At 68.1% G+C, this 46,533-nt stretch carries 35 protein-coding genes; 15 read left to right on the top strand and 20 right to left on the bottom strand.

The window, feature by feature from the left end; all coding sequences use genetic code 11:
- Both AAHB16_RS30585 and ppk2 read left to right on the top strand, forming a co-directional pair.
- The coding region (locus tag AAHB16_RS30585; RefSeq protein WP_342052748.1) for a CorA family divalent cation transporter at window positions 1–599 on the top strand (599 nt) is incomplete at its 5' end.
- A gap of 84 nt (window positions 600–683) precedes the next feature.
- Window positions 684–1,625 (top strand): polyphosphate kinase 2, encoded by a 942-nt coding sequence (gene ppk2 / locus AAHB16_RS30580; RefSeq protein ID WP_150372690.1) that lies wholly within the window; start codon window positions 684–686, stop codon window positions 1,623–1,625.
- A 5-nt stretch (window positions 1,626–1,630) separates the two neighbouring features.
- On the opposite strand, the gene AAHB16_RS30575 is transcribed toward ppk2, so the two are convergent.
- Window positions 1,631–2,725: a helix-turn-helix transcriptional regulator gene (locus AAHB16_RS30575; RefSeq protein WP_342052747.1), complete on the bottom strand. Its 1,095-nt coding sequence runs from the start codon at window positions 2,723–2,725 to the stop codon at window positions 1,631–1,633.
- A 210-nt stretch (window positions 2,726–2,935) separates the two neighbouring features.
- Here AAHB16_RS30575 and AAHB16_RS30570 point away from each other — a divergent pair, with 210 nt between their 5' ends.
- The 4 genes from AAHB16_RS30570 to AAHB16_RS30555 are packed head-to-tail and all read left to right on the top strand — an operon-like array spanning window position 2,936 to window position 8,222.
- The gene (locus tag AAHB16_RS30570; RefSeq protein ID WP_150372688.1) at window positions 2,936–3,481 is read left to right on the top strand and encodes a formate dehydrogenase subunit gamma; all 546 of its coding nucleotides are present in this window, start codon (window positions 2,936–2,938) and stop codon (window positions 3,479–3,481) included.
- Window positions 3,478–5,034 carry a formate dehydrogenase beta subunit gene (locus AAHB16_RS30565; RefSeq protein WP_150372687.1) on the top strand — a complete coding sequence of 519 codons (1,557 nt, stop codon included), beginning with the start codon at window positions 3,478–3,480 and terminating at the stop codon, window positions 5,032–5,034. The genes AAHB16_RS30570 and AAHB16_RS30565 overlap by 4 nt, the downstream gene beginning before the upstream one ends.
- A 51-nt stretch (window positions 5,035–5,085) precedes the next feature.
- Window positions 5,086–7,965 (top strand): formate dehydrogenase subunit alpha, encoded by a 2,880-nt coding sequence (gene fdhF, locus AAHB16_RS30560; RefSeq protein ID WP_150372686.1) that lies wholly within the window; start codon window positions 5,086–5,088, stop codon window positions 7,963–7,965.
- Window positions 7,966–7,970: 5 nt separating this feature from the next.
- Window positions 7,971–8,222, top strand: a complete 252-nt coding sequence (locus AAHB16_RS30555) for a formate dehydrogenase subunit delta (protein WP_342052746.1) — start codon at window positions 7,971–7,973, stop codon at window positions 8,220–8,222.
- A gap of 4 nt (window positions 8,223–8,226) precedes the next feature.
- Here AAHB16_RS30555 and AAHB16_RS30550 read toward each other — a convergent pair whose 3' ends face one another.
- From AAHB16_RS30550 to AAHB16_RS30540, 3 genes are all read right to left on the bottom strand, one after another.
- Window positions 8,227–8,712, bottom strand: a complete 486-nt coding sequence (locus AAHB16_RS30550) for an MgtC/SapB family protein (protein ID WP_150372684.1) — start codon at window positions 8,710–8,712, stop codon at window positions 8,227–8,229.
- A gap of 124 nt (window positions 8,713–8,836) precedes the next feature.
- Entirely contained in the window at window positions 8,837–9,532 is a 696-nt protein-coding gene (locus AAHB16_RS30545; RefSeq protein WP_150372683.1) for a transglycosylase domain-containing protein, read from the bottom strand.
- A gap of 31 nt (window positions 9,533–9,563) precedes the next feature.
- Entirely contained in the window at window positions 9,564–10,613 is a 1,050-nt protein-coding gene (locus AAHB16_RS30540; protein ID WP_342052745.1) for an Ldh family oxidoreductase, read from the bottom strand.
- Window positions 10,614–10,783: 170 nt separating this feature from the next.
- Here AAHB16_RS30540 and AAHB16_RS30535 point away from each other — a divergent pair, with 170 nt between their 5' ends.
- Together AAHB16_RS30535 and AAHB16_RS30530 are read left to right on the top strand one after the other, a co-directional pair.
- Window positions 10,784–11,599, top strand: coding sequence for a TOBE domain-containing protein (locus AAHB16_RS30535; RefSeq protein WP_342052744.1), 816 nt, complete (start codon window positions 10,784–10,786; stop codon window positions 11,597–11,599).
- Between the two features lie 33 nt (window positions 11,600–11,632).
- Window positions 11,633–12,148, top strand: coding sequence for a class IV adenylate cyclase (locus AAHB16_RS30530; protein WP_342052743.1), 516 nt, complete (start codon window positions 11,633–11,635; stop codon window positions 12,146–12,148).
- 12 nt (window positions 12,149–12,160) lie between these two features.
- Here AAHB16_RS30530 and AAHB16_RS30525 read toward each other — a convergent pair whose 3' ends face one another.
- From AAHB16_RS30525 to modA, 4 genes are read right to left on the bottom strand one after another with little or no spacing between them, the layout of a single operon-like run.
- Window positions 12,161–12,295: a hypothetical protein gene (locus AAHB16_RS30525; protein ID WP_342052742.1), complete on the bottom strand. Its 135-nt coding sequence runs from the start codon at window positions 12,293–12,295 to the stop codon at window positions 12,161–12,163.
- Between the two features lie 55 nt (window positions 12,296–12,350).
- On the bottom strand, window positions 12,351–13,073 hold the full coding sequence (locus AAHB16_RS30520; RefSeq protein WP_150372679.1) for an ATP-binding cassette domain-containing protein: 723 nt from the start codon (window positions 13,071–13,073) through the stop codon (window positions 12,351–12,353).
- A 7-nt stretch (window positions 13,074–13,080) separates the two neighbouring features.
- Entirely contained in the window at window positions 13,081–13,818 is a 738-nt protein-coding gene (gene modB, locus AAHB16_RS30515; protein ID WP_342052741.1) for a molybdate ABC transporter permease subunit, read from the bottom strand.
- 24 nt (window positions 13,819–13,842) lie between these two features.
- Window positions 13,843–14,616: a molybdate ABC transporter substrate-binding protein gene (modA, locus tag AAHB16_RS30510; protein WP_150372677.1), complete on the bottom strand. Its 774-nt coding sequence runs from the start codon at window positions 14,614–14,616 to the stop codon at window positions 13,843–13,845.
- A gap of 162 nt (window positions 14,617–14,778) precedes the next feature.
- On the opposite strand from modA, the gene AAHB16_RS30505 reads away from it, so the two are divergent.
- Complete coding sequence (locus AAHB16_RS30505) at window positions 14,779–15,294, top strand: nucleoside 2-deoxyribosyltransferase (RefSeq protein WP_342052740.1); 516 nt, start codon at window positions 14,779–14,781, stop codon at window positions 15,292–15,294.
- Here the strand turns inward: AAHB16_RS30505 and AAHB16_RS30500 are convergent.
- From AAHB16_RS30500 to AAHB16_RS30475, 6 genes are all read right to left on the bottom strand, one after another.
- A complete protein-coding gene (locus tag AAHB16_RS30500) occupies window positions 15,284–15,853 on the bottom strand; it encodes a PqiC family protein (protein ID WP_411859831.1) in 570 nt (189 codons plus the stop codon). The genes AAHB16_RS30505 and AAHB16_RS30500 overlap by 11 nt on opposite strands.
- Window positions 15,854–15,906: 53 nt before the next feature.
- Window positions 15,907–17,559, bottom strand: coding sequence for a PqiB family protein (locus AAHB16_RS30495; RefSeq protein ID WP_150372674.1), 1,653 nt, complete (start codon window positions 17,557–17,559; stop codon window positions 15,907–15,909).
- The gene (locus tag AAHB16_RS30490; protein ID WP_150372673.1) at window positions 17,543–18,265 is read right to left on the bottom strand and encodes a paraquat-inducible protein A; all 723 of its coding nucleotides are present in this window, start codon (window positions 18,263–18,265) and stop codon (window positions 17,543–17,545) included. Before AAHB16_RS30490 ends, AAHB16_RS30495 begins: the two co-directional genes overlap by 17 nt.
- Window positions 18,262–18,933, bottom strand: coding sequence for a paraquat-inducible protein A (locus tag AAHB16_RS30485; protein ID WP_342052739.1), 672 nt, complete (start codon window positions 18,931–18,933; stop codon window positions 18,262–18,264). Before AAHB16_RS30485 ends, AAHB16_RS30490 begins: the two co-directional genes overlap by 4 nt.
- Window positions 18,930–20,033, bottom strand: a complete 1,104-nt coding sequence (locus AAHB16_RS30480) for an AI-2E family transporter (protein ID WP_150372671.1) — start codon at window positions 20,031–20,033, stop codon at window positions 18,930–18,932. Before AAHB16_RS30480 ends, AAHB16_RS30485 begins: the two co-directional genes overlap by 4 nt.
- A gap of 199 nt (window positions 20,034–20,232) precedes the next feature.
- The gene (locus tag AAHB16_RS30475) at window positions 20,233–21,387 is read right to left on the bottom strand and encodes an HPP family protein (RefSeq protein WP_342052738.1); all 1,155 of its coding nucleotides are present in this window, start codon (window positions 21,385–21,387) and stop codon (window positions 20,233–20,235) included.
- Window positions 21,388–21,602: 215 nt separating this feature from the next.
- On the opposite strand from AAHB16_RS30475, the gene AAHB16_RS30470 reads away from it, so the two are divergent.
- Complete coding sequence (locus AAHB16_RS30470) at window positions 21,603–23,309, top strand: chloride channel protein (RefSeq protein WP_342052749.1); 1,707 nt, start codon at window positions 21,603–21,605, stop codon at window positions 23,307–23,309.
- Here AAHB16_RS30470 and AAHB16_RS30465 read toward each other — a convergent pair.
- Entirely contained in the window at window positions 23,297–23,719 is a 423-nt protein-coding gene (locus tag AAHB16_RS30465; protein ID WP_150372669.1) for an Lrp/AsnC family transcriptional regulator, read from the bottom strand. The two genes, AAHB16_RS30470 and AAHB16_RS30465, sit on opposite strands and share 13 nt — an antisense overlap.
- Before the next feature lie 133 nt (window positions 23,720–23,852).
- Here AAHB16_RS30465 and AAHB16_RS30460 point away from each other — a divergent pair, with 133 nt between their 5' ends.
- Window positions 23,853–24,749, top strand: a complete 897-nt coding sequence (locus AAHB16_RS30460) for a dimethylarginine dimethylaminohydrolase family protein (protein ID WP_342052737.1) — start codon at window positions 23,853–23,855, stop codon at window positions 24,747–24,749.
- Window positions 24,750–24,803: 54 nt separating this feature from the next.
- Entirely contained in the window at window positions 24,804–25,919 is a 1,116-nt protein-coding gene (locus AAHB16_RS30455) for an ornithine cyclodeaminase (protein WP_342052736.1), read from the top strand.
- A gap of 137 nt (window positions 25,920–26,056) precedes the next feature.
- Here AAHB16_RS30455 and AAHB16_RS30450 read toward each other — a convergent pair whose 3' ends face one another.
- The 5 genes from AAHB16_RS30450 to AAHB16_RS30430 form a co-directional block, all read right to left on the bottom strand.
- A complete protein-coding gene (locus AAHB16_RS30450) occupies window positions 26,057–26,656 on the bottom strand; it encodes a helix-turn-helix domain-containing protein (protein WP_342052735.1) in 600 nt (199 codons plus the stop codon).
- Window positions 26,657–27,090: 434 nt separating this feature from the next.
- Window positions 27,091–28,455 (bottom strand): sigma-54-dependent transcriptional regulator, encoded by a 1,365-nt coding sequence (locus AAHB16_RS30445; RefSeq protein WP_150373874.1) that lies wholly within the window; start codon window positions 28,453–28,455, stop codon window positions 27,091–27,093.
- A gap of 4 nt (window positions 28,456–28,459) precedes the next feature.
- Window positions 28,460–30,367, bottom strand: coding sequence for a sensor histidine kinase (locus AAHB16_RS30440; protein WP_342052734.1), 1,908 nt, complete (start codon window positions 30,365–30,367; stop codon window positions 28,460–28,462).
- A 152-nt stretch (window positions 30,368–30,519) separates the two neighbouring features.
- Window positions 30,520–31,851, bottom strand: a complete 1,332-nt coding sequence (locus AAHB16_RS30435) for a dicarboxylate/amino acid:cation symporter (RefSeq protein ID WP_150372664.1) — start codon at window positions 31,849–31,851, stop codon at window positions 30,520–30,522.
- Between the two features lie 224 nt (window positions 31,852–32,075).
- Window positions 32,076–35,522 (bottom strand): diguanylate cyclase, encoded by a 3,447-nt coding sequence (locus tag AAHB16_RS30430; protein WP_150372663.1) that lies wholly within the window; start codon window positions 35,520–35,522, stop codon window positions 32,076–32,078.
- A 284-nt stretch (window positions 35,523–35,806) separates the two neighbouring features.
- Between AAHB16_RS30430 and AAHB16_RS30425 the strand changes: the two genes are divergently transcribed.
- From AAHB16_RS30425 to AAHB16_RS30415, 3 genes are all read left to right on the top strand, one after another.
- Window positions 35,807–36,700, top strand: a complete 894-nt coding sequence (locus tag AAHB16_RS30425; RefSeq protein WP_150372662.1) for a c-type cytochrome — start codon at window positions 35,807–35,809, stop codon at window positions 36,698–36,700.
- Between the two features lie 148 nt (window positions 36,701–36,848).
- Window positions 36,849–38,591 carry a ShlB/FhaC/HecB family hemolysin secretion/activation protein gene (locus tag AAHB16_RS30420; RefSeq protein WP_342052733.1) on the top strand — a complete coding sequence of 581 codons (1,743 nt, stop codon included), beginning with the start codon at window positions 36,849–36,851 and terminating at the stop codon, window positions 38,589–38,591.
- A 5-nt stretch (window positions 38,592–38,596) separates the two neighbouring features.
- Entirely contained in the window at window positions 38,597–46,465 is a 7,869-nt protein-coding gene (locus tag AAHB16_RS30415) for a two-partner secretion domain-containing protein (protein WP_342052732.1), read from the top strand.
- Window positions 46,466–46,533: the final 68 nt, after the last annotated feature.

The raw sequence follows: 46,533 nt of genomic DNA, 5'->3' as shown, positions 1-46,533 counted from the left end.
CGGGGGGGCGGCGGGGCGTGGGGTCCCGCGCGCCGCTCGACCTCGTCGTGCATTTGCTGCGCGACCAGGCCGACGTGCTCGTGCAGATCGTCCGCGAAACCGGCATCGGCGTCGATCGCATCGAGGATCAGCTGCTGTCGCAGCGCCTTCATGGCAATCGTTCGGAACTCGGCGCGATGCGCCGCGGCCTCGTGCGCCTGCAGCGGCTGCTGGCCCCGGAACCGGGGGCGTTGTTCCGCCTGCTCAACCGGCCGCCCGCATGGCTGCAGGACGGCGACCTGCGCGAGCTGCGCGAATCCACCGAGGAGTTCTCGCTCGTGCTCAGCGATCTTGCCGCGCTGGTCGAGCGCATCAAGCTGCTGCAGGAAGAGATCGCCGCCAAGCTCAACGAGCAGACCAACCGCACGCTGTTCACCCTGACGCTGGTAACGGTACTGGCGCTGCCGATCAATATCGTCGCGGGCTTCTTCGGCATGAACGTCGGCGGTATTCCGCTGGCCGACCATCCGCACGGGTTCTGGGTGCTCGTGGTCGTCGTGGCGAGTTTTACCGCACTCGCGGGGCGATGGGCGTTCCGCAAGCAGCAGGCCGGCGGTTAGCCCGCGCTTTCACGTAATTGCAACGGAGGCGGCGTAACATGTTTGGCCACACGGCCATGAGCCCAGCATACCGGAGCGTAGCAAATGAACCCCAACGATGAAGCCCTGATTCGGCGCATTCACCGCGAGGTGGCCGACTACTACGACGAGGAACTCGAGCTCGAACTCGAAGACCGCGACCCCAGCGTGGTGCAGGCGATTCTCTCCGGCCACGGTGCCGAGAACGGCGGCGTCGCGGGCGACGACGAGGAGCGCGCGGAACGCCAGATGTACTTCCGCGAGCTGTTCCGTCTGCAGGGCGAGCTGGTCAAGCTGCAGAGCTGGGTGCAGGCGACGGGCCACAAGGTGGTGATCCTGTTCGAGGGGCGCGATGCCGCGGGCAAGGGCGGCGTGATCAAGCGCATCACGCAGCGGCTGAATCCGCGCGTCTGCCGCGTGGCGGCACTTCCCGCGCCGAACGACCGCGAACGCACGCAATGGTATTTCCAGCGCTACGTATCGCATCTGCCGGCCGCCGGCGAGATGGTGCTGTTCGACCGCAGCTGGTACAACCGCGCGGGCGTGGAACACGTGATGGGGTTCTGCACGGACGAGCAGTATGAAGAATTCTTCCGCTCGGTGCCGGAGTTCGAGCGCATGCTCGTGCGCTCGGGCATCCAGCTGATCAAGTACTGGTTCTCGATCTCGGACGAAGAGCAGCATCTGCGCTTCCTGAGCCGGATCCACGATCCGCTCAAGCAGTGGAAGCTGAGCCCGATGGATCTCGAATCGCGCCGCCGCTGGGAAGACTACACGCGCGCGAAGGAAGTGATGCTCGAGCGCACGCATATCGCCGAGGCGCCCTGGTGGGTCGTGCAGGCCGTGGACAAGAAGCGCGCGCGCCTCAACTGCATCCACCATCTGCTGCAGCAGATGCCGTACGTGGAGCCGCAACAGACGCCGATCGTGCTGCCCGAGCGCGAACGGCACGCCGACTATGTGCGGCAGCCCGTGCCGGGCCAGATGATCGTGCCGGAAATCTACTGACGCGCCTACTGACGCGCGAGACTCGGAAACGCCTGCTGCATGGTCTGCACCACGCCGGTCATCGCCGCGTCGTAGCCCGGCAACGCATCCACGCGCTCGCGGAACGAGCGGCTCTTGAGGGCCTCCACCGCTTCGGCGAGCGCGGGGCTCTGCAGCATTTTCTGTTCGATGGCGAAGAAGTAGCGCTCCTTGAGCACGGGCACGAATTCGAGCCCGAAGCGCCGCGCCGCCGTCTCCACGCCGAAGCCCACGTCGGCCATGCCGCTGCCGATATACGCGGCCACGGCCGCATGCGTGAACTCGCCGTTGCTGAAGCCCTCGATGCGGTTCGGATCGATGCCGCGGCGCGCCAGCATCAGGTCCAGCAGCAGCCGCGTGCCCGATCCCGGCTGGCGGTTCACGAAGCGGACGTCCGAGCGAACGAGGTCCTCCAGCGAATGGACACCGAGCGGATTTCCCGGCCGCACGAACAGCCCCTGCGTCCGGACCGCAAGGTGGATCAGGCAATGCGTATCGGGGCGCAGCCAGCTCGTGATGCGCCGCACCATATCGTCCTCGAGATCGCCGATCGGCACGTGGAACCCCGCGATATCGCATGCATGTTCCGCGAGCGCCGCCACGGCCTCGAGGCTGCCGCAGTACTTGAGGTCGTGCCGCACCTTGTGCTCGTCGAGGAAGTCGCGCAGCGCGGCCACCGCGAAACCGTGGCTCGCATGCAGGCGCACGGCCGGATCGGATGCCACCATCAGCTTTTTCAGCTCGATCTCGAGCTCGGACGCCAGGCTGTCCAGCGTGGGCGAGAGGCGGGCCGCAATCCGCTTGCTTGCCCATACCAGCTGTTGCGCCATCGGCGTGAGCGTCGACCCGCGGCCCCGTGTCTTGGCGATCAGCGCGCCCCCGAACAGCGTCTCGGCATCGCGCAGAATCCCCCAGGCGTAGCGGTAAGACAACGATATCGCCTCCGCCGACTGGGCGATATTGCCGGTGGACTCGATATGGCCGAGCAACGCCACCAGACGCGAGACATCGAGCGCGGGCGTGGGCCCGGGCGCCGCGTCGTCGCGGATCTGCAGATGGGGGAGGATCGAGATGCGAAGCATATGCGCAAAATAGCATATTGATGGGGCTGAAACACGGGCCTATAGTCGCACAAACGGGACAAGTACCTGAAATGCAGTCCCGGAATATGAAAAAAAGAGCCTATATGCGGCTGCACGGCACGACCCAATGAGGTGGCTGGCGGACGCAACGGCGCGCAGGAGACAAGCCACGCGCGCCGGGCCATGACGACACAAGAGCACGGAGACGCCATGCCAGAAACCGTCACCCCCACAGACAATGCAGCGGTCAGTGCCGCGCGCAGGCTGGATGCGATCGCGCAGATCGTTTCCGCGCGCCGCGACATGCCCGGCGCCTTGCTGCCCATCCTTCATGAACTTCAGGACGTCCATGGCTACGTGCCCGCCGAGTCGGTGCCCGTCATCGCGCAGGCACTGAACCTGTCGCGCGCCGAAGTCCATGGCGTCATCACGTTCTATCACCACTTTCGCGAGCATCCGGCCGGCCGCCACGTCGTGCAGGTGTGCCGCGCGGAAGCGTGCCAGTCGGTGGGTGCCGACGCGCTCGTGACGCACGCGGAGCGCACGCTCGGCTGCGGCATGCACGAGACCACGGCCGATGGCGCATTCACGCTCGAGCCCGTGTTCTGCCTCGGGCAGTGCGCGATCGGCCCCGCGGTGATGATCGATGACCGGCTGCATGGGCGCGTGGATGCCGCGCGCTTTACGCGATTGATCGAAGGGCTGCGCGATGCCATGCGCGCCGAACGCCAACAGGCCGCGGAGGCAAGCGCATGAGCACCACCATCTTTGTTCCGCGCGACTCCACCGCGCTCGCGCTCGGCGCCGACGAGGTGGCCGAGGCGATTGCACGTGAGGCGTCGACGCGCGGTGCCGACGTCCGGATCGTGCGCAACGGCTCGCGCGGCATGTTCTGGCTCGAGCCGCTCGTCGAGGTGAAGACCGATGCCGGCCGTATCGGCTATGGCCCGGTCTCGGCGGACGACGTGCCCGCACTGTTCGATGCGGGCCTGTTGCAGGGCGCCACGCACGCACTGTCGATCGGCGTGGTCGATGACCATCCGTTCCTGAAGAAGCAGGAGCGCCTGACCTTCGCGCGCGTCGGCATTACCGATCCGGTGTCGCTCGACGACTACATCGCGCACGAAGGCTATGCGGGCCTGACGCGCGCGCTGACGCTGCAGCCCGCGCAGATCGTGCAGGAGGTGCTCGACTCCGGCCTGCGCGGACGTGGCGGCGCCGCGTTCCCCACGGGCATCAAGTGGAAGACCGTGCTGGCCGCGCAATCGCCGGTCAAGTACATCGTCTGCAATGCCGACGAGGGCGACTCGGGCACGTTCTCCGACCGCATGGTCATGGAAGACGATCCGTTCATGCTGATCGAGGGCATGACTATCGCAGGCCTGGCCGTCGGCGCGGAGCAGGGTTACATCTACACGCGTTCGGAGTACCCGCACGCGATCGCCGCCACCGAGGAAGCGATTCGCGTCGCCACTGCCGCAGGCTGGCTCGGCGACGATATCCGTGGCAGCGGCCGCCGCTTCCATCTCGAAGTGCGCAAGGGCGCGGGCGCCTATGTCTGCGGCGAGGAAACCGCGCTGCTGGAAAGCCTCGAAGGCAAGCGCGGCGTGGTGCGCGCCAAGCCGCCGCTGCCCGCGATCGAAGGGCTGTTCGGCCAGCCGACCGTGATCAACAACGTGATCTCGCTTGCAACGGTGCCGATCATCCTCTCGCGCGGCGCGGCGTACTACAAGGACTTCGGCATGGGCCGCTCGCGTGGCACGCTGCCGTTCCAGCTTGCCGGCAACATCCTCCAGGGTGGCCTCGTCGAGAAGGCGTTCGGCATCACGCTGCGCGAACTGCTCGTCGATTACGGCGGCGGCACGCGCTCGGGCCGGGCGATTCGCGCGGTACAGGTGGGCGGCCCGCTCGGTGCCTATCTGCCCGAGTCGCGCTTCGACGTCCCGCTCGACTATGAAGCGTATGCGGCGTTCGGCGCGGTGGTGGGCCACGGCGGCATCGTCGTGTTCGACGAGACCGTCGATATGGCGAAGCAGGCGCGCTATGCGATGGAGTTCTGCGCGATCGAATCGTGCGGCAAGTGCACGCCGTGCCGGATCGGCTCGACGCGCGGTGTCGAGGTGATGGATCGCATCATGGCCGGCGATCAGCCCGTGAAGCACGTGGCGCTGGTACGCGACCTGTGCGACACGATGCTCAACGGCTCGCTCTGCGCGATGGGCGGCATGACGCCATACCCGGTGCTGTCCGCCCTGAACGAATTCCCGGAGGACTTCGGCCTGTCGCCGAAGCCCGCGCGCGCGGCGTAGGCCGCCATCCTTCGCGCCCATCCCACAAAACACAAGATCGGGAGACATCCCTTGAACGCTCGAAACGAACTGGATTACGGTACCCCGGCCAGCGAATCGGAGACGCAGGTCACGCTGGAGATCGACGGCGTGAACGTGACCGTGCCGGCCGGCACCTCGGTGATGCGCGCTTCCATGGAAGCCGGGATCGCCGTGCCCAAGCTGTGCGCGACGGACTCGCTCAAGTCGTTCGGCTCATGCCGTCTGTGCCTCGTGGAAATCGAAGGCCGCCGTGGCTATCCGGCCTCGTGCACGACGCCGGTGGAAGCGGGCATGAAGGTGCGCACGCAGAGCGACAAGCTCGGCGACCTGCGCCGCGGCGTGATGGAGCTCTATATCTCCGACCACCCGCTCGACTGCCTGACCTGCCCGACCAACGGCAACTGCGAACTGCAGGACATGGCCGGCGCGGTGGGCCTGCGCGAGGTGCGCTACAACGACGGCCACACCAACACCCCGGCCATCGCCACGCACACGCATCTGGAGAAGGACGAGTCGAATCCGTACTTCACGTACGACCCGTCGAAGTGCATCGTCTGCAATCGCTGCGTGCGCGCCTGCGAGGAAACGCAGGGCACGTTCGCGCTGACGATCTCGGGCCGCGGCTTCGAGTCGCGCGTGGCCGCGGGCACGAGCCAGCCGTTCATGGAGTCCGACTGCGTGTCGTGCGGCGCGTGCGTGCAGGCCTGCCCGACCGCGACGCTGACCGAGAAGAGCGTGATCCAGCTGGGCCAGCCTTCGCACGACAAGATCACCACGTGCGCGTACTGCGGCGTGGGCTGCTCGTTCAAGGCCGAGATGAAGGGCAACGAGGTCGTGCGCATGGTGCCGTACAAGGACGGCCAGGCCAACGATGGCCACGCATGCGTGAAGGGCCGTTTCGCGTGGGGCTATGCCACGCACAAGGACCGCATCCTCAAGCCGATGATTCGCGCGAAGATCACCGATCCGTGGCGTGAAGTGTCGTGGGAAGAGGCGATCGGCTACGCGGCTTCCGAATTCAAGCGCATCCAGGCCAAGCACGGCAAGGATTCGATCGGCGGCATCGTATCGTCGCGCTGCACGAACGAGGAAGACTACCTCGTGCAGAAGCTCGTGCGCGCCGCGTTCGGCAACAACAACGTCGATACCTGCGCGCGCGTGTGCCACTCGCCGACCGGCTACGGCCTCAAGACCACGCTCGGCGAATCGGCGGGCACGCAGACGTTCCGCTCGGTGGCCAAGTCCGACGTGATCATGGTGATCGGCGCGAACCCGACCGACGGCCACCCCGTGTTCGCGTCGCGCATGAAGCGCCGCCTGCGCGAGGGCGCCAAGCTGATCGTCGTCGATCCGCGCCGCATCGACCTCGTGAGCTCGCCGCATATCCGCGCCGACTATCACCTGCAGCTGCGTCCCGGTACCAACGTGGCGGTGGTCACGTCGCTCGCGCACGTGATCGTGACCGAAGGCCTGCTGGCCGAGTCGTTTATCGCCGAGCGTTGCGAGGACGTGGCGTTCCAGCAATGGCGCGATTTCGTGTCGCTGCCCGAGAACTCGCCGGAAGCGATGGAAGCCGTGACGGGCGTGCCGGCCGACCAGATGCGCGGTGCCGCGCGCCTGTACGCGACCGGCGGCAATGCCGCGATCTACTACGGGCTGGGCGTGACCGAGCACGCACAGGGTTCGACGACCGTGATGGGCATCGCCAACCTCGCGATGGCCACCGGCAATATCGGCCGCGAAGGCGTGGGCGTGAATCCGCTGCGCGGCCAGAACAACGTGCAGGGTTCGTGCGACATGGGCTCGTTCCCGCATGAACTGCCCGGCTATCGCCACGTGTCCGATACCACCACGCGCAATCTGTTCGAGAGCGCATGGGGTGTCGAGATCAACCCCGAACCGGGCCTGCGCATTCCGAACATGTTCGAGGCCGCGCTGACGGGCAGCTTCATGGGCCTGTACTGCCAGGGCGAGGACATCGTCCAGTCGGACCCGAACACGCAGCACGTGTCCGAAGCGCTGTCGTCGATGGAATGCATCGTGGTGCAGGACATCTTCCTGAACGAGACCGCCAAGTACGCGCACGTGTTCCTGCCGGGTTCGACCTTCCTCGAGAAGGACGGCACGTTCACCAATGCCGAGCGCCGCATCTCGCGCGTGCGCAAGGTCATGCCGCCGAAGGGCGGGTACGCGGACTGGGAAGCGACGATCCTGCTGTCGAACGCGCTTGGCTATCCGATGCACTACAACGATCCGTCCGAAATCATGGACGAGATCGCGCGCCTGACGCCGACGTTCTCGGGCGTGAGCTACAAAAAGCTCGACCAGCTGGGCAGCATCCAGTGGCCGTGCAACGACGACGCGCCGACGGGCACGCCGATCATGCACGTCGATGGGTTCGTGCGCGGCAAGGGCAAGTTCATCATCACCAAGTACGTGGCCACCGACGAGAAGGTCAACCGCAAGTTCCCGCTGATCCTGACGACGGGCCGTATCCTGTCGCAGTACAACGTCGGCGCGCAGACGCGGCGCACGCACAACGTGCACTGGCATGACGAGGACCGTCTGGAGATCCATGCGCACGATGCCGAGGAGCGCGGCATCAAGGATGGCGACTGGGTCGGCGTACAGAGCCGCGCGGGCGAAACCGTGCTGCGCGCGATCGTGAGCGACCGCATGCAGCCGGGCGTGGTCTACACCACGTTCCACTTCCCCGAGTCGGGCGCCAACGTGATTACCACCGACAACTCGGACTGGGCGACCAACTGTCCCGAGTACAAGGTGACCGCGGTGCAGGTGATGCCGGTGGCGCAGCCGTCCACGTGGCAGCGCAACTACCAGGACTTCAACGACCAGCAGCTGGCGCTGCTGCGCGCGGCGAGCGAACCCAACCCGGCGTCCGCGGAGTAACGGCCATGCATATCGAGAACCTGATCAAGATGGCCAACCAGATCGGCAGCTTCTTCGAGGCGATGCCCGATCGCACCGAGGCCATCGGCGATATCGCGAGCCATATCAAGCGATTCTGGGAGCCGCGCATGCGCCGCGCGCTGCTCGCGCACGTCGATGCCACCGAGGGTGGAGAAGGGCTGGATCCGATCGTGCGCGAAGCCATCGCCGCGCATCGGGCCAGCCTGGAGCCGGCGCCGGTGGCCGTGACTTCCTGAGCCGTTACTTCTTGAAGGCGTAGAGCAGCTGGAGGATCACGAGGCTGAACACCGTCGCGACCACGGCTGTCATTTCGCGGCCGAGGCCGCAGGCGACGCCGATTGCCGCGACGGTCCAGATGCTCGCGGCGGTCGTCAGGCCGCGGACATCGCTTTCGCTGACGTCGTCCTTGCTCGCCTGCTTGATGATCGCGCCGGCGCCGATAAAGCCGATGCCGGCCGTCAGGCCCTGCAGCACGCGGCTCATATCGGCCAGCGGCACGCCGGCCTGAAGCGGGACCAGCACGAACAGCGCCGACCCGAGCGCGACCATCATATGCGTGCGGAGGCCGGCCGCCTTGCCGGCCGCTTCGCGTTCCCAGCCAATCAGGCCGCCGAGCGCCACCGCGAGCGTAAGACGCAGCAGCAGGCGCGTCAGCTCCTTGATATTCGGGACGTCGGCGAATTCGGCCCGGATCGTGCTGTAGATATCACCCCACACACCTTCCATGATCTGGCTCCCGCAGTTGCGATGCCAGACGCTAGCATGGGCGCATGACTGTCCGCAGTCGGGCGCGCGCTGACACGCACTGACACGTGCTGACACGTCGCGGGGAAGGGGACCGGTGCGCGCGCTAGCGCAGCCGCAGCGGCTCGAGCAGCGCGGCGTCGTACTGGCCGCGCGTGATGCGGCCGAGCTCGAGCATGCGCAGCAGGATATAGCTCTGGCGCTGGCGTGCGCGGCGCGGGTTGACCACGGGATTGTTGGCCGACGGCGCCTTGGGCAGGCCGGCGAGCATCGCGCATTCGGCCAGCGTGAGCTGCGCCACGGGCTTGCCGAAATAGGTCTCGGCGGCCTCGCCGAAGCCGTACGCGCCCTGGCCCAGGTAGATCTTGTTGAGATACAGCTCGAGGATCTCGTTCTTGCTCAGCGCGCTTTCGATGCGGTAGGCGAGCAACGCCTCGTAGAGCTTGCGCGTGTACGTCTTCTGCCGCGAGAGGAAGAAGTTGCGCGCCACCTGCATCGTGATCGTCGATGCGCCCTGCGACAGTTCGTCGGAGAGGTTGGCGATGCCGGCGCGCATCACGCCCACATAGTCGATGCCGTCGTGGATGTAGAAGCGGTCGTCCTCGATCGCGACCACGGCTTCGGGCAGCGTGGGCGGGAACTGCGCGAGCGGTACGTATCCGGGCGAGGCGCGGAACGCGGTCAGCGCGTCGAGCGACGGCAGCTGACGGCTGGCCATGATCACGGTGAACGCGATCAGCAGCGCCCCGCCGACGATGGCGAGCAGGACGAACTTGACGAAGGCGGACCAGAGACGTTGCATGGGCCACATTGTGCCATCACCCGGTGCGGACTTATCCGCGCGGCGTCTCGACGCCAACGGTCCGTGCAAGCTTGTCGAGGTTCTGCCAGATGCGATCGTCGATCTCGATATGCGTCGCCGCCGCGGCGCGGCACGCGGCTTCGTACTCGCCCGGATACTGGACGCGATCGAACCCCGGCGCGGTGGGCGTGGCCTGCAGGTACTCGATAAACGATTCCACCTCGGCGCTTTGCCACGGCAGGCCCAGGTCGAGCTCGGGGTTCAGCAGCACCGCGAAGAGGTTGTTGGTGGCCACGCCGCCGGGCGGCGCATCGGGACGGATGGTGCCGCCACCGGACAGCACGCCGGCCAGCAGTTCCGCCACCACGCCGAGCGCATAGCCCTTGTGGCCGCCGAACGGCAGCAGGGCGCCGGGCGGATCGGCGAACATCACGCTGGCGTCGGTCGTCGGATTGCCGTCGGCATCGATGATGCTGCGCTCGGGCGCCGGCTCGCCTTTTTCCGCCAGCACGCGGGCCTTGTTGAGCGCGATCGCGCTTGTCGCGATATCGAGCACGAGCGGCGGACGGCCATTCGGCATCGGGCCCGCGAAGCACAGCGGATTGGTCGTCAGGCGCGCGACGCGGCCGCCGAACGGCGCGACCATCGGCGGGCGGTTGATCACGTTGGTGAAGCACAGCAGCACGCAGCCTTCGGCGGCGACCATTTCGCCGTAATGGCCCATGCGGCCGAGATGGTGCGACTGGCGCAGCGTGACGAGGCAGTGCCCGTGCTCGCGCACGCGCGCGATCGCGGTGGCCATTACGGCCTTGCCCACATGCTGGCCGAAGCCGCCGTGGCCGTCGAACACCATCAGCGAGCCACGGTCCATCACGCATTCGGCGCGGCCCGTGCGATTCACGGTGTTCGCCTCGAGCGCCGTGCGATAGCTCGGCAGGATCGAGAGGCCGTGGCTGGCATAGCCGCAGCGGTCCGATTCGACGAGGTGGTGGGCGACATCGTCGGCAATATCGGCGGGGACGGACTGCGCGACGAGGATGTCGCGCGCGAAGCGCTGGGCGCTGGACAGCGAGATCTGCATGGGGGCCTCCCGTCATCGGATGCCCCTCCATTATGGAAAGCGGCGTCCGGCATGCCAAGCCGGCGGCGCACGATCGGTTTGATTCCGGTCAGATTCTGTCCATTTGCGGGCGCGGCGGGCATTCGCGCTACCATCGCAACCATTCTTCGACAGACTCTCCGACACCCATCATGCTAGAACTCGAAGGCGCGATCTGGTTCCGGGCCGGTGCCCGCGAGTGGGGCGGCAAGGATCGCATCGCCCTGCTGGCCGCGATCGGCGAACAAGGCTCGATCACCGCGGCCGCGCGCGCTGTGGGGCTCAGCTACAAGGCCGCGTGGGATGCCATCGACGCGATGAACAACAGCGCCGGCGAGCCGCTCGTGGCCCGCGCGGCAGGCGGCAAGGGCGGGGGCGGCACGCGGCTCACCGATCGCGCGGAGCAGCTGATCCGCACCTATCGCACGCTCGAGGCCGAGCACCGGCGCTTTGTCGCGTGGCTCGGCGCGCAGGCCGAGACGGGCACGCTCGGCGGCGATGTGGCAAGCGGACCGGACCTCGAGCTCATGCGGCGCTTCACCGTGCGTACGAGCGCGCGCAACAAGCTGTTCGGGCAGGTGGAAGCGGTCCGAACAGGCGCGGTCAATGACGAGATCACGCTGCGGCTGCCGGGCGGACAGGCGATCGTCGCCACGATCACGCGCGAGAGCACCGAGACGCTCGAGCTTGCGCCGGGCGTGGAGGCCTTCGCGCTGATCAAGGCGTCATCGGTCCTGATCGGCCTGCCCGATCCCGAGGGCAGGCTGTCGGCGAGCAACCAGCTGCCGGGCGTGGTGTCGCGCATCGTTCCCGGTGCGGTCAACGCGGAAGTCGTGCTTGCGCTCGACGGCGGCGGTACCGTGGCGGCGATCGTGCCCGGCACGGCCATCGGCGATCTGGCGCTGGCCGAAGGCGCGCGCGCCATCGCGATCTTCAAGGCGTCGAGCGTGATCGTCGGCACGCTGTAGAATGCGCGGCTCTGTTGGCGAAGGAGTTCCCGCATGGCACGCAATATCGAGATCAAGGCCCGCATCGACAGCATCGAGGCCGTGGCGCCGCGCGCGGCGGCCCTCGCGCAGCACGGCCCCGAGCGCATCGAGCAGGACGATACGTTCTTTCCATGCGCGAATGGACGTCTGAAGCTGCGCGCGTTCGATGCGTCGCGAGGGGAATTGATCTTCTACGCGCGCCCGGACCAGACCGGGCCGAAAGAGAGCTTCTACATCCTGTCGCCGACGGCGTCGCCCGACACGCTGCGCGCGGCACTCGCCGCCGCGCATGGCGAGGGCGGCCGTGTCAGGAAAGTGCGCACGCTGTTCCTCGTCGGCCGTACGCGCGTGCACCTGGACCGCGTGGAGGGGCTCGGCGACTTTCTCGAACTGGAAGTGGTGCTGGCCGATGACGAAGCGGCCGAGGCGGGCGTGGCTGAAGCCCATACGCTGATGGATGCGCTCGGTGTCGATCGCGCAAGGCTGATCGACGGCGCGTATGTGGACCTGCTGCGCGCGAACCGCTGAACCGGGCGCGGTCTAGCGGGAAGCCGGCAGGGCGGCCGGATGCGCGAGCAGGAAGTCCCGCACCCGCGACGCCACCATCTTGCGATCGTTGTCCGAGCCGATCATGTGACTGCACCACGCGTCGTACCAGCGCGTTCCTGATGCCATAGGGCGGCCGTTCCTCGACCTTCATGTACCCGCGCGCACGGGTGTGCGCGATCGCTTACGCGAGTTCCGTGCCGACGGGCAGTGGCGTCGGGCGAGGGGGGGTGGCGTAGCCGCCGGCAACGATGCGGCCGTCGCGGACTTCCAGCACATGATCGGCCAGAACCTCGACGTCCTCCGGGTCATGGGAGATCACGACCATCGGCACGTCGAGGCTGCTCTGCAGCGCGCGCAACTCGTTGCGCATATGCGCGCGCAGCGCGGGATCGAGCGCCGAGAACGGTTCGTCGAGCAGCACGGTGTCCGGTTGCGCGACCAGCGCGCGCGCGAGGGCCACGCGTTGCTTCTGGCCGCCGGAGATCTGCGACGGATACTGGCCCACGATCTCGCGCAGGCTGAATGCATCGATCCAGCGGTCCGCCTGCGCATAGCGCGCGCGGCGCCGCGGATTGCGCCAGCCATGCTCGAGACCGAAGGCGATGTTCTGCGCGACGGTCAGGTGCGGAAACAGTGCGTAATCCTGGAATAGATAGGCGACGCGGCGCTCCTGCGGCCGGACGTCGATGCCCGCTTCGCTGTCGAACAGCGTGCGGCCGTTCAGCACGATGCGGCCGCTATCGGGCGCGAGCAGCCCCGCAATCGCGCGCAGCGTCAGGCTCTTGCCCGCGCCGGACTGGCCGAACAGCGCGATGCGCCGGCTGTCCGATGTGAAGTCGATATCGAGCGCGAACTCGCGGTCGCCCGAGGTCATGTGCTTGCGCAGCGAGACATGCATGCTCATGGGGGGCTCACTTGGGGACGGCAGGCGACGCGGCCTTGCGCGCGCGGGCGCGGAAGCGCCGGGGTTCGTAGACGTCGGAGGCGCCGCGCGCGACGGGCGGCACGAGCCGGCCGGCGGCGACCAGCAACACCACGCAGGTGACCGAGGTGATCAGCACGAGCAGATTGGCCGTGTTGTCGTCGCCGGCCTGCACCGCTTCGTAGATGGCCACCGAGAGCGTCTGCGTGCGGCCAGGCAGGTTGCCCGCGATCATCAGCGTGGCGCCGAACTCGCCGAGCGCGCGCGCGAACGCGAGCAGTACGCCCGCGATGATGCCGCGCGCCGCCATCGGCAGCGTGACGCGGAAGAAGATGCCTGCCTCGGAGACGCCGAGCACGCGCGCGGCGTTCTCGAGCTGATGATCGACCCCTTCGAAGGCCGCGCGGGCGGACTTCAGCACGAGCGGGAACGCGACCACGGTCGAGGCGAGTACCGCGCCCTGCCACGTGAACACGAGTTCGATGCCGATGGACGACAGCCATGCGCCGAACACCCCGCGCCGGCCCACGAGCACGAGCAGGTAGTAGCCAAGCACGGTCGGCGGCAGCACGAGCGGGAGCGTCAGGATGGCGTCGACGACGTCGCGCGCCGACGAGCGCCAGCGCGCGAGTGCGTACGCCGCGGCCACCCCGAGCACGCTATTGAGCAGCGTGGCCCATCCCGCCACCTTCAGCGACAGCAGCAGCGGAATCCAGACGGCATCCATATCGGCCTCGTCGATGCGTTCGGATCAGGGCTTCAGGAAGCCATAGCGCGCGAGCACGGCCTGGCCATCGGCCGATAGCACGTAGTTCACGAACGCGTTGGCCGAGGCGGCCTGCTTCGTCTGCGCGACGATCGCGATCGGGTACGTCACGGGCGTGCGGTTCGGCACGCGGACGGCGACCTTGACCTTGTCCGGCATCACGGTGGCGTCGGTGGCGAACACGAAGCCGGCATCGACTTCGCCGCGGGCCACGTAGTCCAGGCTCTGGCGCACATTCTGCGCGGGCACGCCCTTGGCGGCCACGGCATCCCACAGGTGTTCGGCTTCCAGCGCGCCCCTGGTGTAGCGGCCCACGGGTACCGACGACGGGTTGCCATAGGCGATGCGCTTCACGTCGGCCCTGGTCAGGTCCTTGAGCGACGTGATGCCGAGCTTGCTGTCGCCGGGCACGATCAGCACGATCTGGTTCGCGGCAAAGTCCTTGCGCGAGGCGGGTTGCACAACCTTTTCGCTTTCGGCCCTGTTCATCGCATCCTGGTCGGCGGAGGCAAACACGTCCGCCGGCGCGCCCTTGACGATCTGCTGCATCAGCACGTCCGACGCCCCGAAGTTGAGCACCACCCTGGTGTCGGGGTGAGACTTCTCGAACTGCTCGGCCAGGGTCTTGAAGGCGTTCGTCAGGCTGGCGGCGGCCGACACCACGAGGTCGGCGGCAAAGGCCGACGGGGCGGTCAGGGTCAGGGCGGCAAGCGCGGCGGCACCGATCGTCCGGCGCAGGAAGCGGGGCGTGGAAGGCATGGTTGGAGAAGTTCGGGCAGGAAAAATGACTCGGACGCCGCAACGCGGCACATGCGCAATATAAGACGGTATATAACGATGGTCAATCCGACTTTGGTATCGGCTCCCGGGATCCGGCTTCCCTGCGCTATGCTGCGCCATTCCTTTTCACGGCGTCTGCCCATGACCTCCATCTATCTCGCCGGCTTCGACGTCTTCCGCAAGGATGCGGTCGACTACGGCAAGCGGCTCCAGGCGCTGTGCGCCGATCACGGCTTCACGGGCCTGTACCCGCTCGACCAGGCCGCGCCGGCCGGCATGACGGGCCCCGAGACCGCGGGGTGGATCTACGAGGCCAATATCGCGCTGCTGCATCGCGCGGATGCGGTAATGGCGAACCTCGACGATTTCCGGGGCCCCGGCGAGCCGGATTCGGGCACCGCATTCGAGGTCGGCTACGCGGTGGCGCTGGGCAAGCCGGTCTGGGGCTACGCGAGCGAGGCGTCCTCGCTGCGCGAACGCGTGACCGCGTCGATCGACGCCGATGGCGAGGCGATCGACGCGCGCGGTTATGTGGTGGAGGACTTCGGACTGTCGAAGAACCTGATGCTCGCGTGCAGCGTGACGCTCGTGCACGGGACGGCCGAGGATTGCCTGAAGGCCATGGCTGCGCAGCGGGGTGGCAGCGTCAGGGCTTGAGGCCGCTCAGCGCCGCCGCGATATCGTCAGCCGTGGTGCCGACGATCTGGCGGTACGCGCCCACCAGCCCCTCCACCTGCCCCGGCGCCGCCACCTCCGCCACCGTGCGGCCGCCCGTCACCCTGCCGTCGGGCAGGCGTCGCACGGTCCACGCGATCGTGGCGTTCGCGCGCTGGCCCACATCGCCGTCCATCCGTACCACCTCGGTCGTGATGCGATAGACCGGTGCGACATCGGACAGCCCCTGCTGGTAGACATCCACCGCGCCGAGCCGCGCCTGCAACTGCTGCGACAGCGCATCGCGCATCTCGTCGGGGAGCGGCGAGGACCAGCGCGACAGGTCGAGCAGCTTCAGCTGGCCGTCGGCCCCGTCGCCCACCACGAGCTGCGCGCGATTGAGCCGCTCCGGCACGCGCACGGGCGCGACCTCGATCCATAGCGGCTCGGCCCGGGCAGGCGGCGCGGCGGGCACGGCATTGGCCGCGGACGCGGCCAGCGAGTAATAGCGCGGATCGGGCGACGCGCAGGCCGCAAGCAGCAGGGCGAGCGCGGCAACCATGGGCGCCGCGAGGCGACGTCCCGCACGGGGAACCGTCAGCGAACGTTGGATCATCATGGCTTCTCCGCCTTGCCGCGTAGCAGCGCCTCGGGATGGCGCTCGAGGTAATCGGTCAGTGCGCGCAGCGAAGCCGCCGTGCGCGTGAGTTCCTGCAGCATGCGCCGCGTATCCTGCTGCAGCGGCGCATCCGACGCGAGCGTGCCGTTGGCCGTGTTGAGCGTGCGCCGCGCATCCTGCAGCGCCGACAGGACCTGCGGCGCGACATCGCCCTGCAACTGCGCGACGAGCTTGTCGGCGTTGTCGAGCATGCGGTTCAGCGAGGCGAGCGTGGTGCGCACATCCTGGCCGATCTGGTCGAACGGCACCTTGTCGATCTTGCTGACGATATCGCCGAGCTTGGCCTGCAGTTCGTCGAACGTGCCCGGCGTGGTCGGCAGCTCGGGCATCGAGGCGTCGAGGTTGACCGCGGCCGGCGCCGCCTTCGGGAAGAAGTCGAGCGCCACGTAGAGCTGGCCGGTCAGCAGGTTGCCGTTGCGCAGCTGCGCGCGCAGGCCGCGGCGGATCAAGGTCTCCACGATCGTGCGCTTCTGCGCTTCCTCGGCGACATCGCGCTCGCGGAAGCCCATGCGCGAGGGGTAGAGCTCCACGACCACGGGCATGCGGAACGCCTTCTTGTCCCGCTGGTACTCGATGCCGATGGACCGGACCTGGCCCACCACCACGCCGCGGAAGTCCACGGGCGCGCCCGGCGAGAGCCCGCGCACGGACTGGTCGAAGTTCAGCACGGCCAGCGTCGGTGCGAGTTCCTCGGGCTCTTTCATCGCCTCGGACTGATCGCCCGCGAGCAGGAACTGCGTGTTCTCGGTGGCCACGGGCGCGCCGCCCGAATGGTCGGGCGCCTGGAACGCGACGCCGCCGAGAAGTACCGTGACCAGCGATTGCGTCTGCAGCTTGAGGCCCGTGGCATCGAGCTTGAGATCGACGCCGCTCGCATGCCAGAAGCGCGTATTGGCCGTGACGAGCTTGTCGTAGGGTTTGTCGATGAACACGCGCAGCGTGATGTCGCGGCCGTTCGGCTCGAGCTGGAACGCCACCACCTGGCCCACGCGCACGCGGCGGTAGTAGACCGGCGAGCCGATATCGAGCGAGCCGAGGTCCTGCGCGCGCAGCACGAACTGCTTGCCCGACGCATCGGTGGTCACCACGGGCGGGACTTCGAGCCCCGTGAACGCCGTCTTGCGTTCCGCGGACTTGCCGATATCGACGCCGATATACGCACCCGAAAGCAGCGTCTCCAGCCCCGACACGCCGCTGACCGCGAGCCGCGGCCGCACGACCCAGAAGCGCGTGTCCGCCACGGCAAAGCTGCTGGCGTCCTTGGTCAGGTCGATGCGCGCGATGACATGCGAGCGATCTTCCGCCAGCCGCACGGCCTTGACGAGTCCGATCTCCACATCCTTGTAGCGCACGGGCGTCTTGCCGGGCGTCAGCCCCTCGGCCGTGCGGAACGTGACATCGATCTCCGGCCCGCGCGACATGATCGTATTGACGAGCAGCGAGATGCCGACGATGGCGGCGACGATCGGAATCAGCCACACGAGCGAAGGCAGCCAGCGCGAGCGGCGGCGCCGGGCAGGGTAGGGCAGGCCCGAAGGAGACGCGGGCGGCGGCGGAGGCGGCGGAGGAAGTTCAGTGTTGTCGGGCATCGGTGTGTTCCGTCGGTTCCAGCGAATCCCACAGCAAGCGCGGGTCGAAGCTCAGCGATGCGAGCATGGTCAGTACCACCACGGAGCCGAACGCGAGCGCTCCGGGGCCTGGCACGATGGTGGCGAGCGCGCCCGCGCGCACGAGCGAGGCCAGCAGCGCCACCACGAAGATATCGAGCATCGACCAGCGGCCGATCAGTTCGACGAGTCCATACAGCCGCGTCTGCTGGCGGATGCGCCAGGTCGTGCGCAGGCGCACCGAGACCAGCAGCATCGTCAGGATCATCATCTTGAGCAGCGGCACGACGATGCTCGCGATGAGCACCACGCCGGCCAGCAGATGCGAGCCGGACAGCCACAGATAGATGACGCCCGAGAAGATCGTGTCCTGCTGCGTGCCGAGCAGCGACTGCGTGACCATCACGGGCAGCAGGTTCGCGGGGATGTAGAGGATGAAGGCGGCCAGCAGGAACGCCCAGGTGCGCGCGAGGCTGGCCGGCTTGCGATGATGGAGCGTGGCGCCGCAGCGCGGGCACGGCTCGCCTTCGAGCGCGCGCGGGCTGAGCTGGTCGCATGCGTGGCACGAGACGAGCCCGAGCGACGTGGCCGTGGGCACGCGCGCGAGCGGCGTGCTCTCGTCGTCGTCGGTGATTCCCGCCACGACGCCGCTTGCCAGCCGGCGCGAGCGCTCCAGATGCTGTCTCATGTGGTCTCGCCCTCCGCGCCGGGCTCGGGCTGCTCGAGGTAGTCCCACAACGCGCGCGGGTCGAACGAAAGCATCGCGGCCAGCACGACCACGAGCGCGCCGAACGACCACAGCGCGATGCCTGGCAGCACCTGCGCCATCGTGGAAAGCTTCACCACGGTCACGAGCACGCCGATCATGAACACTTCGATCATGCCCCATGGCCGCGTCTGGCGAATGCCGCGCACGATGCGGTCGAAACCGGGCGGCATGCGGCGCTGCGCCATCGGTATCAGCAGGTAGCACATCATGAGCATCTCGGTGAGCGGAAACACGATCGTGGTGGCCAGCACCAGCGCGGCCACGAGGTCCATGTTGTCGCCATGCAAGGCTTCCACGGCACCCAGCAGCGTCGTCTGCGTGCGCACGCCCTGCAGGTCCATCTCAACGATCGGATAGGAATTGGAGATGAGGAACAGGATCAGCGCCGTGATCACGAGTGGCAGCAGGCGGCGGTATGCGCGCCGGTTCTCGCGGTAGAGCGCGCCACCGCAGCGCAGGCATTGCGCGCGCTCCCCCGGCGCGAGCGTCTCGCGCGCGTACACCGCGTCGCAGTATTCGCACGCGATCAGCTGGCTCAGATCGCGGGGGACCTGCGGGGAGGCTTCGCGCTGGGTGGGATCCGTCATGCGTCCGGCGTCAGTCGCGAGGGCGGCGCGGCGGTGACGGCCGTCACCGGCGTTGCCACCTGCGTGCCGATGGTCCAGTCGCGCAGCAGCGCGTAGGCCACCGCGAGCACGGTCGGGCCGATGAACACGCCGAGAAAGCCGAACGCCAGCGCGCCGCCGAGCACGCCCATCATGATCCAGATCAGCGGCAGGCCCGTGCCCTTGCTGATGAGCAGCGGCTTGATGATGTTGTCGGCCATGCCGACCACGGCCACGCCCCAGACGACCATGAAGATGGCCCAGCCCGTCGCGCCCGAGTGATAGAGCCAGAGCGCGGCCGGAATCCAGATCAGCGGCGGGCCGACCGGGATCACGGAGAGGAAGAACGTGATGAAACCGAGGATGGCGGCGCCCGGCACGCCCGAAATCCACAGGCCGATGCCGGTCAGCACCGCCTGCACGAACGCCGTGCCGAGCACGCCGTAGACCACGCCCTTGACCGTGCTGCCCGCCAGCGCCAGCAGATGGTCGGCGCGCTCGCCCGCGATGCGGCGCATGCCGCCGCGCAGCCATTCCACGGCCAGTTCGCCGCCGGTATAGAAGAAGAACGCGAGCACGATGGACAGCGCCAGCTGGCCCAGCCCCGCGCCAATGGAGAGGCCCGCGCCGAGCAGCACGTGGCCGACCGGCGCCACAAGCTTGCGCAGGTTCGCGAGCATTTCCGAATCGGCGTTGACCACCTGGTTCCACGTGTTCTGCAGATAGCTGCCGACGTAAGGCAGGCTCGACAGCCACTCGGGCAGCTGCGGCACGCCGCGCTCCTTGTAGCGCTCCACCAGCGCGGTCAGGTCATCGACGTGCGCGGAGAAGCTCGCGCCGGCGTAGACGAAGGGGCCGAGCACGATCACGGCCGCCAGCAGCACGCAGACCAGCGCGGCGATGCCGCGGCGGTTGCCGAGCCAGCGGGTCAGCACGGAATAGGGATACCAGGAACTGAACGCGAGGATCGCGCCCCATAGCAGCGCCGTGGCAAACGGCGCCAGCACGACCAGCGAGCCGCCGATCAGCAGGATCAGCGCGAAGACCGCGGCGAGCTTTTCAATCAGTTGTCCGGAACTCATCGGGCAGATCTCCTCGGCGGCCGTGTGACGGAAACGCCGTAAGCATAGCGGAAATCGATGCGCGCACCGTGACGAAGCGTGCCCGTCGGGGGCGGGGCGGTGCCTTGATGAGAGTTATAGGCGACGGAGGTGGCGTGCGGGTGGCGCGGCCGTGTCAATGCGCCGTCGGCGCGGCGGGTACGTCATCCGGTGACGAGGTTCACGAAGTTCCCGAAGTTCCCGAAGTTCCGGACACCCGGCTGCGCAGCAGGGCGGCCACGAGGTCGGACTGCGTGACCATGCCGACCACGCGCCGGTCGTCGTCGATGACGGGCACATGGTGCAGGCCGCCATCGGAGAACGCGCGCGCCAGATCGACCATGGGCTGTTCGGGGCGCGCCACGGTGACCGCGTGCGTCATGAGCGTGCGCACGGTGCCGGCGGTGCGGGCCGAGCCCGTGCGCTGGGCGGCGAAGAAGTCGCTTTGCGTGAAGATGCCGGCCAGCCGGCGCTGGCCGTCCACGACGGGCAGCGCCTTGATGTGATGGCGGGCCAGCAGCGCGGCGGCTTCTCCCGCGGGCATATCGGGTGTTGCGGTCACCACGTCGCGCGACATGATGTCCGCGCACCGCACGTCGCCGAAGCGGCGTCGGAAGGCCCGCAGTTCGGCCGCCACGAGAATCGCCTCGAGATCGTCTTCCGAGATGTCGAGGAATTCCCCGCGCGCCGCGAGCACGGCGTCCAGGTCCGCGCGCGTGAAGCCCACGCGCTGGGTCGGCGGCACGTCGCGCGTGCGATGGCCCGCAGCGGGTTCGGGCGGACGGTGCGGGTAGCGTCGCCGCATGGCGTTGTTGAATGCCAGCGCCATCAGCACCAGCACCATCGAATTCACGGCCACGGGCATCACGATAAAGCCGAAGCCGAGCGCCTGCACCGCCGGCCCGCCCAGCACCGCCGTCAGCGCGACCGCGCCGCTGGGTGGGTGGATGCAGCGCAGTGGAAACATCAGGGCGATCGCGACCGCCACCGCGACGCCGGCCGCCAGTCCCGGCGAGGGAATCAACATCGCGCAGGTCACGCCGACCGTCGCCGCCACGAGGTTGCCGCCGATGATCGACCACGGCTGCGCGAGCGGGCTCGCGGGCACCGCGAACAGCAGCACGGCCGACGCGCCCATGGGCGCGATGAACCACGGATTGAATCCGCCCATCAGGTGGCGGCTGATCCACTCCGTAACGAACAGTCCCAGCAGCGCGCCCAGGCAGCTCTTGACGCGCTCGTGCCGGCCGCCGGTGATCGGCATCGGCAGGAACGTGCGCAGCCACGTCAGGGTCTGGCGGTCGGGCGCGGCGGCGTTGTCGGTGTCGGATGCCATGGCGGTGATTGTAGCGGCGGTTTCTGCGCGAAAGCGGCAATATATCATGCCGTGATATATTCCGTGGCCTTGGAGTCCGGAGAGAGGAGCGAAGCATGCGCAGCAATTCCACGAGCGCCGAATCCACGCGCGGCGCCGAGCGGCCGATCGCATCACGACATGATGCATTGCAACATGACGGGCGGCGCGACTACGCCGTGGATGGGCGCCTGCCGATGCTGGCAGGTATCGCGCTCCTGCTGGGCGGCGTAAGTACCGGCGCCGCGTGGGTGCTGGTCAACCTCATCCGGTTCTTCACGAACCTGTTCTTCTATCGGACGCTGTCGTTTGCGGAGACCTCGCCCGCGCACCATACGCTCGGCCTGTGGGTTGTCGCGCTACCGGTGATCGGTGGCCTGATCGTCGGCCTGATGGCGCGCTACGGCAGCGACAAGATTCGCGGGCACGGCATTCCCGAGGCGATGGAAGCCGTGCTGTTCGGCCGCAGCCGCATGTCGCCGAAGGTCGCGGTGCTCAAGCCGCTGTCCTCGGGCATCGTGATCGGCAGCGGCGGGCCGTTCGGTGCGGAGGGTCCGATCATCATGACCGGCGGCTCGATCGCGTCGCTGCTTGCACAGCTGCTCCACCTGAGCGCGGCCGAGCGCAAGACGCTGCTCGTTGCCGGCGCCTGCGCGGGGATGACCGCGATCTTCGGCACGCCGGTCGCGGCGGTGCTGCTGGCCATCGAACTGCTGCTGTTTGAATTGCGGCCGCGCAGCCTGCTGCCGGTGGCGCTCGCCTGCGCGGTGGCGGGCTTCCTGCGTGCTCTTGTCTTCGAGCCTGGGCCGCTGTTCCCGCTGCAGACGGCGCCCGTGTCGGTGATGGCGCTCGGCGCGTGCATCGTCGCGGGGCTGCTGTGCGGGGGACTGGGCGCGGGGCTGACGCTGGCGCTGTATCGCACGGAAGACGCATTCTCCCGCCTGCCCATGCACTGGATGTGGTGGCCCGCGCTCGGCGGGCTCGTGGTGGGCATCGGCGGCTACTTCGAACCGCGCGCGCTCGGTATCGGATACGACGTCATCGGCGATCTGCTCAACAACCGCCTCGCCATCGAGGTCGCGGTGGCGCTGCTGGCCGTCAAGGCCGTGATCTGGGTCGCCGCGCTCGGCTCGGGAACCTCGGGCGGCGTGCTCGCGCCGCTGCTGATGCTGGGCGCGGGGCTCGGCGTGGTGCTTGCGCCGTGGCTGCCCGGCGGCTCGCCCTCGCTCTGGGCGCTCGTCTGCATGGCAGGCGTGCTGGGCAGCGTGCTCGGCGCGCCGCTGACGGCGATCGTGTTCGCGTTCGGACTCACCCACGACAGCGAGGCGCTGCTGCCGCTGCTGCTGACCACCGCGGTGGCCTACGGGTTCTCCGTGCTCACGATGAAGCGGTCGATCATGACCGAGAAGATTGCACGGCGCGGTCTGCATATCTGGCGCGAGTACGGTGTCGATCCGCTCGAGCATGCGCATGTGGCCGATCTGATGACGCGCGACGTCATGGCGATCGATGGCGATCTGCCGCTCGAAGCGGCCGTGGGCCGCTACTTCGGCGAGCGCGCGCCGCATCGCGCGTATCCGGTCGTCGGCGACGGGCGTGTGCTGGGCATGCTGAATCGCGCGGCGATCGACGCTGCCGCGCAGGCACCGGGCGCGCCGCTTGCGTGCCGCGATCTGTTGCCCGCGCCATCCGATGGGGTGAGCGCGGTCCTGCTCCCCACGCATACCGGCCGCGCCGCGGCGGGGCGCATGGCCACGCTGGGCGTCGCGCGATTGCCGGTGGTGGCCGACCTGGCCTCGATGCGCCTCGTCGGCATCGTCTCGCTGCGGGACCTCGCGGCGCCGAGCCGTCGGGTGCTCGACGAAGAGACCACGCGCGAGCGGCCGCTTGCTCAGAGTTTGTAGGTCGACAACAGGATGCTCGTCTCCGTCGCGGAGATGCCGTCGATCAGGCGAATGCGGTCGAGGGTGCGGTCGAAGGCCTCGAGCGTGTCCGCGCGCAGTTCCGCGATGATGTCCCAGCGGCCATTGGTCGTGTGCAGCGCCTGCACGTTCGGCTCTCCGCGCAGCGCCTGCAGGACTTGCCGCGCCTTGTTGCCCTCGACCGCCACCGTCATCCACGCGCGGATCCGATGCGGTTCCGCCTCGGGCTTGAGCCGCACCGTGTAGCCCACGATCAACCCATCGCGCTCGAGCTTGTCGATCCGGTTCTGCACGGTCGCCCGCGAGATGCGCAGGACCTTTGCAAGCGTGGTCACGGGGGTGCGGGCATTGTCGCGCAGCAGCGCGAGCAACTGCTGATCGGTGGCGTCCATGGCGGTTTGGCAATTTGCGAGTGACGGCTAGCGAATTGTTATCCCAGTCGCGCAATTTGTCCAATATGTGCGCTTCAGGCTGGCGCGCAGGCGACCCACAATGCACGCATTCCCACCTCGGATGCCGACTGCCATGATCCAACGCCCGACCATTCTCGTTGTTGCCCCGACCCACTACGACGTCTCCTACAGCATCAACCCATGGATGGACCCGCAGGCCTGGGCGCGCGACCCGCGCGGCATGCATCGCAACGCGATGCGGTCGTTCGACGCGCTGCGCGAGGCGCTCGACGCGTCGGGCTTCGCGGTCGAGGTGGCACCGGGCGCGCCGGGGCAGCCGGACATGGTGTTCCCGGCCAACGCGGCCGTGGTGCTCGATGGAAAGGCCGTGCTCGCGCGCTTCCGCTATCCGCAGCGGCAGGGCGAGGAGGCGCCGTTCGCGGCCATCTTCGAATCGCTGCGCGCGCGCGGTTGGATCGACAGCGTGGCCACGCTGCCCGACGGCTGCTATCAGGAGGGCGCCGGCGACTGCATCTGGGACGCCTCCCGCGGCCACTTCTGGGCCGGCTTCGGTCCGCGCTCGTCGCGCGAGGCCGCCGACGCGATGTCCGCGCACTTCGATCGCGACGTCGTCGCGCTGGAGCTGGCCACCGAACACAGCTATCACCTCGACGTCTGCTTCTGCCCGCTTGCCGGTGGCGAAGTCCTCTACTACCCGCCCGCATTCGGCGAGCAGGCCCTGCGCGAGATCCATGCGCGCGTGCCCGCCAGCCTTCGCATCGAGGCGACCGAGGACGACCTGCGGCATTTCAGCGTCAATGCGGTCAACCTCGACGACCAGGTCGTGATGACGCGCACCACGCCGCATCTGCGCACCGAGTTCGCGCGCCGCGGCTACCGCCTGCGCGAGGTCGATCTGTCGCCGTTCATGCTGTCCGGTGGCGGTGCGTACTGCATGACGCTGCGGCTCGACCGCGACGGCACGGCAGCGGTCGCGATGCATGACGCGGTGCGTGGCGCGGCGGCATAGCGCGCGCGCCGTCCTGCCGGTCCTGCCTGAACCTCACCATCGGAGACGCGGATCATGACGCTCACACCACGCGACACACCGGGCGGCAACCCCTCCCACCTCACGCGATGTCTCGACGCGCGCGATGTCGCGGCCCTCGTACGCGCCATCGGCGTCAGGCAGTCGCTCGTGCAGCTGGCGGACCATCTGCGCGAAGATTTCCTGCGCTGGTCCGCGTTCGACAAGTCCGCGCGCGCGGCAAGCCATTCCGACGTGGGCGTGATCGAACTGATGCCCGTCAGCGATGGCGTGCTGCACGCATTCAAGTACGTCAATGGCCATCCGCGCAACGCGCGGTACGCGCTGCCCACGGTGATGGCCTATGGCGCGCTGGCCGACGTGCGCACGGGGCATCCGCTGCTGCTGGCGGATCTGACGCTGGCCACCGCGTTGCGCACCGCCGCCACCTCCGCACTGGCGGCGAAGGCGATGGCGCGGCGGGACGCGAAGACCATGGCGCTGATCGGCAATGGCGCGCAGGCCGAGTTCCAGGCGCTGGCGTTCCACGCATTGCTCGGTATCCGCGAGATTCGCGCCTTCGATATCGACCGTCGCGCGACGGACCGGCTCGCGCGGAACCTCGCGCATGTGCCGGACCTGCGCATCGTGGCGGCGGCATCGATCGCAGACGCCGTGGCGGGCGCGGACATCGTCTCCACGGTCACCGCCGACAAGACCCGCGCCACGATTCTTGCGCCGGAGATGATCGCGCCGGGCATGCACCTCAACGCCGTCGGCGGCGATTGTCCGGGCAAGACGGAGCTGCATGCGGACATCCTCCGCAACGCCCGGATCGTCGTCGAGTACGCGCCGCAGACGCGCATCGAGGGCGAGATCCAGCAGTTGCCGCCCGACGCGCCGGTGACCGAACTATGGGAAGTCCTGGCGGGAACCTCGCCGGGCCGCGAGACCCGCGAGGAGGTCACGATATTCGATTCGGTGGGCTTCGCGCTCGAAGATTTTTCAGCGCTACGATGGCTCCACAATGTGGCGCTGTCGAACGACGCCGGTGAGTTTTTTGCGTTGGTTGCAACACCACGCGACCCCCGCGACCTCTACGGGTGGATGATGCGAGAGGACGCGTCGGCCGCAAAGACCGAGGGCGGCGTTGTGAAGGTGGCTCTTACTTAAGAGTTAGGGAGGCAAAACGCGGGAAGCAAAACGCCCGGCCCGCACCGCAAGTCGCGGTGACGGCGCCGGGCGCTCTATCGGGGGCGCTGTACCGGGGGCGCTGTACCGGGGGCGCGTGGCGCCCGCGGGGCACGGGCTTATGCGCCGGCGCGGCCCATCATCAGTTGCGCGCGCAGGAAGCCTTTGACTTCTTCCAGCGACGGTGTCTTCAGGAACACCATGATGCCCCAGTGCTGCAGGGCGTCGGCCACGCCATCGTAGGCCTGCCGATTGGTAATCACCGCGAAGATCACGCGCTGGCGCGCGAAGAAGTTCTGCAGCTTTTCGATGATCGCCGACTCGGCGTCGTTGAGTTCCTCGACGTAGTAGAGGACCACGCGCGGCCGCGCATCGACCGACGTGATCACGGTATCGACGACGTCCTCGAGCACCTGCGTTTTCAGCGGCAGTGACCACTTGCCCAGCTGCGCGCTGATACGCTGCGCCTCCTGGTGGTTCGGGTGGAACACCACGAGGTCGAGATCGTGCGGCGCCTGCAGATCGGGCGCGGCGCGCGATGCCAGCAGGCGGTGCACCGTTTCCTTGTGAATGCGCCGATGTCCGCCGTTGGTCTTCCAGGCGCCAAGTTCGCCCCGTTCGACCATCTTCTGGACAGTGCCCAGCGATACATTGAGAAGCTTTGCTGCGGTACGCGTGCTGTAGTAAGGCTTGTCAGCCAGTTCTGGATCCAGTTTCATCCACTCACCCGTTGTCGAACGGCAGCGCAACGCGGAAGCCGCGTCTCGTGGCGCCTTCGGGCGCGCCACGCCGGTGATTACCGGGCTGCCGGAATTCTACTGACCCTGCTACTCGACCCGCTCCCCGCCGGTCGTACTGCTTGGCGGCGGTGGTCTTTGCCACCTGCCCGGCACGGCGAACCGCACCGCACACCATTCATAGTATTCCTCGCATGGGGCACGCATGACAGAGGGTAATCGATGACTGGCGTTGCACTTTTGTTGTTTAACGTACATCGGCGGCCTCTGGTGGACCGGCGCGACGGAAAAGCCGATGAAATCCGAACGATCTCGCCCACCGTTCGACCTAGTCCTTATGGATCATCGGTCCCGATGCGCATGTGCAGATGATAACGGTTCGCGCTTGCGCCTCCAAAAAATCACGCCGCAATGGCTCAGAGTCCGTACTTGCGAACCTTGTCGAACAAGGTTGTCTTGGCCACGCCGAGCGCTTCGCTCGCGCGGGAGAGGTTGCCGTCGTGGCGGCGCAATGCATCGGCGATGAGCGCGCGCTCGAATTGTTCGACGGCCTGCGGCAGCGACAGTTCAGTCGGCCCGTCGCCGACGGCTCCGCCGCCGTCGCCACCTTCGTGCATATCGCCAGGACGGCAGCCGAGTCCGAGGACATGGCGCTCTGCCAGATTGCGCAGTTCGCGCACATTGCCGGGCCACGGATAGGCGATCAGCGCGGACATCTCCGCAGGCGATGCGGGCAGCGGCTCGCGATCGAAACGCAGCGCGGCCTGTGCCACGAAATGCTCGAATAGCTGCGGTACGTCTTCGCGACGCTCGCGCAGCGGCGGCAGTGCGAGCGTGATCACGTTGAGCCGGTAGTACAGGTCCGCGCGGAACGCGCCGGCATCGGACTGCGCGCGCAGGTCGGCCTTGGTCGCGGCTACCACGCGCGCATCGACGGGCACGGGCTGGTTGGAGCCGAGCCGCTCGACCGTGCGTTCCTGCAGCACGCGCAGCAGCTTGATCTGCATTGGCATGGGCATGCTCTCGATCTCGTCGAGGAACAGCGTGCCGCCCGCGGCGTGCTCGATCTTGCCGATGCGCCGGCGCGTGGCGCCCGTGAACGAGCCGGCCTCGTGGCCGAAGATCTCGGATTCAAACAGCTGTTCGGGCAGGCCGCCACAGTTGATCGCGACGAAATGGCGCGCATGGCGGCCGCTCGCTTCGTGCAGGCAGCGCGCGACGAGTTCCTTGCCCGTGCCGGTCTCGCCGTGGATCAGCACATTGGCGCCGGTATCGGCCACGTCGGCGATGCGCGCGCGCAGCCGCTCGATCGCGGGCGAATTGCCGATCAGCCGGCTCGCCACGGACGTGCGCGCGGCCAGCTGGGCGCGCAGCCCGGCTACCTCGAGCGTGAGCCGGCGCTGCTCGAGCGCGCGGCGGCATGCATCGACGAGCCGCTCGGGCGAAAACGGCTTTTCGAGGAAGTCGTACGCGCCTTGCTTCATCGCCTGGACGGCAAGGCTCACATCGCCGTGGCCCGTGATGAGGATCACGGGCAGCGTGGGATCCTGCTCGCGCAGCGCCGCGAGCAGCGACATGCCGTCGCGTCCCGGCAGGCGGACATCGGTGACGACGATACCCGGATGCAGCCCGCCTTCCATCTGCGTCTGGATATCGCGCAGCGCGGCCTCGGCGCTCGCGGCCGTGCGCGTGGGAATGCCTTCGAGCCGCAGCGCCTGCTCGCAGCCGAGGCGCACGTCCGGATCGTCCTCGACGATCGTCACGGCCAGATCGCGCGGCATGGGCTCAGCGGTCATGGGATGTCTCCCGGACTTTGCCGATCGCCTGCGGCAGCGCGAGCGTGAAGCACGCACCGCCGTCGGGGTGATTGATCGCGGTCAGCGTGCCGCCACTCTCGTTGAGAATGCCGGCCGACAACGTGAGGCCGAGGCCAAGGCCCTCGCCCGCGGGCTTGGTCGTGAAGAACGGTTCGAACAGCCGCGCGAAGGCTTCTTCGGAAAGGCCCGGCCCGTTGTCGCGCACGGTCAGGTGCACGAGGCCGCCGCTCTCGTATGCATGGAGCCAGAGCTTGGGCGAGGGCTGCCCGGCGGTGGCATCGAGCGCGTTGCCGATGAGGTTCACGAGCACCTGTTCCAGCCGGTTGGGGTCGCACGCGACCGTCAGGTGCGCGTCGATGTCGCGATCGATCTGGGGCCGGGTCGTGGCCACGCGCGATTCCATCAGGAACAGCGCGTTGTCCACCGCATCCGCGAGCTTTGCACAGCGGCGCGGGCCGCTGGCGGGGTCCCGCGCGAAGGACTTGAGCGCGCCCGTGATGCGGCCCATGCGTTCGACGAGCGCGATGATCTTCTCGAGGTTGTCGCGCGTGGTGGCCGCGTCGCCGCGATCGAGGAACTTGCAGGCGTTGCCGGACAGCGTGCGCAGCGCGGCCAGCGGCTGGTTGAGCTCGTGCGCGATGCCGGCCGACATCTGGCCCACGGCGGCGAGCTTGCCCGCCTGCATGAGGCCGTCCTGCGCCTGCCGCAGGAACGACTCGGTGCGGATGCGCTCGGCGACCTCGGCGTGCAGCTGCTGGTTCGCGGTCGAGAGGTCCGACGTTCGCTCCGCGACCTTGCGTTCGAGCTCGTTGTTGGCCGCCTCCAGCGCATGCCGCGCGGCCAGCCGCTCGCTGACGATGCGGCGGCGCACGTTCCACGCGGCGGCCAGCAGCAGCACGAAGGCGGTGGCCACGCCGGCCAGCGCCGCGCTGTTGAGCGCGGCCACGCGGGCCTGGGAGGTATTGGTCAGCAGCGTGAGGTCCCAGCCCGTGCCGGGCAGGGACGCATGTTGCGCGAGCATCGGCGGCCCCTGCCGCAGCTTGACGAGCGCGTCGCCACCGGGGCCCGGCCCCGTGCCCAGCGTGCGGACCGTGGAGAGCGCAAGCGTCGGCAGCGGCGCGCGGTTGTACTGCAGCGTCTGGTCGAGCCGCGCGCGCAGGTCGGGCGGAATCTCGCGCACCGCGGCAAGCTTCCATGAAGGATCGGAGGCGAGGATGACCACGCCGTTCTCGTCGGCGAGCAGCATCTGGCTGTCGGCACCCTGCCAGCGGTTCTCGAGCGGTTCCAGCCCGATCTTGACGACGGCCACGCCCGACGGATGATCGCGGTCGCCGAGCGGCGCGGACAGGTAGTAGCCGGACTCGCTGCGCGTGGTGCCCACGCCGTAGAAGCGGCCGAGCTGGCCTTCGATGGCCGTATGGAAGTACGGGCGGAAGCTCAGGTCTTCGCCGAGGTAGCTGTCGGGGCGCTGATAGTTGCTGGTGGCGACGACATGCCCCTGCGCATCGAGCACGTACACCACGCGCGTGCCCGCGCGCGCATTGAGCGCGGACAGGTAGACGTTGGCATCGGCGACGCGGGCGGGATCCTGCGGATGATGGAGCAGCGCGTCGATCCGCGCGTCCAGCGACAGCAGGCTCGGCACGTAGTCGTAGCGCGCGAGCTCGCTGTCGAGCGCCTGCGCATAGAGCCGCAGCTGAACCTGGCCGCGCTCGGCCTGGCGGGCGAGCGCGCCGTCGTAGGTATAGCGATAGCCGAACCAGCCCGCCGCGGCGATCAGCGCGGCAAGCACCAGCAGGGCCAACAGGGAGAGCGCGACGCGGGGTCTTGCGGGTGTGGCGACGGTGGACGGAATGACGGGGTCTTCGTGCTGCATGGCAGCCCTTTTACCACATCAAGGCAAAGCCCGAGAGAAATCGGCGCAGACAAATATTGACTAAGCAATTATTGCTGAGACAACGTCAAGCCATGAAAAAAGGCCCTGCCACCGGATCGGCGGCAGGGCCCTCGCATGGGCTGGCGGCGATGTTACTTGCCGGCCAGAACCTGACTCGTGCCCAGGCCTGCCCCTTGCGTGGAGACGTCGCGGCTGTCGATGTCCTCGTCTTCCTCATCTTCGGAAAGATCGGGTGCGCCAATCGCGTTTTCGCTGCGTGCGACCACCGTGGTGGCGATGGCATTGCCGAGCACGTTGGTCACGGTACGGCCCATGTCCAGCACGTGGTCGATACCGAGCACGAGCAGGATGCCGGCCTCGGGCAGGCCGAACATCGGCAGCACCGCGGCCACGACGACCAGCGAGGCGCGCGGCACGCCGGCAATACCCTTGCTGGTCACCAGCAGCACCAGCAGCATCGTGATCTGCTGCGTCAGCGAGAGATGGATGCCGTACACCTGCGCGACGAACAGCGCGGCGAACGACGTGTACATGATGGAACCGTCGAGGTTGAACGAATAGCCGAGCGGCAGCACGAAGTTCGTGATGCGCGGCTTGACGCCGAAGCGCGTGAGCTGCTCGATGACCTTCGGGTAGGCCGACTCGCTGCTCGCCGTGGCGAAGCCGATCATCAGCGGGGCGCGCAGCGCGCGCAGCAGCGAGAACACGCCGCGGCCGAGGAAGAGCGCGCCACCGGCAAGCAGGGCGGCCCACAGCAGCGCCAGCGCCAGATAGAAGCTGCCCAGCAGCTTGGCGTACACGGCCAGGACGCCGAGGCCCTGCGCCGTGATGACCGCGGAGATCGCGCCGAACACGCCGATCGGCGCGAATGCCATGACGTAGTTGGTGACCTTGAGCATGACCTGCGCGAGGCCTTCGATGCCGGCGAGTACGGGCTTGCCAACGCCGTCCTTGACGGTGCCGAGCGCGAAGCCGAAGAACAGCGAGAACACCACGATCTGCAGGATCTCGTTGGTGGCCATCGCCTCCACGAAGCTCTTGGGGAACATGTGCGCGATGAAGTCGCGCAGGTTCAGCGAGGCGGTCTTGACGCTGGATACCGCGTCGGCCGGCGGCAGCGGCAGGTTCATGCCGTGGCCCGGCGTCAGCACGTTGGCCATGATCAGGCCCAGCAGCAGCGACGTGACGGACGCGCCCACGAACCACAGCATCGCCTTGGCGCCGATTCGGCCGACGGCCCGGCCGTCACCCATGCTGGCGATGCCCGAGACGAGCGTCGCGAACACGAGCGGGCCGATGATCATCTTGATCATCCGCAGGAACACGTCGGTCAGGATGGAGAGATGATCGGCGATCGATTTCGCGGTGTCCGCGTCGGGGGCCAGATGGTGCGCCGCGGTGCCGGCCAGTACGCCGAGCAGCATCGCGATGAAGATCAGGGTGGGCAGTCGTTTGAGTTTCATCGTGGGGTTTGTCTTCCTGTGGCAGCTTTCTCGTTATGGGAAACGCGGCGCGAAAAAACGCGCGCCCCGGAATCGCACGAGCCATGCCAGCGCGCGGGACCGCCTGGCCTGATGTAAGGCCATGAATACAAAGGGGAAATGGAAGTGCGCCGGCCGCGCCGTCCGGGAGTCCGAACGGCGGTGGCGTGCAAGTGTTCGGAAATCCGAACGACTTCAGGAAGGGGTCAGGGCGCGGGCGGCGTTTCCGCCGCCTGGTGCGTGGCGCCGGCGATAAAGCTCTCGAGCGGCATCGGGCGGCCGATCACATAGCCCTGCGCATAGTCCACGCCGATCGCGCGCAGCGTATGCAGGGTCTGTTCGTCCTCGACGGACTCCGCCACCGTGCGCACGCCGAGGCGATGGCCGATATCGTTGATCGAGCTCACGATCTCGCGGTCCACGACGTTGTCGGCGAGGTTGCGGATAAAGCTGCCGTCGATCTTCAGGTAATCGACCGGAAACTGCTTCAGGTAAGAGAACGAGGACAGCCCGGCCCCGAAGTCGTCGAGCGCGACCGTGCAGCCTGCCCGGCGCATCTCGGCGACCAGGCGGTTGGCGGCGGACATGTTGTTGATCAGCGCGGTCTCGGTAATCTCCAGCCGGATGCGCCGGGCCGGCAGCACGGATTCGTCGAGCGCGGCGTGCAGGAAGGGCAGGAGGAACGGTTCGCCGAGCGAGTTGGCCGACAGGTTGATCGATACCGACAACCCGGGAATCGCCGCGAGGCGCGGGCCGAAGTCGTGCAGCACGTTGCGGATGACCCAGCGGTCGATATGGCCCATCAGGTCGTAACGCTCGGCGGCCGGGATGAACGCGCCGGGCATGATCAGCGTGCCGTTCTCGTCGACCATCCGCACGAGGATCTCGATATGGCAGGCGGGGTCCGACTCGGGCCGCAGCGCGCGAATCTCCTGCGCATACAGGCGGAAGCGGTTGGCCTCGAGCGCGGAGTGGATGCCCGCCGCGACTTCGAGTTCGCGGTGGTGGCGGCGCGCGTCGCTTTCGTCGCGGCGGTAGACCGATACGCGGTTGCGGCCCGCGGCCTTTGCCGCGTAGCAGGCCACGTCGGCGCGGCTCATCAGTTCGCCGACCGGCGGCACTTCGCTGTCGATGGCCGCGATGCCGATGCTGGCGCCCACGTCGTAGACGCGGCCGTCCCACGGAAAGCGGCGGCCGCGAATCGCATCGATGACCTTCTGGCACACATGGTCGGCCTGATCGACGGTGCAGTCCTTGAGCAGCAGCGCGAATTCGTCGCCGCCGAGGCGCGCGAGCAGGTCGTCGGGGCGCACATGGTGGCGGATCACGTAGCCGAGTTCGCGCAGCAGCACGTCGCCGGCGCCGTGTCCGGCCGTGTCGTTGACGATCTTGAAGCGGTCCAGGTCGATAAAGCACAGCGCGCTGCGATGGCCGTGCTGGCGCGCCGATTCGCAGGCCTCGCGCAGCTTCTTCTCGAACCACGCGCGGTTGGGCAGGCCCGTCAGCGCATCGTGCGTGGCCGAATGTGCGAGTTCGCGCTGCAGCGCGCGCGAGCTCGTGATGTCCTGGAACACGAGCACCGCGCCGAGCACGTCGCCATTGCCGGTGAGCACCGGCGCGGCGGAGTCCTGCACGTCGTGGCGCTCGCCGGTCAGGCTCTGCAGCACGGCGCCCTCCTGCAGGTAGGCGGGGCGCAGCGATTGCAGGCATTGCTCGACCGGGCTCGGAATCACCTCGCCGGTCAGTTCATCGACGATGCGGAACACCTGCTCGAGCGGCTGGCCCATCGCGGCGTCCATGCTCCAGCCGGTCAGCTGCTCGGCGATCGGGTTCAGGAACGTCACGCGCATCGCGGCATCGGTACAGATTACCGCGTCGCCGATGGAGCGCAGCGTGATCTGCAGCCGCTCCTTTTCCTCGAACAGCGCCGAGGTCAGCCGGCGCTGTTCCGTGGTGTCCCAGTTGGTGCCGACGAGCGCGCGCGTCATGCCGCTGTCGCGATCGCCGGCGCGCACGTCCTCCTGCCGCGACACCATCGCCATCGCGCGCACGTGGCGGATCTCTCCGGTCGGCCGCACGATGCGGTACTCGGTATCGAAGCGCTGCAGGCCGCGGATGGCCTGGCGCATCTCGCTGCTCACGCGGCTCACGTCCTCGGGGTGCAGCATCGCGATCCACTCGGCCAGCGTCGGCGTGCCGAGCTCCGGCGTGGTGCCGTGCAGCGCGTGCATCCGCGCATCCCACGTGATGGACGCGTTCGTGAAATCCCATTCCCAGATCCCCACGCCACCCGCTTCCACGGCAAGCTGCGTGCGGCGCGACAGCTGTTCCATCTGCTCCTGGGCCAGGCGACGGCTGTTGATGTCTTCCACCTGCGAGATAAAGTGGACGGGTTCGCCGGTAATCTCGTCGCGCACGAGCGATACCGCGAGCAGCGCCCACAGGTAGTGCCCTTCCTTGTGGCGGTAACGCTTCTCCATGCGGTAAGAATCGATCTCGCCGGCCAGCAGCCGTTCCACCTGCCGCAGGTCCGCGGCGAGGTCGTCCGGGTGGGTCATGAGCTGGAACGGGCGGCCGCGGAATTCGTCGGGGCTGTATCCGAGCAGGTCGGTCAGCGCGCGGTTGACCATCTGCCAGCGTCCGTCGAGGCCGACCAGCGCCATGCCGATGGCCGAGTGTTCCATGGCCTGCCGGAAGCGGCGCTCGCTGTTGCGCAGATGCGCGCGGCCGGCGCGGTTCTGTTCGGTCATCAGCGCGATGCAGACCGGAAATACCATGATCGCGGCCGCCGAGAGCGGCAGCCTCTGCATTGCGACGTCGGGCGCGCCCGACGCCAGGGCGAACAGCTCCGCCGCGAGGGTCGAGATCAGCGTCAGCACGGCCGTCGCGAACGGGTTGCTGAGCAGCGCCACCACCACGAGCGGCAGCGACATCGCGACGAACGGGTCATGCGACTGCAGGACCGCGACCGCGCCGATGGCCACCGAGATGACCAGCAGGATCGTCAGACGCACCAGCAGGCCGCGCTGGAACGTCGCGCTGACGCGCGCACGCGTGACCGACACCATCAGCGGCAGCAGCATGACCATGCCGAGCGCGCTCGCATTCCACCAGGTCCACCAGACGCGCGTGAACGGCGTGCCATACGCCTGGGCGAGCGCCGCCGCGCCCGCCAGCGCCCCCACGGCCGGCCCGACCGTCGCGGCCACCCCGAGCGTCAGCGCGAAACTGGCAAGCGGCCCTGAGCGCACGTTCCCCATATGGGCGCTCATCAGCCGCAGCAACGTCACCGAACAGACAATTTCCAGCAGGTTAGCGCAGGAGAGCAGCACCGCCACGATGACGGAATCGCCGCCCACCCAGTTGGCGAGCAGGCAGCCCGCGAACATGGCGGCCAGCAGCCACCGTGCCTCATAGCGCGGCCGCTGCAGCAACATGCCGAGGCCGAACGCGTTGGCCAGCCATAGCGCGGCGGCATTGCCGGGCAGCCGGGACAGCCAGATACCGGACGCCGCCAGCACGAACGCGCCGACGCCGGCCAGCAGCAGGGGGCGCCACGGCAGGGCGGGGGCTGGCAGGGGCGCCGGCGCGATCGCGGGGGCGTGCGTCGCGTTGGGCGTGTTGCGCGAATTGGCGGCCGAATCTGGCGTCATGCGGATCTGTTCGTTTTCGGGTTTTATATGGTCACACGATCCCGAGGCTAGACCGCACTGTAAGGCCGCCAACGGCTGTTTGAGGCCAGAGATAGGCGGGACGAGGGTGCCTTGTTGGGGCTGGCATCTTTAGCGGAATTTTGGTAGGGCGCCTGCGCGCAAAGCGTGCGGAGCCGAAAAACATTGGGTCGATGGCCCGCGCGAAGTCTGTACCATCGCGCACAGATCGCGAATGCCCGCCCCGCTGGAATCGGGCGGCACCATAAGAAAAGAGAGGGCTCCCCATGGATATCGCGCGTTTCTTCCGGATTGCCTCGGCCGCACTGGTTACTTTCGTCGTGGTCGTGGTGATCGCCGTCGGCGGCACCTGGTACTGGGGCGGCCAGAAAATGCAGCGGACGGTCAAGGTGCCGGAACTGCCACCGGTTGCCTATGTCGATGACGCGGCCTCGCTCGCGCATGGGAAGTACCTCTATCTGTCGCGGGGCTGTATGGAGTGCCACGGCGCCAACGGCGCCGGCAAGGTGGTGTTCGACGAACCCAACGGATTCTATGTGCGTTCGCCGGACCTGACCTCGGCCAATCCCACCATCGCGAACTACCGGCCGCAGGACTGGGATCTGGCGATTCGCCATGGCGTCGCGCCGTCCGGCCGGCCGCTGCTGGTCATGCCGAGCGAGGACTACAACCGCCTGTCCAACGAGGACTTCGCCGCGCTGGTCGGCTATCTGCGCAGCCTGCCGCCGACGGCCGGCGGGGCGAAGCCCGGCCAGGTGACGATGCCATGGTACGTGCGCGGGCTCTATGGCGCCGGCGTGGTCAAGGACGCCGCCGAGAAGATCGATCATGCGCTGCCGCCCGCGTCGGCCGTGGCCGCCGCGCCGACGGTCGCGTACGGCGCCTACGTGGCCAATGCCTGCATGGGCTGCCATGGCGCCAGCCTCCGGGGCGGCAAGATCCCGGGCGCGCCGCCCGACTGGCCCGATGCGGCCAATCTGCACGCGGATTCGCGCGCGATGAAACCTTATGAAGATGCCGCCGGTTTCGTGAACATGATGCGCACCGGCAAGCGGCCCGACGGCACGGATGTCAGCCGCGTGATGCCGTTCGCGTCGTTCGCGTACATGAACGACACCGATCTGGAGGCGCTGCATCGCTATCTGCGAAGCCTGAAGTAAAAACCGCTTTGGTTTTTTTAAATATTTCCATTGACGTTTCCAGTTCCAATAAATATTGGTTTCATCAAGATTGATAAAATAAAAAACGGGAAATAAATACGCGGGCATACCGTGAGTCCATCGTCCAATCGGCGACTGGAACTCACCCGTGCCTCATGCCCGCTTCCTGCGATGGATCCCGACCTGCGCGCTCCTGTGCGCGCTCCCGCCATGCGCGGCATCCGGGCCGGGCGAGCGCGCGCTGTCGCGGCACGGCCAGGTACTGGAGCAACAGCAGCGCGAACAGCTGCAGGAGATGCAGCGGCGCGCGCTGGGCGAGGCGCCGCCGCCCGGCGGCGCCGGCGAGGTTCTGCTGCCGCCAGCCGACGGCCCCCATATCGGCGGCGATTGCAGACCTGCCGATACGATCGCCCTGCACGGCGACACGTCCCTCGTGCCGGCGCCCGTATCGGCGCGCATCACGGAACGATATGCCGGCCGCTGCCTCGGTGCCGCGGAACTGGAAACCCTGCTGGCATCGATCACGCAATCGTTTCTCGATCGCGGGCTGATCACGACGCGTGCCTATCTACGCGACGATCGGCGCGGCCCGGACCCGGAACCAGATGGGCGCGTGCTCGATATCGATATCGTCGCCGGGACCATCGAGCGCTACGACGCGGAGGGCGCGATCTGGCCCGGCGGCGTATTCCCGGCAAAGCCCGGAGACGTGCTGAACCTGCGCGATCTGGAGCAGGGACTCGAGCAGATCAATCGCCTGCGCTCGCATCGCGCGCGACTGGAACTGCGGCCCGGAACCGCGCCGGGACAGACGGTCGTGGTCGTGAAGGACGAGGCCAGCCTGCCCGTGAGCCTGCTGACCGCGTACGACAACCTGGGCACGACCGCGACAGGCCGCAACGCGGTATCCGCCGTCGCCACGTTCGAGGGCTTGCTCGGCGCGAACGAGCAGATCTCGGTCACGCGCCGCCAGTCGATCTTTCCATTCGGCGGCGCGCATCGATCGGCGGCCACGGGGCTGCGCGCGCAACTCCCGCTCGGCTATCGCACTTTCGCGCTTGATGTCAGCCGGACCGATTACGTCAATACGCTCGCGCTGCCACGCGGCGCGCGGCTGGCGGTCAGCGGCGCCACGAATACCTATGGCGTCGGGGTCGATCACGTCGTCCTTCGCGACCAGCGCACCCGGGTGACCGTGTCCGCGCGGCTCGCGGTGCAATCGAGCCGGACCTGGGCGGACGACATCCTGCTTCGCGTGGCCAGTCGCAATCTGTCGTACGCGGAAGTGGGCGCCGACGTGACACGGCGCATCGGCAGCGGCGTGCTCGGCGGCCGCGTCGGCATCGCGCATGGCCTGTCCTTGTTCGGCACGCGGCGCGATCCGGCAGGGCTTTCGCGTGAATTGCCGCATGCGCAGTTCACGAAGCTGACCTACGAGCTTGGCTACAGCGATCGCACAGGCGTCCTGCCGGTGCCCGGCGCACCGCTAACCGTGTCCGCGCGGCTGACGGGCCAGCTTGCCCGCAGCAGCCTCTTCGGCTCCCAGCAGTTCGTCATTGGCGGCCCGGGCACCGTGCGCGGGTTTCTCGATCACTCGCTCAGCGGCGACAGCGGCCTGTTGCTCCGGACCGAAGCCGGCCTCCCGTGGCGCGTGCAAACCATTCCGGGCGGCCCACTCGTCGGGCGTGCCTATGTCGGCTTCGACTGGGGTCGCGTTGGCAGCATCGCGCGCGGCGTGCCGGGCGGAGCGCTCTCCGGTGTCGCGCTCGGTGTCGTCGCCACGTGGCGGGGCATGAGCGTCGATGCCCAACTCTCGCGCGCGGTGAGCGCGCCGAGCCCGCGCATGCGTGAAGGCCTGCTCTTCGGGATGCGCCTGACCTTCGATCTCTGACCACCATGAACCACGTCTATCGCATCGTATGGAGCATTGCCGCCGCGGCCTGGACCGTGGCGCCCGAGACCGCGCGCGCGCAGTCGGGCCATTCCGTTTCCGTTGCCGCCGCCAGCGGCCACACCCGCGCGCACAGCGCCGCCAATGGTGCGACCGTCGTCGATATCGACGCCCCAAATGCCGCGGGGCTTTCCCATAATCGTTACGACGCGTTCAACATCGACGCGAACGGACTCGTGCTGAACAACACGGTGGCGTCGCGCGGCCCGCAAGTGTCGCAGCTGGCCGGGCAGGTCGCCGCCAATGCAAATCTGACCGAGGCCGCGAGCCTTATCCTCAACGAGGTCGTGACCAACAACCGCAGCACGCTCGCCGGTGCCGCCGAGGTGCTGGGCGCGCGCGCCGACGTGATCGTCGCCAATCCCTATGGCGTGACGTGTTCGGGCTGCAGCTTCGTCAACACGGACAGCGTCACGCTGACGACGGGCGTGCCCTACCTGAACCCCGATCGGTCGCTCGGCGGGTTCGAGGTGACGCAGGGCGATATCCGCGTGGAGCGCGCCGGTCTCGACGCCACCGACTCCCGCGCGCTCGAACTGCTTGCGCGCGCGGTGCGGCTCGACGGTGTCGTGCGCGCGCGTGATCTGGCAATCGTCACGGGGGCCATGCGAAACGAACGCGCGAACCGCGCGGTCGCGCATCCACTGGCAGGCAATGGCGACGCGCCGAAGCTCGCCATCGACAGCACCCTGTTTGGCGGCATGTATGCCGACCGCATCCGGATCGTTGCCACCGAGGCGGGCACGGGCGTACGCATGCGCGGGCAGGCTGCGGCCCGCGCCGACGATCTGCACATCGAGGCCGCCAGGGGCATCCAGGTCTTCGGGCGCGTCACCGCGCGACGCGAGTTGCGGTTGCAGGCGGGTGAAACACTGGCCAACACGGGGCGTCTCGAAGCCGGCCGCATGCTGGCCGTGCGCGCGCGCGAGCTGCTCAATCAGGGCGATCTCGAAGGTGGCGCAACGATCGATATCGAAGCCGCGGTGGTGCGCAATGAATCCGCAGGCGCCACGCAGCGGGTCTGGGTCAGGGGCGCCGAGGTCAGGGAGGCGCATGGCCAGGCCTACGACGATGGCGGCAGCGGCGGCAACCGGGATTTCTTTCAGGACTATCGCGCGACATGGACGGAGACCCGGATGTTCGCGCCCGGCGTACAACCGCGCGTGGCTACGATGCACGCCGGCGATACGCTGAACATGGCGTTCCAGCGCGGCCACAATCTGGGCGGCAAGCTCAGCGCCGGCAACGCCGTGCTCCTGCGTGGGTTGCACGCCGACGGCAGCGCCGTGTTCCACAACGAGGGGATTGCCGAAGAGACCCAGCGCCACACCTCGCTTTCCACGCAGACGCGCAAGATCATCGGGCCGCTGTTCGGCATTGAAAAATACGGGTGGACCCATTGCCGCGACGGCGGCGCGGCATACGATCCCGGTTGCCGTTACAACGGCGCGCAGGCCGCCTATCTGTCCGAGTTTCGTCCCGCGATGCAGGCGACCGTTCGGGCCGATACCGTGCGCGCGGCACGCTTGCGCCTGATCAACGACGGCGCGCAGTCGGGCGCCGCCACGATCGCGGGGCGTGACCTCCAGCTGGATGTGGCCGCGCTTGTCAACGACGGCGGCCGCATCGCGGGCGATCAGGCGCTGACTGTTGCCAGCGTCGGCAGTATTGCGAACCGGTCGGGCGTGCTCGCGGGCCGTCGCGTCGCGCTGTTTTCGCGGCAGGGCGATATCGTCAACCGCACGCTGGTCATGGGTAACGGGACGCCCCAGCTCTACCTCTCGCAGCGTGGGCCGATCGGCACGATCGAGGCCGGCGAGGCGCTCTCGCTGGACGCGGGCGGGCATATCGTCAATCTCGGCGGGGCGATGCGTGCCGCGGGGGCCATCGACCTCGGCGCGCGCCGTGGCGTGCTGTTCGACGCGGTGGTCACGATGCAGGGGGATTCGACCCCGACCATGCAACCGAAGCTCGGTGCGGGGGTCACCTGGACGACGGGCGGGGAGGCCGCTATCACGCAGCACGTGGGCAGTCTGGTGGCCGGGCACGACCTCCGTGTGCGCACCGATGGCTCGGCGTTGTTCAGCGCGTCGGCGGTCAAGGCGGGCGGCACGCTGTTCGTGCGTGCGTCGGATGCGATTGGCGTGGTATCGCAGCAGAATCAGATCCGTACGTGGGATGACGTCGATACCGGCGGGCTCGGTGTCAACGGTTCGCTCTACGGCACCGAGAAGACGACCCGCGGAAGTGTCGCGCGCCGCAACGTAGGCGCCACGCTCGAGGCGGGCGGCGCGCTCGATCTCGAAGCCGGGCGCGATGTGTTCCTGCGCGGCTCGACGGTCGTGGCCGCGGGTGCGGGGTCGATCGTCGCCGCCAACATCCTCGTACTCGCAGGCGGCGAAAGCCTCGAGTCGTCGGCCTCGGTCGACAAGAGCGGCATCCTGCAGGTGTATCGCAATCGACCCGTGGTCCGCGCCGGTGGCACCAGCGCGAGCGCGGAGGGGTCGATGGGGTTCAAGTTCTACGGCCGGGACACGCAGCGCGACACGATAAAGGAGTCGGCCGCCATCGGATCGACGCTGCGTACCGGCGGGAACCTGCGCGCGCATGCCACGGGCGACATCCGGCTCGAAGGTGGCGCGGTGGAAGCGGGTGGCGACCTCGATGCGCGCGCGGCCAAGGTCGTTATCGAAGCGGCACGCGACGCGGTCAGTATCGGGACGGCGACGGAGAGCATGGGCATCGGGTGGATGGTGTCGACGTCCGCCGCGGCGTCCGCCACGGGGGCCGCTAGCATCGGGGGTCGCAGGAAGGGCGATGACGACAACTGGGCGACGCTGCGTGGCAACGCGTCGGCGACGCTCGACATCGGGTACGACGTCGCGCAACACGATGCGCGCACGCGCGACGTCGATGTCACGTCATTCCGGTCTGCTGCCATGGGTGCCGCGGGCGATGTCGTGGCGAGCGCCGCGAAGACCTTGACGGTGCGGGCCTCCCTGCTCGCGGCGGGACGCGATCTGCGGCTGGCCGGATGGGATCTCGAGAGCGTGGTCGCCGAGAACCTGAAAACCGAACGGACCTCGGGCAGATCGGCGGCGCTCGGTGCTTACCTGACGCTCAACGCGGGCGCGCAGGCAGGGATCGGGGCGCAGGCCAGCGGCGCGCAGTCGGGCGGTCTGCCCTCGATGTGGGCGAATGGCGAAGGCGGTGCGAGGACTTCGCTCATGCTTGACGATGGGCAATCCGGCAGCACCCACGCGCTCGCGTCGCGCCTGGTGGCGGGACGCGATCTTGCGCGCCATGCCGGCGGCACGCTGCGCGATGTCGGCGCCAGCATCGAAGCCGGGCGCAACCTGACGCAAGAGGCGGCGACGATCGTCGGCGAGGCGGCCGCGGATACCGTGCATCGCTCGGACCAGCGCAGCCGGGACACGTTGCGCGTGGGCGTGTACGGTTCGGCGTCGGCGGGCGTGCCAACGTCCTCGGCCACCGGGCAGGGCGCCAGCACGATGACGCGTGGGATGGGCTTCGGGGCCGGAGGCACGGTGGGCTATCGCAAGGAAGGGTTCGACGAGCGAGAGTCGGGCCGCACGCAGATCGCGGGCCGGATCAAGGCGGGTGGCAATGTGTCGAGCCGCAGCACAGGCGCCACGCGGCTGGAGGGGACATCGATCGAGGCGGGCGGCGACGTCCGTATCGATGCCGCGACGCTCGACTATGCCGCCGCGCGCGAGGTGTCGGCCGTGACGGGCAGCGACCTCAATGCGGGGGGCGACCTCAAGGTCGATGTCGTGAATCCGGGCGTGAGCGGCAACGGCGACTATCAGGGCAACCAGTTGAATCGCCGTGCATCCATCGCGACTGGCGGGCATGTCGGCGCCGGAGGCAGCGTATTCGTGCAGGCGACCGGCGAGGCACGGCTGGAAGGTACGCGGATCGACGCGGGGCAGCACATCCGTATTGCGGCGGGGGGCGATCTGAAGCTCGATGCGGCCCGGACCGAACGCCGCGGCAAGACGCAAAGCCTGGCCGCGAACGGCTCGCTCGGCGCCGGTACGAGCTGGATGGCGGCGAGCGCGAGCGCCAACGTGGGCCAGACCGTGCGCGAGGAGGACGACGTCGCGCCGGTGCGCATCGCGTCGAAACAGGGAGACATCGACCTGCAGGCCGGCAACGACGCCACGCTCGTGGCGACGCGGCTTGCCAGCGAAGGAACGGTGACCGTGCGGGCCGGGCGCGACCTCGTACTCGGGGCCGCGACGATCCGCTCGCTGTACCAGTCGGATCGGACCGGGGGCGGCCTGGGGATCAGCACCGTCGGCGGGTCGCCAGGCTTCAGTTCCGATGGGGCGTTCGTCGGCTCGCGAGAGAAATTCCGCGAGCGCGAGATCGGTACGGAAGTCGATGCGGGTGTGCAGGTCAGTCTGATGTCGGGGCGCGACATGACGCTCGCCGGGCTCACGGCACGCGCGCCCGACACCCAGAAGACGTACGGCGGCACGCTCACGGAAACGGCCCTGAAGAAAGATGTCGCGCGCAACAAGAATCTCGATATCGTGGCGCCGCCGATGGTGATGCCCGCGGGTGGAGGGCGCCGGCCGGCTGCGCCTTCGCCGGGCATGAAGCGCCTGACGCTGGATCTGGAGGGAGGCACGGCGCGCGCGCCGCTCGCGCCGAGCCCTGCGCGCGAGCCCCTTGCACGGCCCAGGGCCGCGACGGTGCGTGACGGCGTGTTCGGCCCCGATAGTTATATCGCCTATACGCGCGGGGAGCCGATCGTGACGATCGAAACGCATGGCGCGCCGTTCAATAGCGGCAATCGCGCCAATGCAAAGGGGGTGGCCAAGGCCGTCGATCGCGTCGTGACCGAGGCAGGAGGGAGCCTCGATCAGGTCCGGCGCATCGATCTGAAGACCTGCTATGGCGGTTGCGGCGGTCCGTTCTCGCAGGCACAGGCGCTGGCCAACGCGACCGGGAAAACCGTATTCTCGACGCCCGGCCCCTACACGATCGGCGTGTCGTACAACGACATGAAGCCGTACCAGCCGTATGGCAATCCGGTGGCGTCCGCGTTGTCGCAAACGGGCAATGCAATATTGTTTCCGATCTCGAAGGTCCTCCACGGGTCGCCCACGTCATCAACGCCATCGACGTCATCCACGCCATCGACCGGCAACACATTGCCGTTGCCCGGGCGCATTGGCGCATGGCAGGAGCGCCGCGCGCTCATCCGGGATGCCGCGCGGGACGTGCCCGAAGCCCGGCGCAGCAGCGAAAGAGCGGCAACCCAGGCAGACGCCGCCCAGCGCATGTGGGACGATTTCCGGGGCCGCGGCGTGCGTCCCAACGCCATGGATGGCGCGCAGATCGGCCAGTACGTGCTGAGCTCCCGGCCGTTCAACGATCCGTATATCCGGCGCCCCGGGGATACCGCCGATCCGCCGATCCGCTGGGACAACGCCAATACGCTGCGAGGCACGCTCGGCAAGCTTCCCAGCCATGAGGGCATCACCTACCGCGGCGATCATCTGCCGGCGAACATCTGGGGCAAGACAGTCAGGAAGGGTGACGTCGTGGTGAGCCGGCCGTTCACGTCGACGTCGATGTCGCCGCACGTTGCGCACGAATTCTCGAGCTCGCCTTACGCAAGCGAAAACCCCACGATGTATGTCATTCGTGGCCGCAGTGGCAAGAATATCGCCGGACTCAACACGACGATGAACGAATCGGAAGTCCTGTACCGGCCCGGCACGCGCTTCGATGTGCTGGGGCACAAGAAGATCGACGTTCGCACGTACGTGATGTTGCGGGAGCACGAGAAAACGGAAGCGTCGCGCAAGAAGCCGGTCAAGGACATGTACACGGGCCAGACGGTGCCCAGGCGGGTCTATGCCGAGCGCGTCGTGGTCCAGGCCGGTGACGATGCGGCAACCGCATACGCGGCGAAGGCGCTTGCCAGCAAGCATCCGGGCACACGGCTCGTACAGGCGGACGGGCTGGGTGCCACGGACGGCAGCGGGCCGTCGCGCGCGCCCGGCGGCGACGTCAAGATATCCGTCGTCGGGCACGGCAGCGGAGGCAAGGACGCGAAGCTGGGCGGGCGGTCGGCGGCGGAGGTGGCCGGGCTCGTCGCGCAGGCGGCCGGAACGGCGGGCACGGTCAGGAAGGTCTCGCTGGTGGGCTGCGATACCGACTGCATGGTCGGCGACGTCACGGACAAACTGGTCAGACGGGGCATCCAGGCGGAAGTGACGGGTCAGAGCGGGAACATCAAGGTGCTCCCCACCGGAAGCAAGGCAGTGGCCTCGGTCATGGACACCTACGCGCTCGGGCCGTTCGGCTATCCGTGGGCGCCTTCCCTCTTCGAACGCTGGCAGGCAGCGCGGGACCGCAAGAATACCTTCAGGGCGCTGACGCGCGATGTGCCGGAGGCGCAGCGAAGGGAGGAGAAGGCGGCAACGCAGGCGGAGACGGCCACGCTGATGAGAGACCGGCATCGGACAGAGAACGTGCGTCTGACGGACCCGGACAAGAGGCTCATCGACCAGTACGTGGGGAGCTCCGCCCCCTTCAACAGGGGCTACTACGATCGGCCGGATGGCGGGGCCGGGCCGATCGTCAAGTGGGACAAGCCCAACGGATTGCGGGGTGCGCTCGGCAAGCTTCCGGACCATACGGATGTCACCTATCGCGGTGTCCACGCGCCGTCCGATATCTGGGGCAACAAGGTCAACCGCGGCGATGTCGTGATGAGCCGGACGTTCACCTCGAGCTCGGCGTCGCCGCATGTGGCCAAACATTTCGCGAGCAACATGGGGGTCACCCCGGGCGTCAAGGGGTACCCCACGGTGTTCCATATCCGCGGTCGCAGCGGCAGGAACATCGCGGGAATGGGCCTCAACGACGAGGCGGAGGTCGTGTTCCTGCCCAACACGCGGTTCGACGTGCTGGGGCACAAGCAGGCGGATACGCGGACCTACGTGCTGTTGCGGGAGCATGAGAAAACGGAAGCGTCGCGCCATCGGCCGGTCAAGGACATCTTCACGGGCGAGCCGGTGCCAAAGCGCGTCTATGCCGATCGGGTCGTGGTGCAGGCAGGCGACGACCCCGTGACCGCGAGGGCCGCGCAGGCCCTGGCCCGCAAGCACCCCGGCACGCGGCTGCTGCAGGTTGGCGCGGAGGGCGTGGCAGACGATACGGGCCCGTCGCGGCCGGCCGGCGACGTCAAGGTTGCCGTCGTGGGGCATGGCGGCAGCGGGACCGTACCGACGCTGGGCGGCAGGACCGCGGCGGAGGTTGCCGACCTCGTCGCGCAGGCGGCGGGGACGCGGGGCAACGTCACGAAAGTCGCGCTGGTGGGATGCGGATCGAGCTGCATGCTCGGCGACGTCACGGCGGAACTGGGCAGTCGCGGCATCCAGGCAGAGATGACGGGACAGAGCCGGCCGGTGAAGGTGCTGGCGAACGGCACGAAGGCGAGGGCCGATATCGCGGATGCCGCCGCACTGGGCAAGCCCGGCGAGTCGTGGGCGTCCTCGGGCTGGAAGTCGTCAACGCAGAACGCCCAGGATCACTGGCAGAAGCACAAGCACGAGTTTCCCCAGTACAACCGTTGGTTCGAGTACGCGGCGGGCGCGCAGCAATTCACGTCGAATCCGCCCGCGGGGACGCAGACCAAGTCGGACGCTTCGGGCAACAGTCTTTACTACAACCCGAACTCGAACGTGTTCGCGGCCACCAATTCGCGGGGCCAGAACACGACGATGTTCAAGCCGCTGGGTAACAGGGGGGAGTACTGGGCGAAGCAGTAGGCGATGGGTCGGGAGCGGCCCCTGGCCCCCCGCCGGCGGGGGGAAAGGGCCGCGCCCCGGCCCCCGGG

The organism is Cupriavidus sp. OTU4054 (genome assembly GCF_038440175.1).
In the GTDB taxonomy this organism is placed as follows: Bacteria; Pseudomonadota; Gammaproteobacteria; order Burkholderiales; family Burkholderiaceae; genus Cupriavidus; species Cupriavidus pauculus_D.
The sequence above is the reverse complement of the archived record's forward strand: the minus strand, read 5'-3'. Positions and strand labels throughout refer to the sequence as shown.

What these genes read in the sequence shown, in the direction of transcription:
- ppk2 (WP_150372690.1), top strand. Translation starts at nt 684, where the DNA reads ATGAACCCCAACGATGAAGCCCTGATTCGGCGCATTCACCGCGAGGTG.
- AAHB16_RS30575 (WP_342052747.1), bottom strand. Translation starts at nt 2,725, where the DNA reads ATGCTTCGCATCTCGATCCTCCCCCATCTGCAGATCCGCGACGACGCG.
- AAHB16_RS30570 (WP_150372688.1), top strand. Translation starts at nt 2,936, where the DNA reads ATGCCAGAAACCGTCACCCCCACAGACAATGCAGCGGTCAGTGCCGCG.
- AAHB16_RS30565 (WP_150372687.1), top strand. Translation starts at nt 3,478, where the DNA reads ATGAGCACCACCATCTTTGTTCCGCGCGACTCCACCGCGCTCGCGCTC.
- AAHB16_RS30555 (WP_342052746.1), top strand. Translation starts at nt 7,971, where the DNA reads ATGCATATCGAGAACCTGATCAAGATGGCCAACCAGATCGGCAGCTTC.
- AAHB16_RS30550 (WP_150372684.1), bottom strand. Translation starts at nt 8,712, where the DNA reads ATGGAAGGTGTGTGGGGTGATATCTACAGCACGATCCGGGCCGAATTC.
- AAHB16_RS30545 (WP_150372683.1), bottom strand. Translation starts at nt 9,532, where the DNA reads ATGCAACGTCTCTGGTCCGCCTTCGTCAAGTTCGTCCTGCTCGCCATC.
- AAHB16_RS30540 (WP_342052745.1), bottom strand. Translation starts at nt 10,613, where the DNA reads ATGCAGATCTCGCTGTCCAGCGCCCAGCGCTTCGCGCGCGACATCCTC.
- AAHB16_RS30535 (WP_342052744.1), top strand. Translation starts at nt 10,784, where the DNA reads ATGCTAGAACTCGAAGGCGCGATCTGGTTCCGGGCCGGTGCCCGCGAG.
- AAHB16_RS30530 (WP_342052743.1), top strand. Translation starts at nt 11,633, where the DNA reads ATGGCACGCAATATCGAGATCAAGGCCCGCATCGACAGCATCGAGGCC.
- AAHB16_RS30525 (WP_342052742.1), bottom strand. Translation starts at nt 12,295, where the DNA reads ATGGCATCAGGAACGCGCTGGTACGACGCGTGGTGCAGTCACATGATC.
- AAHB16_RS30520 (WP_150372679.1), bottom strand. Translation starts at nt 13,073, where the DNA reads ATGAGCATGCATGTCTCGCTGCGCAAGCACATGACCTCGGGCGACCGC.
- modB (WP_342052741.1), bottom strand. Translation starts at nt 13,818, where the DNA reads ATGGATGCCGTCTGGATTCCGCTGCTGCTGTCGCTGAAGGTGGCGGGA.
- modA (WP_150372677.1), bottom strand. Translation starts at nt 14,616, where the DNA reads ATGCCTTCCACGCCCCGCTTCCTGCGCCGGACGATCGGTGCCGCCGCG.
- AAHB16_RS30505 (WP_342052740.1), top strand. Translation starts at nt 14,779, where the DNA reads ATGACCTCCATCTATCTCGCCGGCTTCGACGTCTTCCGCAAGGATGCG.
- AAHB16_RS30500 (WP_411859831.1), bottom strand. Translation starts at nt 15,853, where the DNA reads ATGGTTGCCGCGCTCGCCCTGCTGCTTGCGGCCTGCGCGTCGCCCGAT.
- AAHB16_RS30495 (WP_150372674.1), bottom strand. Translation starts at nt 17,559, where the DNA reads ATGCCCGACAACACTGAACTTCCTCCGCCGCCTCCGCCGCCGCCCGCG.
- AAHB16_RS30490 (WP_150372673.1), bottom strand. Translation starts at nt 18,265, where the DNA reads ATGAGACAGCATCTGGAGCGCTCGCGCCGGCTGGCAAGCGGCGTCGTG.
- AAHB16_RS30485 (WP_342052739.1), bottom strand. Translation starts at nt 18,933, where the DNA reads ATGACGGATCCCACCCAGCGCGAAGCCTCCCCGCAGGTCCCCCGCGAT.
- AAHB16_RS30480 (WP_150372671.1), bottom strand. Translation starts at nt 20,033, where the DNA reads ATGAGTTCCGGACAACTGATTGAAAAGCTCGCCGCGGTCTTCGCGCTG.
- AAHB16_RS30475 (WP_342052738.1), bottom strand. Translation starts at nt 21,387, where the DNA reads ATGGCATCCGACACCGACAACGCCGCCGCGCCCGACCGCCAGACCCTG.
- AAHB16_RS30470 (WP_342052749.1), top strand. Translation starts at nt 21,603, where the DNA reads ATGCTGGCAGGTATCGCGCTCCTGCTGGGCGGCGTAAGTACCGGCGCC.
- AAHB16_RS30465 (WP_150372669.1), bottom strand. Translation starts at nt 23,719, where the DNA reads ATGGACGCCACCGATCAGCAGTTGCTCGCGCTGCTGCGCGACAATGCC.
- AAHB16_RS30460 (WP_342052737.1), top strand. Translation starts at nt 23,853, where the DNA reads ATGATCCAACGCCCGACCATTCTCGTTGTTGCCCCGACCCACTACGAC.
- AAHB16_RS30455 (WP_342052736.1), top strand. Translation starts at nt 24,804, where the DNA reads ATGACGCTCACACCACGCGACACACCGGGCGGCAACCCCTCCCACCTC.
- AAHB16_RS30450 (WP_342052735.1), bottom strand. Translation starts at nt 26,656, where the DNA reads ATGAAACTGGATCCAGAACTGGCTGACAAGCCTTACTACAGCACGCGT.
- AAHB16_RS30445 (WP_150373874.1), bottom strand. Translation starts at nt 28,455, where the DNA reads ATGCCGCGCGATCTGGCCGTGACGATCGTCGAGGACGATCCGGACGTG.
- AAHB16_RS30440 (WP_342052734.1), bottom strand. Translation starts at nt 30,367, where the DNA reads ATGCAGCACGAAGACCCCGTCATTCCGTCCACCGTCGCCACACCCGCA.
- AAHB16_RS30435 (WP_150372664.1), bottom strand. Translation starts at nt 31,851, where the DNA reads ATGAAACTCAAACGACTGCCCACCCTGATCTTCATCGCGATGCTGCTC.
- AAHB16_RS30430 (WP_150372663.1), bottom strand. Translation starts at nt 35,522, where the DNA reads ATGACGCCAGATTCGGCCGCCAATTCGCGCAACACGCCCAACGCGACG.
- AAHB16_RS30425 (WP_150372662.1), top strand. Translation starts at nt 35,807, where the DNA reads ATGGATATCGCGCGTTTCTTCCGGATTGCCTCGGCCGCACTGGTTACT.
- AAHB16_RS30415 (WP_342052732.1), top strand. Translation starts at nt 38,597, where the DNA reads ATGAACCACGTCTATCGCATCGTATGGAGCATTGCCGCCGCGGCCTGG.